Source organism: Chitinophaga dinghuensis (assembly GCF_003259435.1).
Lineage (GTDB): Bacteria > Bacteroidota > Bacteroidia > Chitinophagales > Chitinophagaceae > Chitinophaga > Chitinophaga dinghuensis.
Window position 1 is genome coordinate 1,153,433 of sequence record NZ_QLMA01000001.1, and the last position, 57,671, is coordinate 1,211,103.

Consider the following 57,671-nt stretch of genomic DNA (forward strand, 5'->3'; position numbering starts at 1 on the left):
GTTGGTGCATTTCATCGAACGTCATATGATTGAAGGTCGCTCTGCTCAAATGATTGCGGCAAACCTTGCAGATGCGTTTGAACAATATTGCTAACCTAATCTTAAGAAATTTGAATTCTTAAATTCAAATTTGCTACGTACTTTGGTGGTTTGATTTTCCTTTAGATAAATTCGGCTTTGTTCATAGGAAAACTCAGATCACCAATTTTTTTTGGCTATGTATCCTAATTTATATTACGCTTTTAAGGACCTGTTCGGCCTGGAAATCCCACTTCTCAAGTTATTCCAAACCTTTGGATTCTTTGTTGCCATTGCTTTTCTTGCTGCCGCCTATGTATTGACCCAGGAGCTGAAGCGCCGTGAAAAACTGGGCTGGCTGAAAGGGGTACAGGAAAAAGTACTGGAAGGACAACCCGCTACTAATCCGGAAATAATTGTAAATGCCATCGTAGGTTTTATCCTTGGTTTTAAAATCCTTGGTCTTTTCTTCCAGTGGGATACTGCTATGCAGGATTTCCAGGGGTATATTATGTCCGGGCAGGGAAGCTGGCCGGCGGGTATATTACTGGCTGCCGCATTTGGTGGATATAAGATTTACAAAAGACAACAGACTATAAAGAATACGCAGCAGAAAGAGAAAATCGTTACCGTGATGCCGCATCAACGGGTGCCTGACTTTACGGTGATGGCTGCTATTGCGGGATTGATCGGTGCAAAAATTTTCCATAACCTGGAAAACTGGAACGATTTCATTGCCAATCCGGTGGAAGCGTTGCTTTCCTTCAGTGGTCTTACTTTCTACGGCGGTCTGATCGTAGCTGCAATTGTAATTATTAATTATGCCCGCAAAAAGAAAATCAATATCAGACAGCTGATCGACAGCGCTGCTCCGGCACTGATGCTGGCGTATGGTATTGGTCGTATGGGTTGTCATTTCTCCGGAGATGGCGACTGGGGTATTTATAATAGCGCCTATGCTACGGATAGCGTAGGTAAAGTAGTGAAAGTAGCTCCTGCTCAGTTCTCAGCGGAAGTGGAGCGGAACTCCGCCTTCTTCCTGAATCAATATCCTTCCCTGGATAAAATTCCTCATGCAGCCTTTGAAAAGCCGGCATCATTGGGTTTCATGCCTGATTGGTTTTTCGCTTATGGCTATCCGCACAATGTGGTAAGAGAAGGGGTACAAATGGCGGGTTGTGACGGTCAGTACTGCAAAGTGCTGCCTATAGCAGTATATCCGACTCCTTTATATGAAATTATTGCCTGTATCGGGTTATTCCTCGTTTTATGGGCCATCAGAAAACGCATAACCGTGCCTGGGGTTATTTTTGGCATCTACCTGGTAATGAATGGTGTAGAGCGCTTTTTTATAGAGAAAATCAGGGTGAATACCAAGTATAATATATTCGGATTCCATCCTACCCAGGCGGAAATAATTTCTGCATTGATGGTAATTGGTGGTCTGGCATTGATCTGGTATTGCCGTAAAAACAACAACAGTACAGCAACAGCAGTTTCCTGATAACGAGATATGCAAAGACATTCCACATTAGTACCACTGTCACATGAGCACAAACGACTCTTGTTTGTGTGCAGGTATTTGAAGAAAAATGCCGCTTCCTATGAGGGGTTCCCTTTGGAAACGCAGGCCAAATTTGAATATGTAGTACGCATATTCCAGGAAGTGATGGTGCCGCACATCCAAAAAGAAGATCATTTATTTGAGAAGTGTTTCGGTAAGAATGCCAGTATTGACGCAGCTATCGCTGAACTACAGGCAGAACACCGTGTTATTTCCGGCATGTATGCAGTGTTGGCCGACAGCGCCAACCTGGAGGAGGACATGGACATCCTGGCCAACAGCCTGGAGGCTCATATCAGAAAAGAAGAAAGAGTATTTTTTGAACAATTGCAAAAGGAACTTCCGGATGTACTGGATAGTATCCGATTTGAATAGTATTCCTGTATATATATATTACAGCAATAGAAAATTTGAGAAACGACATCATTTGATGTCGTTTTTTTTATGCAATTAGAAATGCATTGAACGTGTTATTACTTCTGTTACCAAATTATCTACCTTCATTCTAGCACTTATTAACCGCAAACAATTCACTAAATTCTTTTTGTAGCTTTTCCATTGTTCCATTAATCCACGTTTTTATTAATGCCAATTTTATAAGTATGCATCGTATTTGCTGGGTTTTTTGTTTCCTCATTATTCATTCTACCGCTTTTGGTACCGGTATAGATTCCGCTATATCCCATTTTAAATGGCAACATAAAGAACAGGTATTACCGGAAGGTATAAAGATGTCTGTTCCCGAAGGTTTTCGTTACCTGCAGCAACAGGACAGTTATGCATTGCTGAAAGACCTCTGGCATAATGAAGTGCACAGTGGGACTGTAGGTATGTTTCTGCCAGAAGATGTAAACCCAATGTCTAATCAGGCATGGGGCGTGACTGTAACCTACGAACCAATAAGGGAAGATGTTTACACCCGCATTTTTGACTATGAACATTTAATAGCAGAACGTAGAGCAGAACGACAACATCATATGCAGGTGGAGTGGCTGCTGCCTCCTCATTATGACATGGAGCATCATGCATTACATTATCCATGGATTTATAAGAAGTCGGCCGCCGATAAAGGCATTATTAATTATGAGGTAGTATTATTGACCACTCGTGGTCAGCTATGCCTGAATTTCTTCGGCGACTATGATCAGCTGGACGAAATGATGAAATATATGCCGGAACTGATAACAAGTATTCATATGCATTCCGGATTGCAGAAATATTCAGGGGCAATTGGCGCAATGGGGCTCAATGGTAAGCCCAGTTTACTGGATGCCATCTATAATAGCTGGTTATTTGTAGCCGTGATGCTATTCCTGGTATTATTTGTTTATGGTATGCAGTATTTTCATAAACGTTACACCCCCTCCAGGCCAAGAATAATAGTCGATGCCAGTTTAAACTAACATCTCCCGAAACCACATATATTATTATATAACAGAAAGGGATCGCCTGCCATCGCAGGTGGTCCCTTTCTTATTTTATGCAGTTTTCTTCTATTATAGCTATTGAATACCCTTTAAGGTTGTTTTGCGACAATCTTAATTTTTTTTCAAAAGGTTTGAAACATACCTGATTATCAGTCGTCTTCCTGTCATAATCACAAACTTTACCAATCATCCCTGTCTACAGACCGTTTGTGTAAAACTATGTACTATGCAATACATAATACCTACTTTTACACTGTAGTTGTTAAACTACTGTAGTATATAAACCAAGGATCTTTAAACATTCTAAGTACTAAATACCTAAACCGCCCATATATGAAAGCAACTTTTAAAGCGATAATGTTGACAACCAGTGTTATCTGCGCTGCTTTAAGCTCTCATGCTCAAAACAACACCAAAGTAACCGGCAGTGTGAAGCAAGCCGGAGATAAACCTGTAGAATTTGCCACTGTAACCCTTCTCAAAGCCAGCGATTCTTCCCTTGTAAAAGGAGCGGTCGCCGACATTAACGGTAAGTATGAATTCGAAAATATCAAGCAAGGAAAATATATTATTGCTGCCGCCTTTGTTGGGATGAACAAAGTGTACAGCAATAGCTTTGACCTTAAAGGAACTTTTGCAGCCCCTCCATTGGTACTGACTACCAATGCCAAAAATCTGAAAGCAGTAGACGTTACTGCCCGCCGGCCTTTCATCGAACAGAAAATGGATCGCCTGGTGGTAAATGTTGAAAGTAGCATTGCTACTTCCGGCGGTACTGCCATGGAAGCCCTGGAAAAATCTCCCAATATCACTGTGGATAAAGATGGTAACATCTCTATGAAAGGTAAAGGGGGAGTGGTTATCTTGATTGACGGTAAACAAACGAATATGTCTTCTTCAGATGTGGCAGAACTGCTGAAAAGCATGCCAGCTACCTCTCTGGACCAGATTGAACTGATTTCTAATCCTTCCGCCAGATATGATGCTGCCGGTAATGCAGGTGTCATCAACCTGAAACTTAAGAAGAACACCAACTTCGGAACAAATGGTAATGTAACAGTAGGTAGCACTTTCGCCACTTATCCTGGTTATAATGCCAGTCTGAATCTGAACCACCGGAATGCTAAATTCAATGTGTTCGGATCATTAAATAACAACTATCGTCATACCAGACAGAATCTGGGCGTATACCGTTCCCGTGAAGAAGATAAAGGTATGCAGGTGTTCGATCAGAATAATCTGATGGATAACGAATCCAAATACCTGGGTGCCAGAGTAGGAGCAGATTATTTCATCAATAAGAAAAATACGATTGGGGTACTGGTGGATCTGACCGGCCGCAATCAGGAGCTTCCTAATAATGGAATTACCAAAATGGGATATGGTAGTGTGGTGGATTCCATCCTGAATACCAATTCCTCGAATTCAAGTCGCTGGAGAAAAGGTGGCTACAACGTGAACTATCGTGGTATTCTGGATTCTACAGGGAAAGAATTGAACATTGACCTGGACTATGCGAGAAATACTGATGCAAGACCTGCCGACATCCGCGCTTTAACTACTGATGCGCTGGGAAAACAAACTTTCAGTTCAGATACTTCCCGTAATAATCAACAGTCCAGTATTACCATTAAGACGGCGAAAGTGGATTATGTGCAGCCGTTGAAAAATAAAGCTAAACTGGAATTGGGTGCTAAAAGCAGTTTCGTGACTTCTGATAACGATGCGCGTTTCGACTCTTTACGTACCAATAACTGGGTGGCAGACACCATGCGTTCCAATCACTTTATCTATAAAGAAAATGTGAATGCGGCATATGTGAACTACAGCCAGCAGTTTGATAGATTGCAAGTGCAGGTGGGACTTCGTGCGGAGCAGACAAATGTTTCCGGTACCTCTACTTCCCTGCGTAAATCTCAGCAGGGCGCTATTAAGAATGATACCAGCTACTTCAATCTGTTTCCAAGCGCGGCCATGAGTTACAAACTGAATAAGAGCAACAGTTTCGGTCTTAGTTACAGCCGTCGTATTCAACGTCCGAGCTATGAGGATCTGAATCCCTTTGAATTTTATATCGACAGATATACCAAACAAGCTGGTAACCCTTATCTGAAGCCACAGTATTCCAACAATTTCGAGTTGTCTCATACTTTTAAGGATTTCCTGATCACAACAGTAGGTTATATCCATACAAAAGATATGATGATGCGTATACTGGAAGCAGACAGAGACCCGGCAACAGGTGATACTACCGTATTACGTTACAAATACATGAACGTAGCAAAATCTGATAACCTGAGTTTGAGTATTGCTGCACCTTTTCCGATTACCAAATGGTGGAACAGTTACACCACGATGTCTGTCTATTACAATGCTTACCAGGCATACGTAAACGACAACCATGTGAATATGAATGCAGTAGGTTATTTTGGTCGTACGCAGCAGACATTTAGTCTTACTAAAACCCTGACTGTAGAAGCGGCTGTGTTTTATCTGTCTCCACAGATCTCTGATAACGAGTTATTCCGTATGAAGTCTATGTGGAGTCTGGATTTGGGTTTACAGAAGAAAGTATTGAAATCAAAAGGTACTATCAAGCTGAATGTAACCGACTTGTTCCGTACCCAGTATTTCAGAGGATCATTTGATAATGCGGGTATGTCTACCGCCATTCACAACACTTGGGATTCAAGACAGGTAAGACTTTCCTTCAACTATCGTTTTGGAAATACAAATGTAAAAGCCGCCCGTGATCGTAGAACAGGCTTACAGGATGAGCAGAATCGTGTAAAGGGAGGCAATTAATCCGCGTACCAGGAAAGGTTTTTTAGGTATATATAAGGATGGAAAAGCGCGGTTTCAATGTTTTTGGACCGCGTTTTTTTCATTTCGTCACAGAAAACAGGAAGTTGGTGGAATTTGGCCGATGTTATAGGGAGATTGACGTTACATTTGAAAAAAAATATCTTGCTTATATAAGATCCCGATTGTCTATATAGTATACTGATATTTAATAATGTAAGTCACAAATACGCTCTGGGTATTGCTGATAAGAGACCCTCCCGCCCGAAAAAATAATTCTGGAGCGTGCAACCTTTCATACAATCATTGTCTTTATAATGAAAGCATCAGAAAACACCTTGAATCAAACGTTATTAGCCGAGAATGTGGTAGACCGCTGCAAGAAGGGGGACGTTCGCGCATTTCGCGAGCTGTACGATTCCTACTCCGCAGCAATGTATAATATTTGTCTTCGTATGACCAATCACGTTAGTGATGCAGAAGATATCTTACAGGAGGCATTTATACAGGTCTATCGCAGTATTGAGAAGCTGGAACGTGGCGCCAGTTTGAGTGCCTGGATCAAGCGAATTGTGGTAAATCATTGTCTGAATTATCTTCGCAAAAAGAAAGTCTACTTCGAAGAAGTGGAAGATGTGGAGGTATCAGAGGATAACGGGGTAGATGAAGTGCAGTTCAGTTGGACGGTAGCCGCGATTAAAACGGCTATAGACACACTTCCTACAGGATATCGGACGGTGCTGAATCTTTATCTTTTTGAAAATTATTCCCACAGGGAAATAGCAGAGATGCTGGGAATATCCGAATCGACTGCGAAAACGCAGTATATGCGGGCAAAAGAGAAGGTGAGACAGATTGTAAATCAGCAAAACTTAATGAATTAATGTCGGACAATTTCGAGCAATTTATTCAACAAAACAGGGCGGCCTTTGAGCAGCCCGGACCATCGCCCAGGATATGGGATGCGTTGGAGAAGGAACTGAGTAAGAAGGAAGAAAAGGGCCGGGTAGTAAGAATGTTGTCATCAAATTGGTTTAAAGCAGCCGTGATAACATTATTATTAATCAATGCAGGGGTATTGTTCCTCTTTGTAAAGCACAAGCAGTCCCGTAGTGACGTAGCGCTGATGATTCCTGAGATGCAGGAAGCGCAGGTATATTATAGTTCCAGGATTGAAGCCAGATTGGATTCTATCAAAACTTATCCGGCAGGTGAGTTGGGATTGGACAGTTCCGCCTTAAAGGAATTGGAGCTGAAAAATGAGACATATAAAATGCTCGAGAAAGAGCTGAAAAATAATCCTGGTAATGAAAGAATCCGCGCGGCCATCATCAGGTACTATCAAATGAAATTGGATCTACTAGACAAAATCCTGGAAGAGATGCAGGCCAAACATGCAGTTCCGGGTGATTTAAAAAAGCAATATGAAGAGAAAATTTAGTTTCCTATTATGCCTTTTACTTCCCCTCCTTGCACTGGGAAATACCGGGGACGAAGCCTTCAAGAGAACAGAAGTTAAAACCTACAGTGTATCTAATGGCGCACAATTGAAAGTGAGCAATAAGTATGGACAGATAGTTATTCACACGTGGAACAAAAATGAAATAAAGGCAACAGTAACGATCACCGGTTTTGGTAAAAGTGATGCAGAATCGCAGAATATTGTAAGTTCTGTGAGCATCAGCGGTAAGCAGGTGGATAACAGCGTATCACTGAGTACAGACTACAATCCGGGTGGTTCTGGTAGTCGCTGGTTTAACTTTGGAAGCAATAAGAATTCTAAAGATTATGTGAGTATAGATTACGACATCTATGTTCCGCAATCGTTGCAGATGGCATTTTTTGACAACAATTTCGGAGATCTGGTTGTGGGAGACAAGATTACATTTCCTATTAAGTTCACGTTGAATTATGGTAATTATGATATCCGTGATGCAGGAGATGTGCAACTGACAGTAAACTATTGTAGCAAGGGGCGCATAGGTAAAGCAGGAGCGGTTAATCTGAGGAGTAATTACTCTGATATGAAAGCAGAAAGCATCCGTAGTTTGTCGGCCGTCTCTACTTACAGTACTTGTGCAATTGGCGCTGTGGGAGATGCAACCATTAAAGCTACTTATGATGATTATAAGCTGGAAGATGTAGGTAGCCTGAATCTGGTGGGTACTTATACAGATGTAGTGGCAGCAGGATTACGGGAAGATCTGACCGCGACATTAACTTACGGCGATTTGAAAGTACGTAAGATAGCCACAACATTCAAGGGTGCAAACATTCGTATGACCTATTCAGATGCGAAGTTGACTTTTGCCCGCAGAGTGCCTTTACAACTGGATTTTCACTTCGTATATGGCGGTATTAAAACCGGCAGTATGGAATTGAAAAATGTAATTTCAGACAAGAAATCTGTTAAATGGGACTATACCGCCCTGGCTAATGGAGGAACAGAGCAATCGCCTAAGATCAGAGCCTCTGGTACCAATGGAGATATCTCCATTGATGTAGAATAAAGTACAGCATACCCTTACCATTTTAGACATAACCATTCTAAATCCTTTAAGTATATAACGTCATGAAAAAATTAACTGCTATTAGCCTGGCATTCATAGCTGCCATCGTATTATTATCCTCATTCAAAACCTGGAATGAGCGGGTAAAAGGAAGCGGTGTTGTGAAGACAGAAGACCGTAGTGCTGGGAAGTTCACCGGTATTGCCACCAGTGGTATTTTTAAAGTGGAGCTGACACAGGGAAATTCAGAAAGTATCAAGTTAGAAGCGGAGGATAATATTTTACCGATCATTGAGACGAGAAACACTAACGGAACGCTGGAAATTTTCATCAAGAAAGGATACAATATTCAGACGAACAAAGACATTAAGGTATTCATCACCATGGCGGAACTGAAGAGATTATCGCTGAGCGGCGCTTGCAAAGTGACTTCCACCAATAGTTTCAAAGGAGATAAGCTGAATATCGACCAAAGTGGCGCCAGTGTAGTGAAACTGGACGTAGCGATGAGTAACCTGATGTTGGCATTATCTGGTGCTGCAGTAGTAGATTTATCTGGTAAGGCTAACAGTATGAATATTGGCGCGAGTGGCGGATCTCATATTCGTACCACTGGTCTCAGCACTGAAACCGTAAAGATTGGATCTTCCGGTGGATCTGAGATTGAAGTAAACGCGGTGAAGTCGCTCACAGTAAGCTCATCCGGCGGTAGTCAGGTAAAATACAAGGGTACGCCTGAGGTTCAGCAATCCCTTTCAGGCGGAGCCAGTGTGAGCAAGTACTAGAGATAATGACCAATTTCTTTATATTTGCCGCTGTAGAAAGCAGCTTATATACTAAAAATTGTCAATTATGCCGTCCTTTGATATTGTTAGCAAAGTAGATTTACAGACGTTGGATAATGCCATCAATACTGTAAAGAAGGAGATTACGACCAGATATGATTTTAAGGGTTCACATGTCAGCATTGAGTTAAATAAGAAAGACCTGAAGTTGACGGTAGAAGTGGAGAGTGATATGAAACTGGCTCAGGTGATTGATGTGTTGATCAGTCGCAGTATGCGCCAGGGATTGGATGCCACTATTTACGACCAGAGTAAGGAGCCATATCAGAGTGGAAAAGTTTACAAACAGGATATAATGGTTCGTAATGGCATCAAACAGGAAGATGCGAAGAAAATCGTGAAGTTGATCAAAGATTCGGGATTAAAGGTACAGGTCGCTATAATGGACGATATTGTTCGGGTGACAGGCAAAAAAATTGATGATTTACAGGATGTTATACAACTTTGCCGCAATGCAAACGTGGGTATACCATTACAATACATCAATATGAAATCCTGATTTTTTTAGAATAATCTTTTGAGTGTTTAAGAAAAAGTTTTACCTTTGCACTCTGTATTTACAAAATTTTGATATGAAACAGGGAATCCATCCAGAAAGTTACAGATTTGTGATATTTAAAGATATGTCAAACGGACACAGCTTTTTAAGCCGTTCCACTGCTCCTTCTAAAGAGACTGCTACGTGGGAAGATGGTAATGAGTATCCGTTGATTAAGTTGGAAATTTCCAATACTTCTCACCCTTTCTACACTGGTAAGAATGTATTGGTGGATACTGCAGGACGTATCGATAAATTCAACAAACGCTACGCTAAAAAAGCATAGTAGTTTACGAAAATATTTTTTTTGGGGATCCCATCGGTTTAATCGATGGGATTTTCTATTTTTAGCCATTATGGAGCGTAATTATATACTATTCGACACGCCCGTACGTGAGTTGTTATACCCCTTTACCCATACCAGGCCTATTGCCGAATGCAGAGTGGGGATCCTGAAGATCCATGAGAAATGGGAGCGATGGCTAGGAACAGAGGTCAGTCATTTCACCGTACAGCATCTGCAGGAAAAGTACCCTTTGAAGCAGGGTCATGAATCTACTGTCAACATATTGATTAGCGGGCATTTATTGCCTGATGCCGAACTGGTAGCCGCCATAGAAGCGTTGTTGCCGGATGAGGAGTTGTATGTTGATAATCGGCTGGTGGCCAAGGTAATCCATGGGAAGGAAGTGCATATGTTGCCTGCCCGAGCCCGGAAAAATTATTCCGGGAAGGTATTGGGAATTCATAAACCCTGGGATATTTTTGTGCTCAATGACCGGGCTATCAGGGATGATTTTAAGGCATTGACAGCAGGAAGGGAATCGGCGCCATTGCCGGAAGGGAATACTGTGGTGAATGGATCTGAAGTCTTTATAGAGCCTGGAGCCGAAGTACATTGCAGTGTATTGAATGCGTCTACCGGACCGATATATATTGGAAAGAATGCCATTATTATGGAAGGGAACCTGATAAGGGGGCCATTTGCCATGGGAGAGCATTCGGTTTTGAAGATGGGGAGCCGTATTTATGGCGCCACTACTTTGGGGCCGCATTGTACTGGTGGTGGAGAAATGAAGAATACCGTGATGTTTGGTTATTCCAATAAGGGGCACGAAGGTTATATCGGGGATGCTGTTATTGGAGAATGGTGTAATCTGGGAGCGGGTACAAATTGTTCCAATCTGAAGAATAATGCCTCTGAGGTGAAAGTGTGGATGGAAGCCCTGGCAACAGTGGCTGGAGCGGGGACCAAATGTGGGGTATTGATGGGAGATTACAGTCGGACAGGTATTGGTACCTTATTGAATACAGGAACTGTAGTGGGTGTTTCCTGCAATATATTTGGAGGAATTATGCCCCCTAAGTATGTAGGTTCTTTCAGTTGGGCATTGGGAGAAGGGATGACTAGGTACAGGAAAGAGGAAGCATTGAAAGATGCGGCTGCCTGGATGAAGATGAAAGGCCAGGAAATGGGGAATGCTGACAGAGCGGTATTACAGCATTTATACCAGGAAACGGCGCATGTGAATCTTTGACATTACAATCACGATAATTATATGAGAAAAAAAATTGTAGCAGCGAATTGGAAGATGAACCTTACGCTGGCACAGGGAGAACAACTGATTAATGATATTCTGGCGGCGGGTATCCGTTTGGCAGAAGGGCAGGAAGTAGTGATTTCTACTCCTTTTCCATACCTGGTAAAGGCTAAATCGCTGCTGAAGAATTACCCTGGATTTTATGTAGGTGCTCAGAACTGCTACAGTGAGAAATCTGGCGCATATACCGGCGAGGTGTCTGCGGAGATGCTGCAGTCTATCGGTGTGGATTATGTAATCCTGGGGCATTCCGAGAGAAGAGAATATTTCCAGGAGAGCAATGAAATGCTGGCGAAGAAAGTAGATCAGGCATTAGCATTTGGTCTGAAGCCAATTTTCTGTTGTGGAGAGCCTTTGGCTATTCGTCAGGCAGAAACGCAGAATGCTTATGTAGCGAAGCAACTGGAAGAAAGTCTGTATTACTTAACGGAGGAGCAGCTGAAGCAGGTGGTTATTGCGTATGAGCCAATTTGGGCTATTGGTACTGGTTTAACGGCTAGTGCAGCGCAGGCGCAGGATATGCATGCATTTATTCGTTCTCAGATTGCAGCGAAATATGGCCGTGAGGCGGCGCTGTGCATGTCTATCTTGTATGGTGGTAGCGCGAAACCAGGCAATGCGGAAGAGTTATTTGCATGTCCAGATGTAGACGGTGGATTGATAGGAGGAGCTTCATTAGTGGCGACAGATTTCGCTGCTATTGTTAGCAAACTTGCTTAATAAATTGAAAATACGCAGCTTATATATAGTTGCGTATTTTTTTAGTAAAAAATGCTAAAAAAATTAGTATTTCTGAAAAATGGGTGTATCTTTGTATTGTCATTCTAACACGGAGATTTAAAAAAACTGGTTATGAATACGAATATTGAAAATACAGAGGTATTATTTGATTATTTAGTAGTAGTAAATCCTGATGTATTAGTAACGAAGGATATCCTTCGCATCAGGCAGTTTATTGGTCGGGAGATAGGGGAAGAAGGAATGGTAAATGCTGCTGTTCAGATTCCGTTATTCCGTTCAGTTTTCCCGGAGCGTTTTCAGGATGCTTTTATGGGAGTATTGGAAGATGTAGCGAGACAACAGGCTGGCTTTGCGGTATATACATCGCGAATCGACAGTTTGGTACATGAAGATGGCAGGAGTAGCATTTTTATTAATGTGGCTAATCCTAAACCGATGATGGATTTGCAACGGCAATTGTTGAAAGGTTTTGAGATGGCGCCGCAGGATTATCGTCCGCATATCCTGGTAGCGGGTCGGGTACAGCATCCTGCGTTGGCGGGTTTTCTGCCGCAGATTTCTCAGCAGATGTTTGTACGCAGTTTTAACTGTCACTGTTTCAGTTTATTAAAGCGTCCGGCAGCTGGAGGAAAATATGAGCGGGTTAGAGACTTTGTGTTTGGGGATATTGAGCATATGGTCGGTTCTCTGTTTAACTATGCCGCATAAATGGCAGGGTGGAGCAACCGAAGTAATTACAGGATGAATCGTAATAGCTATATACCTTAGAAAGGACTGTTTGATTTACCTCAACCTGGATATAGGGCACTTCGTCTTTTGACCTGATCTGGTCAATTTGAATTATCTGACTGGCGCAATCTGGAAGGATAATACCATCTACAGGCTCTCCGTACACCAATCGTTCACCTATTAGCGGGTGTACGTGAGTACGCTCGTCTTCAAACGGGCACCTTCGTTATCAGATAAATGGTCATCAAGTAGGTTTAGGTAATTGATCTTGCCTCCTTCGATTTAATGCTGACATGTTGGTCATTTTGAGAGCTAACCTTATTGATGCTTCATCATTGATTCAATGGCGGGTTTAACGACCCTCCGGGGCTTGGTATGCCTTCATGAATGCTGATAATGGGTGAAATAATTGATTGTATTCAATGGTGTATTAATCGAATTCAAAAGTGCATTAATTGTATTTAATAGTGCAATAATTGTATTCGGAAGCAGATGTGTTGAGTTAATAGGAATATGTATCTTATTTGGTTAGCGCACCTGACTATTGTATATGCTGTCGATTAATGAAGGGAATATGAGAATAGTTTTGGAGGTACGTGAGAAAAGTAAAGTGTGAGACCTATATCCAACTTGAAGGAGACCGCTGTGGGGCGCAAATTGGACAAGCGAGAGGTGCATGCGTGAGAGCGTGTGCCACATAAAGGCGACACGAATAAGACATAAATAAAACATAAATAAGACATAAGTGAGACACAATTGTGATCCATGTGGGATGTGTGTGGTCGTGTGTGCGGTCGTGCTGGGGCTTATTTGAGGAAGGATGTACGAGACAAATAAGACTCGAATAAGACACGAATAAGACACGAATAAGACACGAATAAGACACGAATAAGACACGAATAAGACACGAATGAGACACGAATGAGACATAGATGAGACACATGTGAGACACAAATGTGATCGATGTGGAATGCGTGTGAGGAAGTGTGTGAGGCCGTGCTGGGACGTATTTGAGGAAGTGCGTGCGAGACAAATGAGACATAAATGAGACACAAGGTAGACGGGAATGAGACATTAGAGAGACAGGTGTGTGTCCCATTTGAGGTACATTAAAAATACTTTTGCGAGCGTTTTACTAAAGATATTATGAAAAAGATATTTGACAGATTGTTTTAAAAGCATTTGATAGCCTACGTTTCGATGGGTTTACGCCATTGTATAGCCGACTTTAGCGTCCAACGTTTCATCTATGTTTGTTTGCCCCTCCTCATTGTAACCATGACTTACTACCCCATTATTTTCTGTTAATGAGGAGCGGGAATTTTGTAGGACGACGGAATAGGTTTACATTGGATACACGAAAAATTGTTTGAGTGCTATTGGATTTAATTTTAAATTAGATAAGTCTTAGGAATCATCCTATTTGCTTCTTTTCCTACTGCGGAGAGAGGCGTCTCAAAAGACCAGAGAAAGAAGTAGTCTTCCATCGATCATGTTGAGTGCGTAGCCAATAAGCGTTGGGTAAATTTGCCCTATTGGTAAAATCTTCAGCTTTTTTCATCTCCTATATTTTTCGAAATGGCAACAAATTCAATTGTACACAATGAGATTAATGTGAAAGGTCTTGTACATGGTGTTGGATATCGCGCCAATGCCAAGCACATGGCTGACCTGCTGGGAGTGCAGGGTAGTGTCAAAAATTTACAGGATGGTAGTGTGTGGATAGTGGCGGAAGCTTCCACTGATGCGATGAAAACCTTTCTGGACTGGTGCCGTAAAGGCCCCAGGCATTCAGAGGTGCGGGAAGTAATTGTGATTCCAGGTGAAGTAACCCATATTAAGGAGTTCACCATCCTACATTAATAAGGCATTGCAACGTATGTACATTCCAGGTAGGGGGGAATGAATGGGAGAGGTTTGTCTGGAATAAAGATAACATTATCTAGTACGTTAGTCCTCCGGGCGGCGCGGACGCTTTCCGCCCGAAGGGCCTCCGTATTATTTACTTTTCCCCTTTCGTTACCAGGGCTCTCAGTGCCTTATCCAGTGCCGCTTTGGGGACTACAATCGAAATAGTATTAGTAGCCAGATATGCCTCTGATACATTCAGGTAACCATGGAACGGCCCTGCCGATCCCCAGGAGTTTTTCACGGTGAAATATGTTTTCCCATTAGGACGTTGTCCCATGCCTGTGATATGCATCATATGGTCATCCTGTGTAATCAGCTCTTCAAATAATCGCTGGCGCGATTCCTGCGTTACCTTTTTTTCTGTGATATCAGGGGTGAAATTTTTCGCATACATCAGAGAGTCTACCTCTGGCGCCAAGGCATAGCCGCGGCCCGGATTCCAGCCAGGATTGGAAACATCCGCATCCCAGGCTACTGTGTAGCCTTTGCTGACCGATGTGCGGATGATATTCATCAACTCCTCCAGCGGTACATTGTAATAAGCGCCATTGGAGAAATTATCAGGTACTTCCAGTATGAAACGCGTATTGAATGGATGATGCGTAAATGAAGTAAAACCGACATAATCATCTTCATTGAATTTAATCACTTCCTTCGCGTAAGATTGTGGCGTATAGGTTTTACCGTTATACTGGAAGGTGGCAGGCGGCGCTCCCATGTATTTATCCAATATCACTACTATCGTATCCAGCCATTTATCTGGTAGAGGATACCTGGATTTTAACAGGCTGTCCAGATATGTTTTCATTTCATTCACCATTTTCCCATGGGCATAATACTTCACCCCTTCAGCTTTGCCACTATAGGCACTCGCAGGTACTATTCCATAAGTGCCCATTGCATGGATAACATCATGGCCCAGACCCCCTTCATCAAAACGGGCCGCTCCCTGACGTAATATGTAGTTTTTGGCTTTATCGATATAGATGTTCCGAACAGAAAACATCACCGAAATATCGGGCTCTGACTGGCCTTTACGCAGCCCTTCAGATTCTACCATGGAAGTAGTACCAAAACTCCAACAGGTACCAGATGCTTGTTGGTTTTTGACGGAAGTGGCAGGATTAAGCCGTTCTTTTAGCAGACTACTGTCTTGTGCCTGTGCGTACACAGCAAGAGAGAGGGTTACAAAGAGGAGCAGTGATTTCATATGCTGTAATCTTCTGATGATAATTAAAGATAACAGCTGATACTGCGAAAATAGCACCGTCTGCAGAACAGGCGGTGCTATTTTTATAATTGTGCACGAAATAATAAAGGTAAGCGTGTTCGTAGTACTGTAAACGTCAGAACGGTATACAGCAGTGCGAATAGAAGGAATTAGTTATTGTTGCTGGCGTCAATGTCCAGGTGTGTTTTGTTACCGGAAATCGTCAGTGAAGACTCTGTCAGATAGCTTTTGTATTTGCTGGTAACAGCTGCTGGCTGAACATTGCCATTAATACGCAGCGTATTGTTATTGTATTCGATTTTGTAAGGTTTTGCTTTATCGATCAGATTGTCTGCTGCCAGTTTATCAATTAACTGATGATAACGATTTGAGCTGGTATGTGCAAAGTCTGCTTTTTCCCTTGCTTCCCGCATTTTATCGCGGTTAATATTCATCTCATTGCGGGCTTTTTCTGCCGCTATTCTACCTTTTTCAGCGGCTATTCTACCACGTTCCGCGGCTGCCATTGCGATACTGTCGCCATCCGTTACATAATAGAAGTTACCATTGGTGTTGTGGTATCTCATATTACCGTTAGCCACGTAATGTTTTCTGTTAGACGAGTCAACGATATATTTCATCTCTCTCATATTGCCTGACATTTCCTTCAGGTCTCCTTTCATCTTATCCCAATCTATGCTGTTGAGTGCGGCCTTTGCTTCTGCCTGTGCCGCAAGCACTTCTTCATTCACTTTTTTCCAATCCACTTTATCCAGTGCTGCGCTGCTCTCTGCCTGAATGCGTTTTAAATCTGCTTGTTTCAGTTGTGCCATGGCTTTCTGCATGGTTTTCTGCGCCTCATCGATTTGTTTCTGCAGTTTAGCACGTTCTGCTTTGGTCAGTTTTTTCTCCTGTACATCTGAATCATAACGGTAAGTGAATTTACCTGTATTTACGATTACATTTTTAGTATGAGGAGGCATTGGTGGCGGTGGAGGAGCCTGCATATCTGCGTCCCCAGGAGTAGGCGGCGTTGGCGGCTCTGCTGGTGGGGCAGGTGGCGCTGGCGGTTCTGGCCAGGTGGTATCTGACGCCTGGGCATTTACCCATGTGGCATTTTCCTCTCTGGTATTGGTATATACCTTAACAGAACCGAGCGACGTTGGCTGGGATGGCTGTACTGGAGCGGCGTTTTTCTGTTTGCTTTCAGTGGCTTTCACCTTGGCTGGGTTCAGCCATGCAATAGAGATGATGCCAGTGGCAATGATTAATACTGCCAATAATCTTTGACTATAGTTGAGATGTTTAGTTTTCATTTCCATAATGCGTTTGATGCGATTAAACAGATGCTGTTTATTATTCGCTGCTGCCATGGCTAATGTATTGGAAGACAACCGGTATTCTTCCAGGGCTACAAGTGCCTGGGCATAGTGCAACGGTTGTATGGAACTAACCACCAGATCATCACAGCAGTGTTCGCGCTCCTGCCGGATTATTCTGGAAATCTGCCATACAAAGGGATTAAAGAAGAGAATAGTCTCTACAATCGACTGGAAGATATTCAGCAGATAATCATTGCGTTTGATATGCGCCAGTTCATGAAGCAGGATGGCTTCCAACTGTACCGGCGTAAGATTGTTTACCATGGCTACCGGCAAAAGAATGATAGGTTTGAGAAACCCTAACATCACAGGTACCTGGATATAACCTGATACCAGCAACTGTACTTTTCTGGGTATACGCAATTGCGCTGCCAGCCTTTCCAGATGCTTTTCCCAGGTGGCATCCATGGGAGAAGTTTTAGTAGTTCTGATCTGCTGTAATTGCGCCAGATCAGAAAACAATTTGATCGTCATTAAACAGAAACCTATAGCATACATGGCCACCAATACAGGGAACCAGTCTTCCATACGGGGAAATAACCATTTCAGCTGATCCTGACTCTTATACACGGTCTCAATGTGGAGGGCGGTTGTTGGCGCTATTTGCTGCAGTTGCTGCATCGCCGTTTCGGTCGTTTCTCTGGCGGCCCTGAAAGCTGTTACCTGCTGGAAAAATGTAATCACAAACCAGGTGAATATGCCTGTAAGTGATACAACTGAAAGATTGTACTTAATTCTGGCAGAAGCCATAGGCCATAATGCCAGTACAGCTTTCAGGCAGATGAAAGCAAAGAATGCCTGCCAGATAGAATGGAGAATAGTCCATCCCAACGCACATACCAGGTCTCCGGTGAGTGGGAATAAGGTCATACGAACAGGATTTAAATGGTTTATCGCTGTTGCTTTTCGATTTCAGATAAATATTTTCGGATCTGGTCCAGCTCTTCGTCAGACGATTTATGGTGGCCGAGTGCCTGCATCACCAACTGGGTGGCAGAACCGCCGAAAACGGTATCAATCATTTTGTTGAGCAGCTGTTGCTGAGTTGCTGACTGAGATACCGCCGCCGCATAAATATGCGTTTTACTGCTGGCATCCCGCGTGAGCAAACCCTTTTCATACATAATCTGCATCAACTTGAGGGTAGTAGTATAACCAGCTTCTTTTGTTTCCGCCAGTTTCTCATGTACCTCCCTCACAGTACTGGCGCCCCTTTCCCAAAGGATACCCAGTATTTCCAATTCACTTTCTGTAGGCTTATGCTGTTTCAATATTATGCTATTAGAATGATCGAATCTAGTTTCAGAAATCAGGATGCGCGAACATCTACGAATATCTTCGTAAACAAATGTACGATAGTTTTCGTAAATGCAAAATATTTTTCAAAAAAAATCTGTTACCCTTGTTCCTGCTGTGTTTGCCGAAGTTGTCGAGTCGTCTTTCGGCTTCCATCTGCACTCCATCCCGGGGCATCGAACAGGTAATGTAATGCCTCTTTCAGGGATCTGGCGCCCCGTATATCTTGCCAGATGCTTACCCATTCATGGGTGGCAATACGCAATGGATTGAACGTATGGATATTAGAAGTCAGTCCATAATGAGGTCTTTCTTTCTCGGCCGTAAAAGTGCCAAACATACGATCCCAGATAATCAGTATGCCCCCGTGATTACGATCCAGGTAGTCAATGTCTGAGCCGTGGTGCACTCTATGGTGAGAAGGCGTATTTAACACATATTCAAAAGGAGCAGGAAGTTTATGAATGACCTCCGTATGAATCCAGAACTGGTAGATGAGGCTGATGGCCTGCATTGTCATCACCATCGCAGGAGGGAAGCCTACCAGCGGCATCCAGAGCCAGAAGAGAAAGGTGCCGGTGAAGTTGCCGGTCCATGTTTGCCGCAGCGCCGTCGCGAGGTTGTATTTTTCTGAAGAATGATGAATCACATGGGAAGCCCAGAAAAACCGTACCGTATGGCTGGACCGATGGAACCAGTAGTAACTGAAATCGTCCGAAAAAAAACAGAGTACCCATACCCACCAAACATAACCCAGTTCAAATAAACGGAACTGATATACCAGATAATACGTACCAAAGATGACCGATTTAGTAAACAGGCCAATAAACACATTACCAAGACCCATGGCTATACTGCTGGCAGCATCCTTGGGTTCATACATGTTCCTGTGATCAATTGAAGTGAAGATGATTTCCAGGAGAATTAACAACACGAATCCCGGAATGGCATATGTGATTAGGTTAGGAGGCATACGACGGTAATCTTTACAGTAAGTTACTGAAATTCCCCCGTAATTCGCCGGCATAAAAAAGGCGGCCGGGAAGCTTCCCGTACCGCCTTGAGTTGAGAGGGTGTTATCTTATTTGATGGTAATTTCGGCGCGACTAACCGCTGATGTGCCGAACCATCCCAGTAATTTTACTTTTCCGGTTGGAGTGGTGTTCTGCATATTGCTTCTTACATTTTCCAATACCTTGGCAAAGAGTCCGCCGGCATTGATTTGCTGATCCACCTGCTTCAGAAATTCATAGCTGGGTTTGCTCAATGAAGAGAGACGCATAATCACTTTATTACCCAGTAACCATGGATGTTCACCATCAGTAATACTTTGTGCCATTGGCAGAATGAACTGTGCGCCATCGCTTACGCCTTCGCTGTAACTACCGTCCACAGAGAACTCATCACGTACGCGGTGAGTCGTATCGTTTCTGTAAGATCTGATCCAGTAATAATCGGTAGCGCCTTTGATATCCTTGGCATAGAAACGGGCATAGTAGCCCTCTTTACCTGAGGTGGATTCTCCCTGTGCTTTGTATTCGTAGCTCATAGAATCAATTGGCGGAACACGTTTGATGGTATCAATTCCTTCCAGGATTTCGCCTTGTAACTCTACATGGAGTTTGTACACATGGCCTACTACGCCAATGGCTTTAGTGGAAGCATCATACTGGTAATAGTTATCCTTGAAATTAAAAGGATAGCTGTCGCCGGTAGTCAGGTCATTTAAAACAATCTTAGCATCGTTTACAATCGGAGCAGGCGCCTGATCGGTGTAAGGCACGCTCATGGTTATACGAATTCTCTGAATGCCAGGCTCAGTGGTGATCCAGGCATCGAGTACCGGGAATGATTGCCCTTTGGGAACGTTCAGGTTAATGGTGTCCTCACAGGCGGTTAATGCTACGAGACAAACCATGGCTATATTGAACAATATTTTTTTCATCACTAGTCTTTTTGCTGTTAGAACTTGAAGTTATAGGTAATGCCAGGAATGATAGAACCTATGATTGACAGACGTACTGCTTCTTTTTTATCGGTGTTGTCTGGGTCTTGTCTGAAGTAGATAGTGTATGGATTTCTGCGTGCATACACGTTGTACAGCGAGAATACCCATTCGCCTTTCCATCTGTGCAGTTGTTTACCTTTCAGCGTCATGGAGAAGTCCAGGCGGTGGTAAGGGTCCAGGCGGTAGTTATTCCTTTTATCAGTACTGTTGTAAGGAATATCCCAGCCCTGGAATTCGAGGCGGTTATCCGCGAAAGTGGCAGGCGTACCGGAAGCAAATACCCAGTTGGCAGAAAGCGATACTCTCTTGTTCAAGGTATGGGTTACCACTACGTTCAGGTTATGGGTACGGTCATAACGGTTCAGGAACCATTCATTTAAACTGATACCTGGCGTTTTACGTTCAGAACGGGAAAGCGTATAGCTAATCCAACCTGTCGTCTTACCAATATCTTTTTTTGCATACAATTCCAGCCCATAAGCGCGTCCTTGCGATGGCAGCAGATCTGCTTCAATGTATGGGTTCAGCTGGAGGTCTGCATTGTCGATGTAGTCCAGTTGATGATCGGTGGTTTTATAGAACGCTTCGGCAGACAGTTCATAACTATCGTTCGGAGAATTGTAGAAATATCCTACGGTGTACTGATTAGACACCATTGGCTGGATGTTGTTGGAGCTTGGCGTCCAGATATCCAGTGGAGTAGGAGAAGCGGTATTGGACAGCTGGTGCATGAACTGGGACGTTCTGCTGTAGGCTACCTTCACTGCATTCTGGTCGTTGAAAGAATATTTAGCGCTGATACGAGGTTCGAAATAGGCATATGTTTTCATATTCTCGCCTGCGCCATATTCCTTGGTACCGATGAGTCTTTTCCGAATACCCGGAGTCGTGTCTGCATAATAATATTCTATGCCTTTACCCAGTAACTGATAAGAAGAAAGGCGGGCGCCATACTGAATACCAAAATGTTTATTGGGCTTATATTCATGATCTACATATACGGCAGATTCCAGTGCATGTTTGTCGGCCAGCGATCTGATATGTTGTTCATCACCCTGTGTGCCTATACCAGTACCTGGTTTGAAAGTGTAGTAAATGCCTTGTACGCCGAAGTGGATGGTGTTGGTGGCATTTACATAATAGGTAAAGGAAGGTTTCAGACCGTAGTTGATGATGTTGGAGGTCCAGTCATAGCCCTGATCTGCTTCGTCAGCGGATTTGCGGCTGCTGTTGCTGAACTGGAGGCTATAATCATATTTACTGTAGTAAGAAGTCAGATTCAGGAACAATCTGTTATTGAAAACGTGGTTCCATCTGAGGGTAGCGGTGGCATTACCCCAGTTCATGTTCACATCTTTTCCAAAGCCGAACACGTCTCTACCAAAGTAACCGCTGAGGAAGAGGGTATTATTACTATTGAATTTGTAGTTGGCTTTAGCAGTGATATCGTAGAAGTTCAGTTTGGTATCTTTCATGTCGCCTTTCAGGAAGGGCTTCATTAATACGTCAATATAAGATCTTCTTGCTGCTACGATAAAGGAAGATTTATCTTTTACAATGGGCGCTTCCACAGACAAGCGACTGAAAATATTGCCAATACCGCCATTCAGGGCCAGTTTTTGGTTATTTCCATCTTTCATGCGGATATCCAGTACAGAAGAAGTACGGCCGCCATATTCCGCAGGGAAACCGCCTTTAATGAGATTCAGACTTTTTACTGCATCCGGGTTGAATACAGAAAAGAAACCCAGCATGTGGGTGGAGTTATACACCGGGGCTTCATCGAGGAGGATCAGGTTTTCGTCGCTGTTACCGCCGCGTACGTTAAAGCCGCTGGCGCCTTCTCCCACTGTGTTTACACCAGGCAGAGTTTGAATAGCTTTCAATACGTCTACTTCCCCCATGAAAGTAGGCAGTTTTTTCATCTGTGCAATATCCAGTCTGTTGATGCTGGTATTGAGCGTATTGATGGCTTTTTCCTGTTTGTCTCCTCTGATAGTTACCTCATTTAATGTGCTACTGCTGGTCTCCAGATTTACGTCCAGCGTAGTGTTTTTTTGTAAGCGAACAGTTGTTTTAAAAGAGTTGTAACCGAGGAAGCTGAACTGTATTTCCTGATCCCCGGCAGGAAGCGTAATAGAATAGAAGCCGTATTGGTTCGTAACAGTTCCGAGGCTGGTGCCTGGTTTGCCGACAGAAATGCCGATCAGACTTTCCCCGTTTGTTTTATCTTTCACATAACCGCTAATGGTATACTTGGCTTGTGCAAAAGTCTTGCTGGCGCTCAGTATCAGGCATATAGCAGCAAAAAGCATGATTGCCCTGGATTTCATAAAAGGTATTGCAGTTTTTAAATGAGATGTTTTCAAGTTTGGTAACATGCATATATGACGTAGGTGGATATGGTTACCCCTATGCAAAACGTGAAAATAAAATGAAAAACGGGTTTACTCACTGTCTGGTTGAAAAATATTACAACCATAACTGTGAGTATACCCGTTAAATATCGCGTGAAACCTGGACTAGTCCAGTATATGACAGGAGAATCCGAGTCTGGTGACAAATTCAATAATAACTTGTTCTTCCAGGGTTTCCGGGGTGTCTACCCTCAGGACGCGATCGCAGTCTTCAATATCTACGCTACAGGCTTGCACCAAAAAGTTTGTAGAAATGGCGTTAATTACGCTATTTTTATCATGTACGGAGCTGATATTTGTACGGAATATTCCAATCATTGCTAATCTAAATTTGGTTATTCGGAATATATTTGTGCAAATTTGCTACTGTTATCCCAACTAACTGTTACACGAAACGGAGTAAAACTTATACGAAACGGATTTTTTATGGCTGTAGTAATTAAGAATGATGCCAGCGATATCCTTTTGGAGGATGATTTTCCGTTCGAAGAGGAAAAAATGTCGTCGCCAACGATAGTGGAAGATGCGAAAAGCCTCTCTTACGATTTTGGCCAAGCTACCTTTAATAGTCTGTATTTCGACGGATACCATCTCGGATATGGCAAAGCTCATATTTACGAGAACCTGCATATATCGCATTCAAAAGTTGCCCGCCCATTGGTGGACATGTTATTTCTCCAACGGGGTAGCTTTCACACAGCCCTGGATGGCGTGCGTGACAATCTTCATTTTTCCACATTAGAGCATAACCTGATGTTTACTCCCACACTGGGGGAAAATGCGGCCGTAGAAAAACAAGATGGTCTCACTTTGTTTAGCATCAGTTTTACGCAGGACCGTTTCCTGGCCCTGGCGGAGCATAATGGAGAAGTGCTGGACAGAATAGCCAATAATATTGCCGGCAATCGCCCGGTGATGCTGGATCAGCATCATAATCCGCATATCACACCGCGGATGAATGCTATCATTGAAGAAATGACGAACTGTACCTTTCAGGGTGGTGTAAAGAAATTATTCCTGCAATCCAAAGCGATTGAGCTCCTGGCATTACAATGCAGCCAGGCCGGCGAGGTAACGGAGAAGCGTACACGCCAAATCAGCGCTTCAGATCGGGAGCGGCTGGATCATGCACGTACCATTCTGCTGGCTAATATGCAAGAACCGCCCACAATGGCGCAACTGGCGAGGATGACGGGACTGAATGAATTTAAACTGAAGTCCGGTTTCCGGGAAGTGTATAACAATACTGTATTCGGATATCTAAGCGATTCCCGGCTGGAACAGTCGAGGATACTGGTATTGGAAGGCAAATACTCCCTGGCGGAAATTGCCGCCGAAGCTGGCTTTTCCTCTCCACAGCATTTTAGCAATGCTTTCCGGAAGAAGTTCGGGGTAAGTCCGAGTAAACTACGATAATTAATTTTATTATAACGGGAGATGACTGTCTGGCCAGACAGTCATCTCCCGTTAATATTAATAAGCTACGGTAAACTGCTTTCTGATATGCTGTGGTTTTTCCAGCTCATCTACCATGGCAATAGCATAATCTGCTACTGAAATTTTGCTGTTACCTTCTGCGTCTGTCAGCAGGGTGGTACCGCCTACTCTGTATTTTCCGGTACGTTCGCCAGGTTGAATCATGGCAGCAGGACTGAGTGCTGTCCAATCCAGATCGTTGTCCTGTTTCAGCACGAGCAATCCGTCACGGGTAGCTTCTGCAATAGGTTTCCACTCTGCAGGGAAATGAGGGCTGTCCAGCAACAGTTGGCCAGGAGCTACTTCCAGACTAGCGGCGCCGCTCACCAGTAAGAAACGTTTCACGCCTGCTTTTTTCAGTCCATCGATGGTGGCTTTGGTGGCGGCAACATAAGTATTGCTGTTGTCAGATTTATATGCGCTTATTACCGCATCGTTGCCGGCTACCAGGTTGGCGACAGTCGCAGCATCCGTGATATCTCCCTGTTTTACGGACAGTTTATCATCCTTTACAGTGATTTTTTCCGGGTGACGTACGATAGCAGTCACTTCATGTCCTCTGCGGAGTGCTTCCGCCAATATTTCGTGGCCTATAAAGCCAGATGCGCCAATAATTGCAACTTTCATTTTATTCAAATTTTAAACTGTAATAAAAATAATTACAGTACAAATGTAGGTCAGAAAAATATACGGACCAAGAAAATTCTTTAAAAACAAACGGTCCCACCAGCTAACAACTGGTGGGACCGATGGTTCAGGGATTTTGGCGTTGTATAGTTATTTCACCTTTTGAACATATGTAACTACTGGTGCTTTCACTGATTTATGCGCTTCCTGTACTTTTGTTACCGGAGCGGCGTCGCGGGTATGGAAACGATCTGCCAGGGTTGGCGCGATTACCAGCGAAACGATAGACATCAGTTTGATCAGGATATTCATGGAAGGACCAGAAGTATCTTTAAATGGATCGCCTACGGTATCGCCAGTTACAGATGCTTTATGTGGATCTGATTTTTTGTAGTAGGTTTCACCGTTGATATCTACGCCTTTTTCGAAAGATTTTTTCGCATTATCCCAGGCGCCGCCGGCGTTATTCTGGAAGATACCCATTAATACGCCACTTACGGTTGCACCGGCGAGGAAACCGCCCAACACTTCCGGACCTGCGATGAAGCCCATCAGCAGCGGAGCAATGAGTGCGATAGCGCCAGGCGCCAACATTTCGCGGATGGAGGCATTTGTGGAGATGGCCACGCATTTATCATATTCCGGTTTGCCGGTACCATCCATGATACCTGGGATTTCGCGGAACTGGCGGCGTACTTCTTCCACCATCGCCATCGCAGCGCGACCTACGGCCGCAATAGCCAGGGAAGAGAAGATAAACGGAATCATACCGCCGATAAACAAACCGGCCAGTACATCTGCTTTATAAATATCGATACCAGTGATGCCAGCTACACCAACAAATGCCGCGAACAGCGCGAGGGCTGTCAGCGCAGCAGATGCGATGGCGAAACCTTTACCAGTAGCGGCGGTAGTGTTACCAACAGCATCCAGGATATCTGTTTTTTCACGTACATCTTTAGGCAGTTCGCTCATTTCAGCGATACCGCCGGCGTTATCAGCAATAGGACCAAATGCATCGATGGCCAGTTGCATAGCGGTGGTAGCCATCATACCGGCAGCGGCAATAGCCACACCATAGAGACCTGCAAAGGAATAAGAACCCCAGATACCTGCTGCCAGTACAAGAATAGGCAGGGTAGTGGACTCCATACCTACCGCGATACCGCCAATGATATTGGTAGCATGTCCGGTGGCAGACTGACGTATGATGGATTGCACCGGGCGTTTACCCATAGCGGTATAATATTCTGTGATGATACTCATGAGCGTACCTACTGCGAGGCCCACCACAATAGAGCCGAATACCTGACCTTTTGTGAAAGCGTGGCCGCGAAGGGTCATTTCAGTATCAGGAAGAATCCAGTTCACCAGGAACCAGGAGGCAATCAGGGTCAAGACGATGGAGCCCCAGTTACCCATGTTCAGGGCACGTTGTACAACGCTGGTATTGAGGCCAGCGCTGTCGCTTATTTTTACGAAGAAGGTACCTATCATAGAGAAGATGATACCCGTGCCTGCGATGATCATCGGTAACAGGATAGGAGCGATTCCGCCAAAAGCGTCGTTGGAGGCGGTTTCGGAGCCTAGTACCATGGTAGCAAGAACAGTGGCTACATAGGAGCCGAAGAGGTCAGCGCCCATACCGGCTACGTCGCCTACGTTATCGCCTACGTTATCTGCAATGGTGGCGGGGTTGCGAGGATCGTCTTCAGGGATGCCTGCTTCTACTTTACCAACGAGGTCGGCGCCTACGTCTGCAGCTTTGGTATAGATACCGCCGCCTACGCGGGCAAACAAGGCGATACTTTCCGCACCCAGTGAGAATCCGGTCAGTACTTCGATGGTTTTGATCATTTCAGCTGTATTGGCAGCTGCACCAAAATAAGATTTGAGGATGATGAATAGTGAACCTAGTCCTAATACAGCCAGACCAGCCACGCCCATACCCATTACGGAGCCGCCGGTGAAGGATACCTGCAGGGCTTTAGCCAGACTTGTTCTTGCCGCCTGGGCGGTACGTACGTTAGCTTTGGTAGCGATTTTCATCCCAATGAAACCTGCGGTAGCAGAGAATATAGCACCTACGACAAAGGCCAGCGCTATTGACCAGTGGGAGTTGGCATGTGAAGCACCCATATAGCCAAGCAGCAGGGCTGCTATTATTACAAAATAGGTAAGGATTTTATACTCAGCTTTCAGAAAGGCCATAGCTCCGTCTGCAATGTGCTGTGCGATTTCTTTCATCCTGTCGTTTCCTGCATCCTGACGCGTTACCCAGGCACTTCGGAAGGCGGTAAATAACAAGGCTAATAATCCAAAACATGGAACGAGGTAAACTATACTCATATAAGCGAATTTAAAAGATGCAAGGTTGACAAAAGTGTTTAGTAGTTAAAAGATCATCGGATTCCAAATAGTGTTTCAACTAAATATAAAACATAAAAAATTAATACGCATCCTTGTGCGCTAAGATTTTGTTGAAATTAGCCATGGTCCTATGTTTGAAAAGGAAAATTTTTACCGTTATATACCTTGGAGAAAGGCGGCGCCCAGATGGGTGGTAATATCGCCGGCGGTCATACCTTCTTGCGACAAGCTGGCTGCCGCCAGGTCGCCGGCAAATCCATGCAGCCATACTCCCAGTATGATGGCTGCTTTGGGGGTATAGCGCTGCGCCAGCAGGGCGGTGAGTATGCCTGTCAGTACATCGCCGCTGCCGCCGGTAGCCATACCGGGATTACCAGTAGGATTGAAATACACGGCGCCATCCGGACATGCCATAGCGCTGTATCGTCCTTTCAGCAGGATGTATATGCCCAGTTCCTGCGACTTACTACTGAGCAGTTCCAGTCGCTCGAAATCATTGGCAGTTTTCCCAAACAGGCGTTCAAATTCTTTGGGGTGAGGGGTAATAATAGAACCCTGTGGAATGCGGTATAACAGGTATGGATATACGGAGATGATATTTAATGCATCTGCATCCAGCACCATTGGGCTTCGGAAGTTCTCCAGGAGTTTTTCCAGGGCGAGGGCTGTCTGCTGGTGGGTACCTAGTCCTGGTCCAATGCCAACAGTTGTATAACTGGCATCGGCGATATCCAGGTGAAAATGGGTACTATGTTGTATTTCGGAGTCGGTGATACACATGGCGGCGGGTTCTCCCAGTTGCATGATCTCGTAGCCACAGGCTGGCACATGGCAGGTAAGTAAACCTACGCCGGCGCGCAGGCAGGACCTGGCGGAGAGGAGGGCGGCTCCCATTTTTCCATAGCTTCCGGCAATCAGCAGGGCATGACCGTAAGTGCCTTTATGTCCGAAAGGATCTCTGGGCTGATAGATCGTGCGGATTGTTTCCAGGTCTGTCAGGTGGAAGCGTGCAGGCGTATGGGTTAGATAGTCGGGGTGAAGACCTATAGGCAATATATGTACCTGGCCCACAAATGCTGCATTTTCCGGCATAAGGAATGCCAGTTTCCAGGTTTCGAAGCTCAGCGTATGATGTGCTTGTACAACAGGCGTATGCAGGGAAGTACTATCGGCGCGCAGCCCGGAAGGCATATCTATCGCAATGATGGTATGTTTTTGCCGCAGATTATTCATATGATGGATGACGCCACCCATCCAGCCTTCGATAGGTTTATTGAGGCCCGTGCCGAAGAGGGCGTCCACGATCAGGGCATCTGGTGGTAATGATGGAAATTCCTGTAAATCATTTAAGGGATGTACTTTATCGGGGTAGGATTCCCGGAGGCGAAGCAGGTTGGCCGTATGATCCGGGCTGGTGGCGCCCTGGATGGTATATGCTGTCGCATCGTAGCCATGGAGCAGTAGTTGCCGGACGATGGCCAGACCGTCTCCCCCATTATTTCCTTTACCACATATAATATATACCGGATGCTTCGGGGAGAAATGTTCTTCAATCCAGGCGCTACACCTGCTGGCAGCTCTTTCCATCAGATCGAGGCTGCTAACCGGCTCATGCTGTATGGTATATGCATCTGCTTCCCTTACCTGTGGCGCGCTGAAGATTTTCATGGTCTGCTGTTATCTCCTAAAATTAGGAAAAATTAGCCGGATACTATTTGACCTCCAGTACTTTAACTGGGGTACCATCGCTCCAGTTGCCCATATTTTTCTGTGCTTCGGTATTACCCATGGCGGTTTCACAGCCTAGCTTGTTGAAGACGCAGTCCATCAGGGCATCGGTCAGTTTCCAATAGCAGAAATAATCTGTTGCATCTATGCGGGTGGAAGAGAAGGAAAGATTGATGATGGCATTACGTTGGCCGGAATCATACGTCATATCCGTAGCAGCGGCCTCTCCATGCTCGGCGGTGATGGCCGGATAGCCATAATTATCTGCCACATGGGTGACATAACTTTTATTAGCGGCAGGGATATACGTAGTGCTATTATACAGCATGTCGGAAAACGTAGGGCCGGCGGTGTTATCATCTTCTTCCGTAATCAGCAGCATTTTCAGTTTGGAAGACATCATTTTATAGCTGGAGGCGGCGCCCTGGGGAGCATTGCCCGTACTCGCACAAGCCAGGATGATGGCTCTGGGAGCGGGAACGCCATAAGTATTGGGACTTAAAGCCAGGTTGGCGCTGATCACTGCGCCGTAGGAGTGACCTACATACACCAGCTTTGATTTAATAGGCTGTGGCCAGCTGGGATTACTGGCTATCTCCTTAAAAGCGCGGTTAATAGCCGCTGCTACATTGGAGGTAAAAGTACTGGGAGATGTCAGCAAAGTAGCCTGATATCTCGGGAAGATGACAATATTGCCTTTCCTCACGAGGTGCTTGATCCAACCGCCGTAGCAGGCCGGATTCCAGGCGCCAAAGCCATGATTGAAAACCACAACAGGCGCTTCTTTGATAGCAGTATCTGAAGGGAAATACAACCAATATCCGAGGTTGGTATTATCGTCGAAGTTTCGTTTCTCCACGGCTGTGGGAAGGTAATTCTGGCCACCATAGCCTTCGAGAGGCTGTTCCGGTTGTTGGATGACAGGGCTGTTCCTGTCCGGCTTTTTACAGTCAGTCAGCAATAGTATAGCGGCAATAATCAACAGCAGTGATCGCAAATGCACAGGTTGTAAAGTTGGTTCTGTCCTAAATAAAATAAAATAGCGGATCAGGAATAATCCATGATCCGCTAATATAGATAATTTAGGTATTGCTAGAATGCAAATCTTGCAGAAACACCGCCAATTTCCTGATCCAGGTGGTTGGTTGGACCAACAAACTGTACATAAGGTTTCAGATCAGCGCTGATATTCAATGGTATTTTCTTGAACGTATATTCGATACCGATAATACCATCCAGACCTGGCGTTACATAATTGCCATTGCCTTTATGATCGTATTTATCTCTCCAGTAGTCGAAGCGATCGTAGATGCCCACGTGAACACCGCCACCACCGTACATATTCAGGCCTTGCATACCCACATTCCAGTGGTATTCATATAAACCGGTAAAAGTTACGTTTGTGCGTTGAGAGAAGTTGGTGCTTACCAAACCTTCGATGGCATGAGGTCCTGCAATAAAGTGTTTAATGGTGAAACCAGCTAACCAAGGGTTTAAGCGAATACCCAGTGCAGTGTTATAGTTTTCTACGCCATAACTGCCGCCTTTGTAGCTGCTTTTCTTTTTCTGTGCGTGAGCCTGAGTTGCGAGTACAGCGAAGATGCTGAAAAGTAACACGACTTTTTTCATAGATGATTAAATTATTAAAATAAGAAATACTTGAGTCTTTTAACGTTAGCTTTTTCTCTAAAGTATGATGTCCGTCGAAAAATTCACAGACATTTAACAATAACAGTGCCAAGCGTAGTGTTATCAAGCATTTTTAAGCAGCCGGAAATAAATAAATCCTGCCAGGCCCGCAATCAGTGAAGCAGCGATGACGGAGATAATGGCAATAATTTGTAAGTCGCGTTCTTCATATGCCAGCGAAGAAATGAATATAGACATGGTGAATCCGATTCCGGCAATCATACCAATTCCCCAGAGTTGTTTCCAGTTTGAATTTTCCGGAAGCACTGCCAGTTTCATTTTTACAGCGAAGAAAGAGAGTAGGAATATACCTAACGGTTTACCTAGTACGAGGCCGGTTAGGATACCGTAGCTGATATCATGATGGAGCGATTCCAGGATATTGCCAGGTAGCGCAATGGCGGTATTAGCCAATGCAAACAGCGGCATAATAAGGAAATTCACCGGATCATGCAGGCCATGTACCAGGTCTTCAATTTTTGATTGGGGGATACAAAATGCCAGTAGTACTCCTGCAATGGTGGCGTGTATACCTGAGTTGAAGATACAATACCAGAGCACTATACCAGGAATGAAATAAAGTATTAGTCGTTCTACTTTCAGGAAATTCAGTAGAACAGGAATCGCCAGTACGCCTGCTCCGATGAGCAGGAATTTAAGTTCCAGATGAGGCGTGTAGAATATTGCAATAGTAAGGATGGCGCCCAGATCATCGATAATGGCCAGTGCCATCAGGAATATTTTCAGGCTCACTGGTACCCGCTTACCTAAGAGGGAAAGGATACCTAATGAGAAGGCGATATCCGTTGCCATTGGGATACCCCATCCATGGGAATACGCCGTGCCTTTATTGAAGATCGTAAAGATTAATGCAGGTACTACCATTCCGCCAATAGCCGCCAGCACAGGGAGTATGGCCTGGCGTACAGAAGAGAGTTCTCCAATGGTCAGTTCTCTTTTGATTTCCATTCCTACCAAAAAGAAGAACAGCACCATCATACCGTCGTTTATCCATAACAGGTAGGAATTGGGCAGCGAAAGGGCGCGGTATTGGTAATGATGTCCGGAAGAGGGATCGAACAAGTCATTCCAAAAACCAATATAAGCCTGTTGCATGCCAGAATTGGCCAGTATCATGGATAGCAGTGTACATACAATCAGTACTATTCCTACTGCGCGACTGTCTTTCAGGAACGTGTAGAGGGGAGATAGTAATGATTTTCTGATGAATGATTTAATCACGACGATAGCGTTTTGTTTGAGTTACAGGCAAATATAAGGTAAAAAAAAGCCCTCCATTTTGTGGAGGGCTGTATGGTTATTGCATTAGCTCATATTTGGTTTTGGGTTTCCGTTTGATTTCCCATTTGAAGTGTTCGAGTTTCAGCTCTTCCACTGGTCGGTGGGTAAACGGATAGACTGTTGTTTCTGGTTGTGTATAGAACACTACTTTCGAGAGTTCTCCATGTAGGAAATAGAGTTTGATGGTGGCAGACAGCGTTCTGGTTACGTTCATGAATGCGCCCTGGTTATCGGTGGCATAGGTGATCGTTTCTGCGTTTCCTTCTACGTGTACCCAGTCCAGTTCTTTATCTTTCACATAACCGGTGATCAGACTTCCTTTGATCTGGTTATACATATCAGGGCCGGTTTCATTGATGATGAACGCGTTTTGTTTCATCACAATTTTATCAGCTGTCTGATTTTTCGTGTACATATAGATGGTATCTCCATTCATTTGCGTTTTCCGGTTGGTCCAGATAACTGGATCGCGGAAGAAGCGGAAGATGGAGTCGCTGGTGCTGTAGTATACGGAATCTGCTACGCCCTGGAGGGAGTCGGAGAACATGCGTACGTGGTGATATGCCAGCAGGTATCTTTCTTCAGTGGTATCTTTTCCTTTATTTTTTTGGGAGATGAGCGTCATGCTGTCTGCAAAGTGTTTTACGCCGGGGAGGGAATCTCCCAGGAGTACGGGGCGCATGGGCGCTATTTTCACATTTTTGACAGCGTTCATATCCATTTTGTTCCTGGATTTCGCCATGGCGGAATCGGCCATCATCATCATATCAGATCCGGAGACGCTTTCTCTTTTTTGTCGTGCCAGTAGTTCATCGCGTTTGAGGAATTCAGGTTCATTATCGATGAAAGTGCTGGGCGTTCTGCTTTTCACGGGGGTGAGCCGCAGTGGTGGCGGTACTTTTCTCAGGCCTTGTACGGAAGGGATGGAGAGGCTGTCGCCGGGTTTGATGATACCGGAGAAAAGGGTATCTGCGCGGAGATAGAAAGTATCTTTTCCATTTTCCATGATCATCAGTGGCTTTTGGGTAGCGAGGATAGTTTTTCCTATTTGGTCCACTACTCCGTAGTTTGCCAGCAATGACATTCTGCGAACGGTATCTTTATATACCATGTTGCCGGTGGCGTAGGCTTTTCCGGCAATTTTGTCCATTTCCAGTTGATCGGCGGTGAGGGTGCCGGTACTATCTACAATGACAGGGCGACTGGTAAAATTACCATATCCTTTATCGGTATCATAGTAACCGCTGGTGACGTACATGATACGTTTCCCTTCATTGATGGTAGTGGGTGCGATGATATTGGCAATTTTTGTTTCTGTGTTGTACAGGAGGGCATCGGTAGCCAGGGTGTAGTCCGGGTCTATCAATACTACATTTCGTTGGAAATGCATCTCCTTGGGTTCCACATAGTAAAAGCCTTCATCGGAGGTGAGTACACTTTTGCCGTTGACGAGTTTACCTGTTTTCAGGTAGCTACCGATTTTGGCATTCATATCGTATACGAGTTCCGGACCGGAGATGGTTACTTTACCATCGGTCATTCTCGCATCTTTGGTGAGAGTAGCGATACGGGAGTTGGCGTCATAGTTGAGAGCCTGTCCGTAGATATGAACGCTATCGGCCTGGTTAATATGGATATTACCGTAGGCGTCGATGATGTTCGTTCTCAGGTTCTGGATGGCGCTGTCGCTCGTGAACAGGGTGTTTCCCTGTGTCAGGCTGACGTGGCCCAGCAGTCTTCTGATATTGGAAGTATCAGTAGTCATTTCAATAATAGAGTCTGCATTATTGATAACGACTCTGGTACCTTTTACAGGAGCGGGTTGTTTCGGCTCCTGGGCTTTGGCAGTGATGATGGATGTCAGGAAGATGACAGCCAGTAAAAGCCCCGATTTAAAAAATTCGCGCATGGATTTTTATTATTGAGCCGTTAATGTATCAGACGGCAGAGGCCTTACTTTATCTTTTTTGCCAAACAGGGAGAAGTGCACATACCGTTTAGGGTTGGTGCGGAGATCTTCCAGTAATTTATTCAGGTTACCGAGGGAGTACTGCAGGTTGTTGTAGACTTTTTTGTCGTTCAGCAGGAGTCCGGCGGTACCGTCGGTTTTATTGAGTTTGGAGATAGTTTGATTCAGGCTGCCGGCAGCTTGTTGGAGCTCTGACAGGGTTTTGTCCAGGTTTCCGTTGGCGAGGGCGCCGGTTGTTTTTTCGGCGTTATCGAGGATAGCGGAAATTTTCTGGTTATTATTTTTCAGGTTAGCGGTGATGGCTTCCAGGTTATTGATGGTGGCCTGGACGTTGCCGGTATTTGGGTCCAGCATGCCGTTGAGGGCTGCGCTGGTATGGGTGAAGTTGCGGGTAATGGTGTTCAGGTTACCGATGGCTTGCTGGAGATTTACTTTAGAGGCTGAGTCGAGCATACCGTTGACGTTCAGGAGAACGGAGTCGATATTCATGAGGGTGCCTTGTAGTTTTCTTACCAGCGGGTTTAATTGTTCTTTGAGGGCGTCTGTCATGGAGCCGTCTACTGCAGCATAAACGGTATCGCCGCTTTTCAGATAGTCGCTGGCGTTACCCAGGTCGAGCTGAACGGTTTTGGTGCCGAGCAGGTCGGAGGAGATGCGTGCAACGGAATTGCGGGGGATGTCAATTTTTTTATTGATGGTGAGGGTAACGAGGATTCTGCCTGCGTTTTTGTCCATCACATCCAGGTTCGCGACGTTACCAACTACCAGGCCGTTGACCTGTACGGCGTTGGAAGGCTGGAGGCCATTCACCTGTTTATATACTGCATAAATAGTTTTTGACTGTTTGAACAGGCTCTTTCCCTTCAATAAATTAAAGCCCAGTACAAGGAGAGTAATACCTACGGCAGTAAGTACACCCACTTTGGTTTCGTTTGATAATTTGAGCATGTGATTCGTATACGTTCAACGCAAAAATAATCAAAAAGGCTGTCCGGGGAGTGTCTTAAAAAAAATGTTGATAATTATGGAGTGGAATATTGGGGCGTAGATATTGGGGAGACACGTGGTATTGGGGCTTATTTGTTTACTACAAGAGCGTCTTTGAATCCGGATTTCCTGGCTTTTTTCAGGGCGGTGGAGGCAATTTGTTCGGAGGGGAAGTGGCCCCAGGTGTACTTGTTAAGTTTCTTGCGGTTCTTGACGATGGAGGTTCTTTCTATATTACCGGGGAGCTTCTTAAAGATAGAAGCTCCCGGTTTATATAATTTGTCGGTAATCAGCAACTGTACAGCGTAATCGGGCTGTTTGGAGTTGTTCTTACCGTTTTTTCCAGCTTTATGATAGGCAGAAGGTGCACCTGTAGCGGTGCTGGCCTCATTTGCCGGTTGGTTACGGTTGTTGGTGAATTTGTCCAGTTCATCACGGTAACGCTTAATCGCTTTGTAGATACCTGTAGCCAGTTCCATCTGGCCGCTGTTGGAGTTCAGGTAATCTTCTTCTTCCGGGTTACTGATGAATCCCAGTTCAACGAGTACGCTAGGCATGGCGGTAGCAGAGAGTACCCAGATGCCTTTTTCGTTACGTTGTCTGGCTCCGCGGCTGATTCGACCTACTCTGGTAAATTCGTCCTCAATGAGTGTAGAGAGGCGAAGGCTTTGGTCGAAATAGGCGTTACGGAGGGTATTCAGGAGGATGAAGGTGGTTGGGTCAGTATCATCCATGAGGGCGCGGGACTCTTCAGAGTCGGCGTCCAGTACGATTACGGAGTTTTGTTTGAGGGACTCCATTTTCGCGTTGTTTTTACTGGTGGCCCAAATGTAGGTTTCGGTACCTTTGGCAGGATTGGGATAATATGCGTACACAGGTACGTGGGTGGTTATCTTTTTCTTGCCTTTCTTTCTAACAACGGCCTTGGTGCCTACTTGTCGGGCAACCTTGGCGGCTGAGTTACAGTGAATTGATACAAAAAGTTCTCCTTTGGCATCGTTGGCAATCTGGGCTTTTACCCTTGGATTGTCATAGCGGTCGGTTTTTCGTGTATACACTACCTTTACATCCGGCATGTTCTCTTCGAGCAGCTTTCCTAATTTGAGGGCAACCGCGAGGGTCACCTCTTTTTCTGTAGAATAGCTGCCTTTTGCGCCCGGATCTTCCCCACCGTGGCCTGCATCAATCACAATCGTTCTGATGGGTTTCCCCTGCTTTTCAGAAACTGGTGTATTTTTTGCCTGAATAAAAAAGGTACAGGTGAATAATGTTCCCAGTCCTAAAGTCCAAAATCGGTTCCAGCGCATGATTCTCTTTTTAATGGGTGCTGTTATCACAAAAAATAAAAAATAAGTTTATCTGTTAATTTAATAATTTACTTACTCCATGCGCATTTCAAGTGCCTTTCTACTGCCTGCTCAGCAAACTTTACAAGTTATCATTTGTAATAAATTGTCTAAAAACTTGTAGGTTTGTGCCCGCCTTAACACATGAGCTCTAGCTACAAAAATAATTATAAAAAGTTTTTGAGACGGACATACCTGGCAATTGCAGGTGTGACTATTGCCGTTCCCTTTATTATAGATGCAACTGCAGGCATAAAGCCACATGCATTCTTCGGATTTAACAAAATTTTGGCAGACACGGTATCACCGGCCGTCGGCCCGAAGTCTATTCGTAAAGGGGGCGCAGGTCCCGTCAATTCTAAAGATACGGTTATTGTACCTAAACGTGGTGATTCCAGTGCGATTAAATTGCCGGGAGACAGCACTTTAAAGGATACTACTATTGTAACCGTCGATTCCCTGCACTTGCCGAAAGCCTCTAAAGACTCCCTGGATGCGGTGGTTACCGCCAAAGCCCAGGATTCCATGGTTTTGATGATACAGGATAAGAAATTCTACCTGTATGGCAGCGCCAATGTAAAATATAAAACCATCGATCTGACAGCCGCCCAGGTGAGCTTCGACCAGAACTCCGGCGTGATGAGCGCGACCCATGGCAAGGATACCGCAGGCAAGCCTGTTGGGCGTCCAGTGATGAATGACGGTGGTCAGAGCCTGGAATCAGATACCCTGGAGTACAATTTTACCTCCTCCAAAGCGCTTATTTTCAATACGCGCTCTCAATACGGGGAAGGTTATGTACACAGTGAAAAGACCAAAAGAATGGCCGATAACACCATTTTTGGCTTCAAAAACGGCTATACAACCTGTAATCTGGATACCCCGCACTTTAGCTTCCGGTCGAAGAAAATCAAGGTAATTCCGGATAAACTGATTGTTTCCGGGCCTGCAAACCTGGAAATTCAGGGGATTCCTACGCCGATCTTTATACCTTTCGCTATCTTCCCGATCACACAAGGACAGCGTTCCGGTATTTTGCCACCTCAGTTTGTGGTTAACCAGCAAAAGGGGATGGGACTTGAAAATGGCGGTTATTATTTCGGTATGGGTGAAAACCTGGACATGACGCTTCGTGGAGATGTCTATTCCTATGGCAGCTGGTCTTTGACGGCGAGTCCGACCTACCGGAAAAGATATAAATACAGCGGCGGGATGACCATCAGTTTCGCGAACACGCGTCTCGGCGACCCATCCGTTCCGTCAGAGTTCGTTAACTCGCATGACTTCCGTATTATGTGGAACCATAGTATGGATAGCAAGGCCAGACCAGGAATTAACTTCGGCGCCAGCGTGAACTTCGGTAGTTCCTCCTATAATCAGTATAATGTATACGACTATAGTACCCGTGTCAACAATAATATTGGTTCTTCCATCAGTTTCTCAAAAACCTGGCAGAACAAACCATATAACCTGACCGTCAACCTTTCTGATAACCAGAACCTCCAGACCAGGGATGTATCGCTTACTTTCCCGGATGCGAACTTCTCCGTACAGACGATCTATCCTTTCCAGCCAAAAGAACTGATAGGTACTGCAAAATGGTATCAGAAAATAGGTATCGGCTATACGAACGAATTCCGTAACCAGGCATATTTTAAGGATTCTTCCTTCGGGAAAAAGGAAATGTTTGACGCCTTGCAAACGGGCATGAGACAGAACATTCCTATTGCCTTCTCTATTCCTGTGATGAAGTCATTTACGCTTTCACCGAGTGTGAATATGACGGAATACTGGTATACTAAGAAGGTCTATCGCCAATGGGACCCGAATAAAACGAATTTATCTACCGGACAACTAGGGGCGCTGGATACTACCTATATTCCTGGATTTTCTGCGCAACATGAAGTGAGTGCGGCTATGTCGCTCGCTACTGCCTTATATGGTATGTATACCTTCAACAAGGATTCCCGCATTAAGGCAATCCGACATGTAATGCGTCCGTCTATTGGGGTGAATTACCGCCCTAACCTGAACAGTGGCGCCTATTACAATATGCGGTATAATGCGGCAGGAGATAGTACGCGTACCTCTTATTATACAGGAGCGCCGATTGGCGTACCTAGTGAGGGAACCTTTGCCGGGATGACCTTCAACCTGGATAACAACCTGGAGATGAAGGTATTCAGCAGAAAGGATACCAGTGCTAACCATGAGAAGAAAATCAAGCTGCTGGATGGTTTTGGGTTGAGTACCAACTATAACTTTGTAGCGGATAGTTTCAAACTGGCGCCATTTAACCTGTACGCACGTACGAACTTATTTGATAAACTGAACATCACTGCCAACGCTATACTAGACCCTTATGCCACGAAGCCTAATGGCCAGAGAATAGACAAATACGTATGGGAGACGGGCAAATTCAGTCCTGGGCGACTCGCATCTGCCGGTATTACCATGTCTACCTCTTTCCAGTCGAAGGACAAGAAATCGCAGGACAAGCAGAAGGCGCTGGATTCCCTTGCCAATGTAACGGACCCGAATACTTTGTTAGCGGCGCAACAGCGTCAGTTGCAGATGGTACGTAATAATCCGGGTGAGTATGTCGACTTTGATATTCCATGGAGAGTGGATCTGTCTTATAGCTTCAACTATGTGAATCAGGTTCGTGCAGACTCCGGGGGATTGGTAAATATTATTCAGCAATACGTCAACTTCAACGGAGATTTCAGTCTGACTCCTAAATGGAAGGTTGGTTTGAACAGTGGTTTTGATTTTACGCATATGCAGGTGGCGTATACGAACATGTATATCTCCAGGGATCTGCATTGCTGGCAGATGTCTATCAACGTAGTACCGTTTGGTACTTTCCGTCAGTTCAGTATTACGATCAACCCGAAAGCGGGATTATTGCGAGACTTGAGGATTAACCGATCGCGAACGTTCTACAATATGTAACGTATTAGTATAAACGAAAAGTCCCCTGCCATGGCAGGGGACTTTTTTTATTTATCGTTAGCGAGATAATAGTCCCACATAATTTTAAAGACTTTTTCCTTCAGTGCTGGTACATCGTCTTTAGTGAGTCCGGCGGTAGGAACAGGAGGGAGGAAGTGATAATCGATGTGGTGTGGCCAAGCGTAGAATCCTTTACCTGCTGGGTTGACGATTTTCGTATGAAACAGCAGGGAGGGGATGATGGGTACTTGTGCATCGATAGCGAGGGTGAAGGCGCCATCATAGAAGGGCTTCAGTGGTTCGCCGGTACGATTGCGGGTACCTTCCGGATAGAGGAGCATGTGCATTCCCATATCGAGTGCGTTACGCATTTGAATAATACTGTTTTTACGGCTTGTTTCGTCGCTTCTGTCGACGAGGATACCGCCGATGCGATACAGTACGCCAAACAGCGGGATTTTGCCCATAGATGCCTTTGCCAGTGTTTTGTTGACGCCAGGTACACCGGGAGTGGTCACGGGCACGTCGATGAGTGCGTTGTGGTTACATACCACTACGTAAGTCTGGCCTTTGGCGAAGTGTTCCCGTCCTTTGGTGCGGACGGGGCATCCGATCAGGGGCATATATACTTTCATCCAGAAGCGCCCGATGGTAAGGAAGACCTTAGAGGGGGTCGGTTCGGAGAAGAATGAAGATATCCAGATGGGGATAAAAACAATCAGGAGTGTGCCTGCAAAGAGGAGCAAGGCATATGCTGCGAAGATTGTTCCCAGGATTTTTTTTATCATTTTCATATAGCCGTTCTCTTTCGCTGTTCAGCGTATGCAGCTAATATATTAATTTTATTTTACTCGGAATTAAAGTCGCCAATCCACTGGTTCTATGCCTGCTTTAGAAAGGATTTCGTTGGTTTTAGAGAAGTGTTTGCAACCGAAGAATCCTTTGTCAGCGCTGAACGGAGAGGGGTGAGCGGCTTTAAGAATATGATGTTTGGTGGCGTCTACGAGGATTTGTTTATCCTGTGCGAAGCGGCCCCAGAGTAAGAATACGACGTCTTTTTTCTGGTCGGAGATTTTACGGATGACCGCATCGGTAAAGGTTTCCCAGCCAATTTTTGAGTGTGAAGCGGGTTCGTGGGCGCGCACGGTGAGGATTGCGTTGAGGAGGAGTACGCCGTGATCTGCCCATTTGGAGAGGTTGCCGCCGGTTGGAGGTTCCAGTCCCAGGTCCGTTTTCATTTCTTTATAAATATTTACGAGAGATGGGGGAGGTTTTACGCCATCCTGAACGGAGAAGCAGAGGCCATGTGCTTGTCCGGGGCCGTGGTATGGATCTTGTCCGAGAATGACTACTTTTACCTTGTCGAAGGGTGTTTTGTCGAAGGCATTAAAGATCTCATTTCCGCCAGGGTAGATGGTTTTGCCGAGGGCTCTCTCGTGTTTGAGAAACATGACAATCTGTTCGAAATACGATTTCTGGAATTCATCTTTGAGGGCATCCTTCCAGCTTGATTCAATTTTTACGTCCATAGTAATCACAACATTATCGAAAAAAAATAAAATTAATTTGTTTTTTTAAACAAAAAATTTATACATTTGCACTCCCAAAACGATAGATAAATATACAAAATATCTGTCAAGATGGACGGGATGTCTCGGTAGCTCAGCTGGATAGAGCAACTGCCTTCTAAGCAGTAGGTCATTGGTTCGAATCCAATCCGGGACACAAATTAAACCGCTATACTATAGCGGTTTTTTTGTTTTTATACCTATCGGATTATATGAATGAAGGTTTAAAAGTTGACAGTCTAAAATTTCATAGACATATTATGATCTCCTTTCCCTTTCTGCTTATTGAGTTCCTTCAGTTGTGATAAGATCGTGTCTCCCTACAACAGTGCTAAGGAATATTTATATCCTTCATCTTTTACCTACCGCGAATTAGTTTGTGTAAATAATAGTCACTTCTTTGTTCAGGTTTTTAAGAAGTAAATGTGTTTTCATCGTATATCCGTTGGTGGTATCTGCTCCATGAATGCAGAGAGTGTCGTTCGTTTTCCATTGCATGCGCGGATATCTGCGGCTGCCTAGAATGGTGTTTTCCGGTTTGTATCCAACAGTTGGAAGGCTTCCTTCCACCAGACAGATACCATAAGATGTACTGGTGGTGGCTCCACAGTCTGTTTCTTCCAGTATAGCCTGAATTGTTTTATTGGGGTTGGATATACGTGCTGTAATTTCGGAATTGCATTCGCCTGCAATATTACAGCTGGTCACCAATAAAGCGCAGCTTAATAAAAGCAGGTTGTTAGATGAAAATAGTTTCAGCGACATAAATTGTTTTGATGGAAAAATCATAGGAACAATTAAAGCATTTAAGATTTAAAATGCTGCAATTATTTTTACATGAAAATTTTTTTGGGGTAAATATTGCCTCTTTCAGCAATGACTAATCATTGTTCTTATCGATACTGTAATCATTATTTTCTTCATCCTCTTCGCCATAATTTTCTTCTTCATTATCCTCATCGCTACCTGGCACATCCAGGGATTCATCTTCATTTAATAAATCTCCTTCGTCATCTGTCATATCTACTTCTGCCTTATGCATGCGGACTTCATCTTCATAAGCGGGGTCTTCGTTGGCCGCTTCGTCCAATAATTCGCGTTCTGTTTCGCTTACATTGCTGTCGTCACTAAGGGCGGTGTCATTGTTGTCGTCAAGCACGCCTTCCCCTTCTTCATCTGCGGAAGAGGCTGTGTCTGGCCCCATTTTCTCTACTTTATAATTTTCTTGTCCGGGAATATCGCTTACTTCCGGAAGGTCCATTTTGATGTCTTTTTTATGCTTTTTCATCACATTATATTTTACAAAATGACCCGAAATAATCATGCCATGGGTATTAATTATGGGTGAATGTTACAGCTTGTTTTTATGGAAGGTTGTCGTTAAATCTATTACCTTCATCTCACCTAATTAAAATCATATGACAAACCTTTCTACACAGCAACCCTATTGCACCATTATTAATCAACAACATGTAGCAGTAGTTGTTTTCGGTAACGAGCTGGATGAGTGGATGGACTACGCGATGGATGCAGGAGATCCATTCTGGTATATTCTAGGAACAGATGCATGGTTTGAAGAACAGATGATGGATGGACAGTTATCGCTCGTTGCGCGTACCTATGATGAAACTTATTTCCATTGCCCTATTGAACCGCGGGTCATAGAATTACTGAAGAACGAGAATGGCATCATTGTTCTCTTTCCAAAATTTCCATTGAAAGCAGAAGATATCAAGCAAACATCTGATCTGGAAGAATTGAGCCATTGGATGATGCATGAAATAGGAGAAGAAAATATGGACGGACTGATTTATTGTTTTTATACAGAGGAGGATAAGAAGAAGTATCATGGGGAAGATGTATAAACTAATCAGGAAATACGCCATTTAAATATCAGGTAAGGATGTTCGAGCCATGATAAGTTTACCAGTACCTTCAAAATAGATTAACTAGTATAATTAAGCATTTAATGGAAAAATGTGACTTCTTTCACGCACTAATATTGCGAATATTAAGCAATGTAGAAAGTGGAAATAAGTTTTATGACTATCTTATGGGAGTTCTGCCCTATACTGTTGAAAAAATGGAAAAAAAAGATGCCCATAGCCTATATCTATTACGTCGTGATTTAGGTGACAGAAGTAAAGAACAACTGGAACAATTTAATACAGTTTTGAATAGCATGGAAGAATACTCTGGAGAAGAAGTATTAATTCATACAATTCAGTTTCCTGAAAAATTTTTCTTGTTTTTTACTGGAAGTAAGGTAGAATATTATTTGGGTTATATCGAAGTCCCCTATAGAGAGTCGGAATAGAGACTAGATTTAATCCAACAGACTTTTCTAAAAGAAATCTTTAAACTTAGACTTGGTAAATATGGTATTGATAATCCGGTAGTACAAGTCGGAGGGATGGGTATATAATGGATACTTTAGTCAAATAAAGACAAATGGAAGAACGATTTAAATACGCTATATGTATACTTCTTTTTTCTATGATTTTTTCAAACTGCAAAGTGAAGGATAATCATCAATTGAAATATAGACCGAATAATTATCTTGATAATTATAGAGATTCATTTGGAAGTGATTATTTCAGTAGAAGTATACAAATGCGGGTATATGTTGATAGTATTGATAATTTAGATCCATCAAGTATACCCTACTTTGTATTTGATGAGTGTTTCGATTTGCAGCCAGTTTATTGGAAGAGCCTTCATACACCAATGTCGTTAAGATTGTATGTCATTGAACGAGTGAAGTCTAGATTTCAAATTGAAAAGCTGATGACAACATTGCAAAATGTTGAAAAGTTCGACTCATGCAAATCAGATTATAAAATACCGTTTAAAAATAAATCCTTCTTTGACCTATTGAAGATTGATTTAGAACGACGAACTTCAAACAGAAAGATAGCTGCTGCGGAAGATGGCAATGATTTGCCTTCAAAATAATAGTTATGTTGAGCTTAATAATTGAGGATTGTGTTAATCTTGATGACTTACTAGTCAGTTTGTCGCATTATTTTAAAGAAACCGTATCAATAGCTTATCTTGATATAGATAGTGAATTGAGTGAGGATATTGATGTCGTGCTTGAATGTGTTCCTATGAAAGGTGATGTATGTTGGGAGGTATGTATTTATTCACATTTGAAGTTGGATATAAAAGAGCTATCTGTTTACTTGTGCCGTTATTTTAAAACTAGAATAATAATAGGTGATGATCAGATTAACCCCTTTACCTGGATTTTAATTACGGCAACAGGTAAAGAACAAAGTGTGGAACAGATACCCAATGACGAGGGATTGTTCTTATTTAAACGTTAGATTTAATGCCATTGCAGACAATACAACGGACTCAATGAACGTATCCCTTATTCTTTTCTAAGTTTATTATAGAAGCTTGCCAGCGACAGTTGATTAAGTAATTCCCTATTGAAGTAAAATGGATCTAATAGTATCATGTTGATCACGATTTTGATGATGCATCACATAGTTGGTGCCGTTAGTCGATACGCTAGTGTATCTTTAGGTTATGCAAAATAGTAATTATGAATGATGAGGAATTATTATTCTGAAAGTTGACTTCTGAGAGCTTTTTGTGTCATACTCAGGATTTTTAAAAAACCTAAGATAAATGTGTTCAGAAGCCCAATTAGATATATCCAAGTCTTTGAGGTAAAACAATTTATTATGGATATTCATTCAATTTCAAAATATTTAGTAAGCCAAAATATTAAATTAAAGGGTTGTAGTGTTTCTGAAATGAAAAGATTGGAACGCTATTTTGAGTTGACCTTACCTTCTACGTATGTGGAATTTTTATATTATATGGGGAAGGGAGCTGGGAGTTATATGGAAGGATCATCAGTTTTTTTAGATGAGATTTATATCTTAAAACCAGATTTTGAGGAATTACTATTAGAACGAGGTCTCTCTTTGCCAGCTAATGCATTTGTATTTTGGGCTCATCAAGGATATCAATTTGCTTTCTTTTGTACTGATGAAGGTGATAATCCCCCAGTGTATTTTTATTATGAAGGCAAAAACGCTATTGAGCAGAAAGAAAATTATCTGACTGATTTCTTTACGGCTCAATTACCGATGTCTGGGTTTGATCTGATGTAATGATCATATATCGCCACAACCCTATGAAATACTTTATGCTTAAACTTTTATCCACCTTTCTACTCCTTGTTTTTTTATTTTCCTGTTCCGAACCGGGGGCTCGCGTGAATACGCCTACGTCAGCTGTGCTGTCGGCCAGAGATAATCGTATCACCTTTGAAACCATTAAAGATAATGTGCATATTCAGTGTGGAATCACGGGTATTGAGATCCCGGGTTCAGGGATCAGTCCTGTATATGTGGATGGGAGAGGGCCCGATAGCCTTGTGATGATTGATTATAACCAGGATGGGAATTTTATTCTATTGGTATTGATAAATGATATTGATAGAACAGGAGCCTCTCATTTAATGGGTATTAAGCTGGGTGCTGGCATGGAAGAGCCCGTGGAATTTAAAACTTCTGGCGATTTCAGTGATACATTGAATATTAAATCGCATTTGCTGATCGTTCAGGGTAATGAATACCTGTATGCATGTAACTCAGATACCATTAAATTCGGGAAAAGAATGATTAGTATAGATAAATATAAATGGTCGCGACAAGAAGGCTATTTTACATTTTTGGGCAGCAAAGTATTCGATAGTCTACCTGCTAAGACGGAAGACTTCAAGTTCTGAAAATCTCACTTCAAAAACTCGCAAAAATGTCTCTGAAAGCTATTTTTATTAGCTTATTACTCTTGTTTACTTATGCTATTTCTATGGCATGTGATTGCGTAATGATGGCTCCTGTGACTGCATATGTTCCCAAGTCTGATTATATCCTGGTGGTAAAAGCGCGGGATATACAAAGCACCGGCGATCCCGAAATAGACAACTATTACCCGGGAGTGAACGCTCAAATTGAAGTTGTAGGTGTAATAAAAGGAAAATCAGCGCCTGGGGATTTGCTGGAATTTGCGCCACATAGCGTTTCTAATTGTTCATTGAAGTTCAAGAAAGACCATACTTATCTGGTATTTGCTTATAAAGATGGAGACAACTTTGCAGTATATGATTGTTCCTGGTCTGGGGATATAACTGATAAAAGAGTACGTAAAGATATTAAGGAATTATACAGATATATGAAGAGACATAAATAAGTGAGACAAAATGATTAATTGCCTGTAATACATATATCATATCACTCCAAATAATTAGATGATGAACAAAGGTTCCAATCCCTCCGAAACCAATATGGAAGCAGTTATTCAGGAACTGGACGCTTTCATATTAGATTATTCTTCACAGATGAGTAAATATCTGATCGATTTCGGTCGAAACGAGGAGTGGAGACTATTTATCGCGGAAAGATTACATAGATTAATCACCATCCCTAAATATGAGATCGCTAAATGGAGTGATGTCGCAGATAATGACCTGAAATGCTGGCTGAGTATATTACAGTCTGAATTTGCGCCCAATGAAACCTATCTTGAAACTGTCCGTAAACATCTTATCGACAGAACAGATGACAGTGAGACGGCCGGGATTAATCTTTTAATGAAGATGAATGATCCTCAATTGGGTCAAATCTTAATCGATAAATTGAAGAAATTGCCATTTCAGTCGCAAAATTCGGATAGGTTATTATTCTATATCAATAAGCTTAGAGCGATGAAGTTTCATCTACCTGATGAGCTGAAAGAAAAAATTGATCTCTACAATAAAGCTGTTGATCACGACTGGCAGAAAATAGATTTTCCATAGAGGATAAGTACCTTTGCCGACATGAGACATATTGATGAAGTATACCCATTTCAAGTCCGTAAAGTGAGTCCCGTTGAACTCCCATTAGTACTGCAGCTGTTGAAAGAAGCTGCCACAGCTATTCATCAAAAGGGACTGGATCAATGGAATACCTGGTTGAACCCTGACCAGGAAAGTATTGCCTGGATTGAAGAAGGCATCGCCAATCAGGAATTTTACTTTGTAGAGAATATCTCCAATGAACTGATGGGTATGTATCGACTCTCATCAGCTGACGAACGCTATTGGGGACAACAATCCGCGAAAGCAGGCTATGTCCATTCTTTAGTAGTCAGAAAACAATTTGCAGGTGAAAACTTAGGTACAAAGATCCTGAACTATATAGGTGATTGCCTCGAGGAACAAGCTATCCTCTTACTGCGACTGGATTGTAACGCTGCCAACAAATGGCTTTGCCTCTACTATGAAAGCCAGGGATTTGCGCAGGTCGGTACAAAGCAGATGCCACATTCGCTCAATAATTTATATGAGAAAGTGTTGGGGAGATTGCCAGTTGTCTAACTAAATTACCTATACTAAGACGCTATTCCTCCGGATTAAATATATATTCCAGATACTCATTTATAGCTGTTTCATTATTTAATCGAACAATGGAACAAGCATTCCAGTCCACCAGGATAAGCGGAAATTGCGTGCCTAATTGATAGAGTACGGGAAATATCGGTTTACAGATTATTTCTTTCGGTGGATAGTAGTCTATCAGGAAAATATTTTTGACAACATCATCCAGCGATTCCACCACGATGGCATATTTGTCAAATCCATAAGCTGCTGCATGCTCCACTATCTCTACATAACTGCCATAGCCGGTTTTTACCGTACCAAATACTTGCGTGCATTGCGGCGTTAGTGCACTATTTAATGCGGCTGCACTGATTTTTAATTCACTGATGTTGACAGGAGTTTGGTCTCTGATGATGATACTGGTGAATCCCATTACTCCTTCTTCTTGTGGAGGGAAGCCTTCCATCTGTTCTACCGTATTAGCATAATTTTGTTCAGGAATGATCTCAACTTGGTTAAGGTCATCTTCATGAAAATATATTTCGGGCGTCATACGCAATAGTGCTTTAATCTTAAGAAAAAATTGTTTCAAGAATATGCTAAGATAAGAGAAATGTAATATCGGATCCGTGCTAAATTATTGAAAAACCTCTTTTCAATTTGATCTGTTCATTATCTTGCTGATAGCGCGATTCAGTGTGAATGATAATGAACGGATCATTCAAAAATGAACAGAAATGAATAAGGTTATTTTATGGTGTTCTCCTACATTTGATGCTTAAAAATAACCAGATCATGAAATCCTTTTACAGTAATGATTACCTCATTGAGGTAAATGAAAAACGATGTGCAGAGTATTTAGCTGCCAGTCAACAGTTCAGTAGTAAATTCACCGTTATGGTCGTGATTTACTCAGCGATGTCGGCTTCTCTATGGTCAATTTGTAGAGATGTATTAACAGCGGGATTTAAGAACAACTTTATGTTGTGGACTTTTTTGCTTTTTGCCTTGTGTTATGGACTATCGATCCTATTTACATTTCTGCTTTTAATTCCTGATGAAAAGATTGCTATTGAGGGGCCTGCTTATTATTCGAATGTGCTCAAAAAATTTCTTGAGAAAGCAGTGCCCAAACATCAAATTCCATTATCAACAGTTATCGACAAAGAGTTGTCCAGTTATTATTTGGCAGATATAGAAAGAGTCGCAGCAGAATTTCACTCACAAATGGAATGGAAACGGCTTTGCTATACACGTAGTTTCTTCTTCACTGCTATTGCTTTTGCACTTTATTTTATTTGCCTTGCCATTCGTTTTTTTATGTAATAGCAGTTTGCTGCTTCAAACATTTATATTCCAGAATTTCAACATTCATCCATTTTATTAACTATTAAATGAATATTTATGTATCGCAAATTTGTTAAGTGGTATATTAAACGCCAACAACGTAAGGCTGCTGCACTTACAGATCCACATAATCCTTTAAGTAAAAACTGGATATTACAGCATCCCTCCTTAACCGAGGTACAGAAGCAATTTATGCTTAATCATCCTCCCATGATAGAGAACGATTTGCTCGGCATTACCTATCCACTCTGGGAAGTCCCGGACAACTCCCCATACGCTTAGTATTCACATCATACCCAGGCAGCGAAAACACGCTGCCTAATTTATTTTATGGACTTCCACATACTGCACGTATACTGTTCCCCGTTTTAGGAAATAAACCATATTTTTACAGTTTCTCACTGCTGTTATGATCGGATCCATTTTAAGCAGGTTGGAAGCCTCCCGCAAAGAACTGCTGGACCTCGGCCTCAGAAATCCCCTGCTCAATTATAAGTTACCCACCGGCAAAGGCCTGCACATCGTGCAGGAACAATCTGCCGCTATTTACCACCTGCTGGTACGCGAAAATAAAGCCATGACTTTCGCCGGGAGAGCCGTTGGAGAGACAGCCAACCCTCAGGACCTCCCAGTCCCCACACCTTCTCCGGAAGCCCTGGAAAAAGGTTATACGGATACCAAATTGCAGACCAATGAAAATAATATCACCCTTCAGCATAAACTACTGAATACCTACTACGCGGCACGTACCAGCCTGGAAGAACAAGGGGTAAACATCCTCTATATTTCCCTCGGTATGCTGCAATGGTTTGAAACGGCATCCAGCGAGGAGCCACGACAAGCCCCTCTCATTCTCGTACCGGTTTCACTGGACCGCAGCAATGTAGGCGATCGGTTCCGACTAAAATATACCCTCGAGGAAGTAGGAGAAAATATCTCCCTGCAAGCTAAAATGAAAGCTGAATTCGGTATCCATATCCCGGAACTCCCGGATGCAGAGGATGTCGATATCAATGAATATTTCAACAGCGTAGCTACCGCCATCCACGGCTTCTCCCGCTGGGAAGTTATCCCCGATGCCATCGAACTGGGCTTCTTCTCCTTCGGTAAGTTCATGATCTATAACGATCTGGATAGCGGCAACTGGCCCGCAGGACAAAAACCAGAAGATCATCCGGTGATCTCCAGCCTCTTCGGCGGCGGATTCCAGGAGAATTCCCCGGAAATCCCTGAAGATGCTTTTATCGATAAAGAAACCAATGCCGCAGAACTATTCCAGGTGGTAGATGCCGATAGCTCTCAGATCATGGCGATGCTCGCCGTGCAACAAGGCCGAAACCTCGTAATACAAGGACCTCCAGGCACCGGGAAATCTCAAACGATCACCAATATCATCGCGGATGCTATCGGCAGAGGAAAAAAAGTCCTCTTCGTGGCTGAAAAACTCGCGGCCCTGGAAGTCGTGAAACGCCGCCTGGATAATATCTACCTCGGCGAAGCATGCCTGGAACTACATAGCCATAAAGCAAATAAGAAAGTCCTCCACCAGGAATTGCGCCGGGTCATGGAACTGGGAAAACCCAACGCAGCCAAACTGCAGGAAGAACTCACCATGCTGGATCGCACCCGGGAAGAACTGAACGATTACTGCATCGCCATTAATACGCCCATTCAACATAGCGGACTTACCCCCCAGCAAATTATCGGTTATCTGCTGCAACTCCGCAAGGATGCAGCAAATGTACCATTACCGCGTATAACCGTTCCCGATATTAATACCTGGAATGCTGTTCGGGCCAATCAGGCTGTAGCCCTCGCGGAACGCATGCAGGCTTGTCTGCGCATGATTGGAATGCCATCCACTGCGCCTTTCCGGGGGGCCAGATTAACCAGTTTGCTCCCCCATGAACAGGAGAAAGTGCAGGCACTGCTGGAAGAAACACGTACTGCCGTTCAACAGCTGGAACAACTATCCATCAACGTAGCAGAATGGCTACAGTTGCCCGTTCCACAACAAATGGCCGTTGCGGAAGTACTCGCGGATATCTGCGAAGTTATTGGTGCGCAGCCTGATATCCGTGGTATCAATGCTGCTCATCCTGCATGGACCAACCAGGGACATCTGATCCGGGAAATCCTGGAGGCAGGCCAGCAAGCAGCTACTTTACGCCAACAATATCAAAATATACTGATCCCGGAAGCATGGGAACAAGAGCTGTTACAAGTGCGCCAGGATTTGCTGGCACATGGCAATAAGTGGTATAAATTCCTCATCGGCAGCTATCGCCGTAGTAAGCAACAACTGGCTGCGCTTTGCCTGCAAGGCCTTCCGGAAGATAATACCACCCGCCTTCAATATGTGGATGATATTATGTCCTGCCGCAGACAGGATGCTATATTGAAAGAAAATAATTCCCTGGTGGAATCCCTGTTCGGTACCCGATGGGAAAAGCTGCACTCCAACTGGGAGCTGCTGCATAAAGCCACCGATTACCTGACAGACGTTCATCTCCGTATCCAGCAAGGGGCCATTCCTGCTGCGGTAGTGGAGTGTTTACAGCGACAAGCAGATCCTGGTCGCGCGACACAGGAAAAAACTAATATCCGTCAGCAGATAGCTAACGTTACTGCTAAACTGCATTCCGTTCTGGATACGCTCCAAATGGATGAACAACAACGTCTTCCTGCACCTTCCCTGCGCCTGGATACTTTTGCAGGCCAGCAACAAACTTTACAGGAATGGCTGACAAAACTGCCGGCTATCACGCATACCATTGCCTGGAATAATATTGCCACCACCGCTCACCAGGATAACCTGGAATGCCTGGTGACAACATCCCTGTCATGGCTGGATGCTGGTGCATGGCTGAAGACGGCATTGCTGAAAAGCTGGTACGAATACCTGATTGAAGAAGCGGTAAGATTACACCCTGAACTGCGGAAGTTCAATCGCTCCAGCCACGAAGAGTTGGTTCGTCAGTTCCAGCGACTGGATACGCTGAATTTACAGTATAACCGTGTCCGTGTGGCATTGCAACATTGGGAACAAATGCCTAAAACAGAGGCAGGCGGACAAATGAATATCCTGAAAATGGAGTTCAATAAAAAGGCTCGTCATATGGCGGTTCGTAAATTGATGCAGGCGGCCGGTTGGGCTATACAGGCCATCAAGCCGGTATTCATGATGAGCCCTATGTCTATCGCGAATTTCCTGCCGCCGGAATCCCTGGAATTTGATCTGGTCATCTTTGATGAGGCCAGCCAGGTAAGACCTGTAGACGCCCTTGGCGCTATTATGCGCGGAAAACAATTGGTAGTAGTGGGAGACACGAAACAATTGCCACCTACCAGCTTCTTCGATTCACTGAATAAAGAATCCGACGATGAAGATAATGTGACGGCAGACATGCAAAGTATTCTTGGCCTCTGTGATGCACAGGGAGCGCCACAACGTATGCTTCGCTGGCACTATCGCAGCAGACACGAATCACTGATCACTTTATCCAATCATGAATTCTACGATAACAAACTGGTAATATTCCCTAGTCCCGGTACAAAGGAACAAGCCGGTCTTGTGTTCCATCATCTCCCCGATACAGCCTATGATCGCGGTAAAACGCGTACTAATCCGCTGGAAGCGGAACGTGTAGCCGATGCCGTTATTGCACATGCGAAGCATTATCCACATCAAAGTTTAGGCGTGGTGGCATTCAGTACTTCACAGCGGGAAGCGATCAGCGATGCGCTGGAGCTCAGAAGAAAACAACATCCTGAACTGGAAAGCTTCTTCACAGGCCATGCAGATGAACCCTTCTTTGTAAAGAACCTGGAGAACGTGCAGGGAGATGAAAGAGAAGTGATCTATATCTCTATCGGTTACGGACGTACGGAGGAAGGGTATGTGGCCATGTCCTTCGGGCCACTGAACAACGATGGTGGAGAAAGACGACTGAACGTACTGATCACCCGCGCGAAAACACGCTGTGAAGTCTTTACCAATATCACTTCCGACGATATTGATGTCAACAGAACGAAAAGTTATGGTATCCATGCGCTCAAGAATTTCCTGTACTATGCGCAGCATGGCCGACTCAATCATACTACCGAAACAGGCATGCCTGCAGATAGTCCTTTTGAAGAGAATGTAGCAGCAATGCTCACCGCCAAAGGATATCAGGTACGTAAACAAGTAGGCGCCAAAGGATTTTATATAGATCTCGCAGTAGTTGATCCGGATTATCCGGGCAGATATCTGCTGGGAATAGAGTGTGATGGCGCTGCTTATCACTCAGCCCGTTCCGCCAGGGACCGCGACAGGCTGCGGCAGCAAGTCCTCGAAGCAATGGGCTGGCGTATTCACCGGATCTGGAGTACCGACTGGTTCCACCATCCGGGCGTTGAGTTGGAACGGCTGGTGGAGGCCATCGAGTCTGCCAAAACTTATCAGGCAGCAGCTGATAAAGACGCCGCAATTGTTCAGGAAGACCTTGAAATGGAAAGAACCATTGTAGCGGCGCCTAAAGAAATTTCCCAATTGTACAGAACAGCGGAATTACCGGAAGATATTCGTCAGCAGGAACTGCATCAGGCCTCTATGGGGCAGTTGTGTAGCTGGATACAACAAGTCGTGGAAGTGGAAAGTCCCGTTCATTTTGACGAACTGGCGCGGCGTATGGTGGAAGCGGCAGGCATTACCCGCGTAGGTCCGCGCATCCGGGAAGTATTGCGTCATGCGGTACGTCATGCGGATGCTGGTAAACGCATAAAAATTAAAGGACAGTTTCTCTGGCATACCGACCTGCCTTCTCCGGAGGTCCGTGACCGTAGTGAACTGCCGTCTGCAGCCCGGAAAGTAAACTATATTGCAGTAGAAGAGATGGGCGTTGCGCTGGAAAAAGTGGTGAAAGATGCTGTGGCTATACAACCTGAAGCCGCTGTACCTTTTATTGCCCGTATGTTTGGCTTTAGTCGCGTAACAGAAGATATGAAGACCGAAATCCTCAAAGCAATTGACACCAATGTGGAGAATAATGTAGTCCAGCTGGAAGGAGAATACCTGAAGGCATAATAACATTATTGAACAGGTGCTGTTATGAAAACGGACATATGTATGTAAAATTACATGTGTTTTTCCTTGTGGGGCAGAAATGAGCTGATTGGCATAGCTGGTGTAGAAATGATCGTAAACGCATATTATGATACGCAACTACCTACTCATTGCCTGGCGTAATCTGATCCGGTATCGGTTTTTTACGCTGATTAACATTACAGGTCTGGCTATTGGTCTGGCAGCATGTTGGATATTAGGGCTGTATGTGTATCACGAAACCAGCTACGATAAATACTTTGATAAGAGTTCCCGCTTGTACAGGGTGGTGAATACAGCCAGCTGGTCTGGCGGGAACCTCAATCTGGCGCCTACTTCAGCGCCGTTTGGGCCGGTCCTGGCCAAAGATTATGAAGAAGTGGAATCCATGACCCGCATTGTGGCAGATGGAAATAATACCCTCGAAACCAATGGAACCCGCTTCGATATAAAATCTCTCTTTATAGCAGATCCTTCTTTTTTTCAGCTGTTTTCCTATCATTTTCTGGCAGGAGACCCAGGCTCGGCAATGAATGCGCCAGAAGGATTGGTACTGACGGAAAGTCTTGCCCGTAAAATGTTTGGCACCGTGGAAAATGCGATGGGGAAGTCGGTGGTGATTAATCCTCCGGCAGTATTTCGGGTAACCGGCGTGGTGCAGGATGTTCCTGCGAATACGCATTTCAACTTTGAGGCGGTGCGCGTATTACAGCCCGATTATCAGGCTGATGGCTGGCAGAACTTCAATATCTATACTTACCTGTTATTGAAGCAAGGGGCAAGTGCCGCTACGTTGCAGCAAAAGATGAAGGGCTTTTATGATAAATACCTGAAGGCGCATATGGGAGAGGGCGTGACCTATAACATGCTGTTACAGCCTGTGCAGGATATTCATTTACATTCCAATATGGACTATGAAATAGGGGCCAATGGTAATATCATTTATGTATACATTTTCATGTGTGCGGCAGTGCTCATTCTGCTGATCGCCTGTATTAATTATATGAATATGTCCACCGCCAGGGCGGTTTCCCGGATACGCGAGGTGGGATTACGCAAGGCGCTGGGCTCCGGCAGATGGCAGGTGGCCGGCCTCTTTATGGCGGATGCGATGATTCTTACTTTCCTCGCAGCGATATTGGCCTGCCTGACGGTGTATATCGTGTTGCCCTATTTTAATAATGTTACCGGGGTACAGTTTAATGTCTGGGATGCAGGTATGGTTCGCACTATTGCCGTTGTTTTGCTGATTACAGCCGTGACAGGACTCTTATCCGGCGCCTATCCTTCTTTGATTATGTCAGGGTTCAATATGGTGGGGAGTTTGAAAGGCAAAGCCAATATTCCTTCCCATAGCCGGTTGCGGAAAGGACTGGTGATTTTTCAGTTCAGTATTGCCATTCTTCTGACAGCCAGCGCAATGGTCGCTTACCGGCAACTGGACTACGTCATGCATACGAATATGGGCTTTAACAGGGACCAGGTGCTGACCTTTCATTTGCCTTCCGTGGAGAGCCGCAATCATATTCCAGCCATGAAACAGCAACTACTGCAAAATCATCTTATACAAGGCGTGGCGGCTGCGAGTAATCCGCTGGGGGGGAATGATATCGGGGGCCATGGTTTTTATTTTGAAGTAGATGGCAAGCTGCCTAGTGCAACGATGTTGGCACAAAACTTCTTTGTAGATGAAGATTTCGTGAATACAATGGAACTGAAAATCCTGCAAGGAAGGAACTTCAGTGTACAGGGGGAAGGCGATCGCTATAACGGAGTACTGATTAATGAAACGCTGGTAAAGAAACTAAATTGGAAAGATCCCATTGGAAAACGAGTGGAGTTTAATGTAGATAAAGATACCAGAGTTTCACGTGTAGTCGTTGGCGTTGTAAATGATTTTCACTATTACTCCTTGCAGCATAAAATAGGGCCGTTGGTGCTGGAAATGGCGCCAGTGGTAAAGATGGAGGATAATCTCTATGTGAAAGTCAGTAAGGAAAACATTCCGGCGGCAGTTGCCCATATCAAAAAAGTCTTTTCACAATTTGACCGCGAACATACTTTTGATTACAGCTTCCTGGATGAAACTTTTGCGAAACAATATGCCAGAGAAAAAGTGCAGGAGAAAATATTCCTGGTGTTTACGGTGCTGGCGTTGTTCATTGCATGTCTGGGTTTATTGGGACTGGCGGCTTTCACTGCGGCACAGCGGAAGAAAGAGATAGGAGTGAGGAAAGTGTTGGGAGCGTCTGTTTGGGGAATAGTGAGATTACTGTCGGCCGACTTTCTGAAACTATTGCTAGTAGCGGTTTTGGTGGCGGTACCACTGGCCTGGTGGTATATGGACAGATGGTTAATGCAGTTTGCTTATCATATTGATGCCGGTCCTGGCATATTTGTACTCACCGCAGCGTTGGTGGTTATAATCGCATTGCTTACGGTGAGTTATCATGCCATTCGGTCGGCGTTAGCGAATCCGGCGCAGAGTCTCAAATCGCCTGATTGATGGATCAGGCGCTTTGGAAGCAGCGCATGCTAATGCTGGCGTTTTGAATTTCTTCGTAAGTGAATTGAATATCTTCCCCTTTATTGATGAGTCCTAAAGTGTATATCATAGGGAGATAATGGTCGTTCGTAGGGATTGATAACATCGCCTCCTGGCCCAGCGTATGATAATTGACAAGATCTTCAAACTGATGGGTCATTAGTTTTTGTTTGACTGTTTCATCAAAGGAGATGGCCCAGTCGAATGGTTTGGCATGTTGTGAAAAAACAATCTGATACAGATTATGAACGATATTTCCACTTCCCATAATCAGTACGCCTTTTTTACGAAGGGCTTTTAATTCTGCCGCCAGTTTGTAGTGGTATGCTGGTGGCTGATGGTAGTCGATGCTCAACTGAAACACGGGGATATCAGCTGCCGGATACATATGTTTCAAAACGGTCCAGGCGCCGTGATCGAGGCCCCAGTGGTCATCTTCCACAACGGTAGTACTGGTAATCAGTTTGCCTGTTTCTTTTGCCAGTTCAGGAGCGCCGGGGGCAGGATATTGCACCTCGTACAGCGCTGGTGGGAATCCGCCAAAATCGTGAATGGTTTTAGGATGCGGTGCTACCAAAACATGGGTGCCTTTTGTCAGCCAGTGTGCCGAAATCACCAGGATAGCGCTGGGTTTATGCGGAAGGGATGTACCCATATGTCCCAATGCCTTTGTGAAAGCATTGTCGCTGATTCCATTCATTGGGTTTCCGTGACCTATAAACATCACTGGCATCAGGTCTGTGCCAGGGAAGTTATCGCTGATATTTTTAAGTTCGTTCAGTTGCATAAACGTTAGTTCAGATTGATATCATAAGCTTCATTGAAGCGTTGATTTATTTTCCGGATGATGGTTTCCGCCGTTTCATATCCTTGTTCAATAGGAATGAGTTTGGTGCCTTTCACCATCAGTATGGAAGGGTAGCTATGTGCGTAGGTGGCTGCTTTTTCAAAAGTGCGCAGTGTTTGTAAGCGCATAGCATCGCTGTGAAAATGTTGCAGGAACTGGTCTGCCGGGATGCCCAGGGATTCGGCGATAGCGATATAGGTATCGTCGTTGCTGAGGTCTTTACCATCTACAAAGCGGGCGTGTTGAATTGCATGGATGAATGTCAGCAGGAGTGCCGGCCATTTATCACTCACGGTCACGATTGCCCTGGAGGGTATTTCGCTATCGAGTACGCGGGAGGCATCCTGGAGGGTACGGAAATAGACGTCTGTAAATTTCGCCCCTGTTCTGTTGGCCACCTGCAAATCATGTGATTGAATATATCTTGCCAGGTGGCTGCTTTGTG

The 57,671-nt window shown here is 44.2% G+C and carries 53 protein-coding genes and 1 tRNA gene (2 of these 54 running past the window's edge); 31 read left to right on the forward strand and 23 right to left on the reverse strand.

The features are described 5' to 3' along the window. From CLV59_RS04730 to CLV59_RS04800, 15 genes are all read left to right on the forward strand, one after another. Window positions 1–94, forward strand: the 3' end of a protein-coding gene (locus tag CLV59_RS04730) for a BrxA/BrxB family bacilliredoxin (RefSeq protein WP_111590837.1). Its footprint begins 320 nt before the window's first position; 94 of the gene's 414 nt are visible here — the last part of the coding sequence; its start codon lies off the left edge, out of view; it ends in the stop codon at window positions 92–94. Between the two features lie 123 nt (window positions 95–217). Beyond that, on the forward strand, window positions 218–1,522 hold the full coding sequence (locus tag CLV59_RS04735) for a prolipoprotein diacylglyceryl transferase (protein ID WP_111590838.1): 1,305 nt from the start codon (window positions 218–220) through the stop codon (window positions 1,520–1,522). A gap of 9 nt (window positions 1,523–1,531) precedes the next feature. After that, on the forward strand, window positions 1,532–1,957 hold the full coding sequence (locus CLV59_RS04740) for a hemerythrin domain-containing protein (RefSeq protein ID WP_111590839.1): 426 nt from the start codon (window positions 1,532–1,534) through the stop codon (window positions 1,955–1,957). A gap of 227 nt (window positions 1,958–2,184) precedes the next feature. Beyond that, window positions 2,185–2,985: a DUF2167 domain-containing protein gene (locus tag CLV59_RS04745; protein WP_111590840.1), complete on the forward strand. Its 801-nt coding sequence runs from the start codon at window positions 2,185–2,187 to the stop codon at window positions 2,983–2,985. Window positions 2,986–3,342: 357 nt separating this feature from the next. Beyond that, on the forward strand, window positions 3,343–5,814 hold the full coding sequence (locus CLV59_RS04750; RefSeq protein WP_111590841.1) for an outer membrane beta-barrel family protein: 2,472 nt from the start codon (window positions 3,343–3,345) through the stop codon (window positions 5,812–5,814). A 314-nt stretch (window positions 5,815–6,128) separates the two neighbouring features. Continuing rightward, window positions 6,129–6,695, forward strand: coding sequence for an RNA polymerase sigma factor (locus CLV59_RS04755; RefSeq protein WP_111590842.1), 567 nt, complete (start codon window positions 6,129–6,131; stop codon window positions 6,693–6,695). After that, entirely contained in the window at window positions 6,695–7,252 is a 558-nt protein-coding gene (locus tag CLV59_RS04760) for a hypothetical protein (protein ID WP_111590843.1), read from the forward strand. The genes CLV59_RS04755 and CLV59_RS04760 overlap by 1 nt, the downstream gene beginning before the upstream one ends. Further along, a complete protein-coding gene (locus CLV59_RS04765) occupies window positions 7,236–8,321 on the forward strand; it encodes a hypothetical protein (RefSeq protein ID WP_111590844.1) in 1,086 nt (361 codons plus the stop codon). Before CLV59_RS04760 ends, CLV59_RS04765 begins: the two co-directional genes overlap by 17 nt. A 62-nt stretch (window positions 8,322–8,383) precedes the next feature. Continuing rightward, window positions 8,384–9,106: a head GIN domain-containing protein gene (locus tag CLV59_RS04770; RefSeq protein ID WP_111590845.1), complete on the forward strand. Its 723-nt coding sequence runs from the start codon at window positions 8,384–8,386 to the stop codon at window positions 9,104–9,106. Window positions 9,107–9,173: 67 nt separating this feature from the next. Next, window positions 9,174–9,665, forward strand: a complete 492-nt coding sequence (locus CLV59_RS04775) for a YajQ family cyclic di-GMP-binding protein (RefSeq protein ID WP_111590846.1) — start codon at window positions 9,174–9,176, stop codon at window positions 9,663–9,665. 73 nt (window positions 9,666–9,738) lie between these two features. Then, the gene (locus CLV59_RS04780; protein WP_111590847.1) at window positions 9,739–9,990 is read left to right on the forward strand and encodes a type B 50S ribosomal protein L31; all 252 of its coding nucleotides are present in this window, start codon (window positions 9,739–9,741) and stop codon (window positions 9,988–9,990) included. A 70-nt stretch (window positions 9,991–10,060) separates the two neighbouring features. After that, window positions 10,061–11,242, forward strand: coding sequence for a putative sugar nucleotidyl transferase (locus CLV59_RS04785; protein WP_170137646.1), 1,182 nt, complete (start codon window positions 10,061–10,063; stop codon window positions 11,240–11,242). 21 nt (window positions 11,243–11,263) lie between these two features. Beyond that, window positions 11,264–12,025, forward strand: a complete 762-nt coding sequence (gene tpiA, locus CLV59_RS04790) for a triose-phosphate isomerase (RefSeq protein ID WP_111590849.1) — start codon at window positions 11,264–11,266, stop codon at window positions 12,023–12,025. Between the two features lie 132 nt (window positions 12,026–12,157). Further along, a complete protein-coding gene (locus tag CLV59_RS04795; RefSeq protein WP_111590850.1) occupies window positions 12,158–12,754 on the forward strand; it encodes a 2'-5' RNA ligase family protein in 597 nt (198 codons plus the stop codon). Between the two features lie 1,599 nt (window positions 12,755–14,353). Next, window positions 14,354–14,638: an acylphosphatase gene (locus CLV59_RS04800; protein ID WP_111590851.1), complete on the forward strand. Its 285-nt coding sequence runs from the start codon at window positions 14,354–14,356 to the stop codon at window positions 14,636–14,638. Window positions 14,639–14,777: 139 nt separating this feature from the next. On the opposite strand, the gene CLV59_RS04805 is transcribed toward CLV59_RS04800, so the two are convergent. The 7 genes from CLV59_RS04805 to CLV59_RS04835 form a co-directional block, all read right to left on the reverse strand. Continuing rightward, window positions 14,778–15,896 (reverse strand): C1 family peptidase, encoded by a 1,119-nt coding sequence (locus CLV59_RS04805; protein WP_111590852.1) that lies wholly within the window; start codon window positions 15,894–15,896, stop codon window positions 14,778–14,780. 170 nt (window positions 15,897–16,066) lie between these two features. Next, window positions 16,067–18,148: a M56 family metallopeptidase gene (locus tag CLV59_RS04810; protein ID WP_111590853.1), complete on the reverse strand. Its 2,082-nt coding sequence runs from the start codon at window positions 18,146–18,148 to the stop codon at window positions 16,067–16,069. A 20-nt stretch (window positions 18,149–18,168) separates the two neighbouring features. Continuing rightward, on the reverse strand, window positions 18,169–18,549 hold the full coding sequence (locus CLV59_RS04815; RefSeq protein ID WP_245950774.1) for a BlaI/MecI/CopY family transcriptional regulator: 381 nt from the start codon (window positions 18,547–18,549) through the stop codon (window positions 18,169–18,171). Window positions 18,550–18,674: 125 nt separating this feature from the next. After that, the gene (locus tag CLV59_RS04820; RefSeq protein ID WP_111590855.1) at window positions 18,675–19,547 is read right to left on the reverse strand and encodes a sterol desaturase family protein; all 873 of its coding nucleotides are present in this window, start codon (window positions 19,545–19,547) and stop codon (window positions 18,675–18,677) included. A 108-nt stretch (window positions 19,548–19,655) separates the two neighbouring features. Beyond that, the gene (locus CLV59_RS04825) at window positions 19,656–20,519 is read right to left on the reverse strand and encodes a DUF4249 domain-containing protein (RefSeq protein ID WP_111590856.1); all 864 of its coding nucleotides are present in this window, start codon (window positions 20,517–20,519) and stop codon (window positions 19,656–19,658) included. Window positions 20,520–20,536: 17 nt separating this feature from the next. After that, complete coding sequence (locus tag CLV59_RS04830) at window positions 20,537–22,915, reverse strand: TonB-dependent receptor (RefSeq protein WP_111590857.1); 2,379 nt, start codon at window positions 22,913–22,915, stop codon at window positions 20,537–20,539. Between the two features lie 189 nt (window positions 22,916–23,104). Continuing rightward, the gene (locus tag CLV59_RS04835) at window positions 23,105–23,317 is read right to left on the reverse strand and encodes a hypothetical protein (protein WP_111590858.1); all 213 of its coding nucleotides are present in this window, start codon (window positions 23,315–23,317) and stop codon (window positions 23,105–23,107) included. A gap of 108 nt (window positions 23,318–23,425) precedes the next feature. On the opposite strand from CLV59_RS04835, the gene CLV59_RS04840 reads away from it, so the two are divergent. After that, window positions 23,426–24,415, forward strand: coding sequence for a helix-turn-helix transcriptional regulator (locus tag CLV59_RS04840; protein WP_111590859.1), 990 nt, complete (start codon window positions 23,426–23,428; stop codon window positions 24,413–24,415). Window positions 24,416–24,472: 57 nt separating this feature from the next. Here the strand turns inward: CLV59_RS04840 and CLV59_RS04845 are convergent, their stop codons facing one another. The 9 genes from CLV59_RS04845 to CLV59_RS04885 all read right to left on the reverse strand — a co-directional run bounded on the left by CLV59_RS04845 (window position 24,473) and on the right by CLV59_RS04885 (window position 36,454). Then, complete coding sequence (locus CLV59_RS04845) at window positions 24,473–25,102, reverse strand: NAD(P)-dependent oxidoreductase (protein WP_111590860.1); 630 nt, start codon at window positions 25,100–25,102, stop codon at window positions 24,473–24,475. Between the two features lie 150 nt (window positions 25,103–25,252). Further along, the gene (locus CLV59_RS04850) at window positions 25,253–27,451 is read right to left on the reverse strand and encodes a sodium-translocating pyrophosphatase (protein ID WP_111590861.1); all 2,199 of its coding nucleotides are present in this window, start codon (window positions 27,449–27,451) and stop codon (window positions 25,253–25,255) included. A 177-nt stretch (window positions 27,452–27,628) separates the two neighbouring features. Further along, window positions 27,629–29,140, reverse strand: coding sequence for an NAD(P)H-hydrate dehydratase (locus CLV59_RS04855; RefSeq protein ID WP_111590862.1), 1,512 nt, complete (start codon window positions 29,138–29,140; stop codon window positions 27,629–27,631). 43 nt (window positions 29,141–29,183) lie between these two features. After that, window positions 29,184–30,203 (reverse strand): alpha/beta hydrolase family protein, encoded by a 1,020-nt coding sequence (locus CLV59_RS04860; protein WP_146616126.1) that lies wholly within the window; start codon window positions 30,201–30,203, stop codon window positions 29,184–29,186. Window positions 30,204–30,292: 89 nt separating this feature from the next. Next, entirely contained in the window at window positions 30,293–30,829 is a 537-nt protein-coding gene (locus tag CLV59_RS04865; RefSeq protein WP_111590864.1) for a hypothetical protein, read from the reverse strand. A gap of 123 nt (window positions 30,830–30,952) precedes the next feature. After that, a complete protein-coding gene (gene nhaA, locus CLV59_RS04870) occupies window positions 30,953–32,131 on the reverse strand; it encodes a Na+/H+ antiporter NhaA (RefSeq protein WP_245950776.1) in 1,179 nt (392 codons plus the stop codon). A gap of 76 nt (window positions 32,132–32,207) precedes the next feature. Continuing rightward, on the reverse strand, window positions 32,208–34,100 hold the full coding sequence (locus tag CLV59_RS04875; protein ID WP_111590865.1) for an OstA-like protein: 1,893 nt from the start codon (window positions 34,098–34,100) through the stop codon (window positions 32,208–32,210). Window positions 34,101–34,109: 9 nt separating this feature from the next. After that, window positions 34,110–35,108: an MlaD family protein gene (locus CLV59_RS04880; protein WP_111590866.1), complete on the reverse strand. Its 999-nt coding sequence runs from the start codon at window positions 35,106–35,108 to the stop codon at window positions 34,110–34,112. A gap of 128 nt (window positions 35,109–35,236) precedes the next feature. Then, the gene (locus CLV59_RS04885) at window positions 35,237–36,454 is read right to left on the reverse strand and encodes an N-acetylmuramoyl-L-alanine amidase family protein (protein WP_111590867.1); all 1,218 of its coding nucleotides are present in this window, start codon (window positions 36,452–36,454) and stop codon (window positions 35,237–35,239) included. Window positions 36,455–36,673: 219 nt separating this feature from the next. Here CLV59_RS04885 and CLV59_RS04890 point away from each other — a divergent pair, with 219 nt between their 5' ends. Next, window positions 36,674–39,448 carry a putative LPS assembly protein LptD gene (locus tag CLV59_RS04890; protein WP_146616127.1) on the forward strand — a complete coding sequence of 925 codons (2,775 nt, stop codon included), beginning with the start codon at window positions 36,674–36,676 and terminating at the stop codon, window positions 39,446–39,448. 47 nt (window positions 39,449–39,495) lie between these two features. On the opposite strand, the gene CLV59_RS04895 is transcribed toward CLV59_RS04890, so the two are convergent. Further along, window positions 39,496–40,242: a lysophospholipid acyltransferase family protein gene (locus tag CLV59_RS04895; protein ID WP_111590869.1), complete on the reverse strand. Its 747-nt coding sequence runs from the start codon at window positions 40,240–40,242 to the stop codon at window positions 39,496–39,498. Window positions 40,243–40,305: 63 nt separating this feature from the next. Next, on the reverse strand, window positions 40,306–40,977 hold the full coding sequence (gene ung / locus CLV59_RS04900; RefSeq protein WP_111590870.1) for a uracil-DNA glycosylase: 672 nt from the start codon (window positions 40,975–40,977) through the stop codon (window positions 40,306–40,308). A gap of 122 nt (window positions 40,978–41,099) precedes the next feature. On the opposite strand from ung, the gene CLV59_RS04905 reads away from it, so the two are divergent. Further along, window positions 41,100–41,173 (forward strand) — tRNA-Arg (locus CLV59_RS04905). A 215-nt stretch (window positions 41,174–41,388) separates the two neighbouring features. On the opposite strand, the gene CLV59_RS04910 is transcribed toward CLV59_RS04905, so the two are convergent. Together CLV59_RS04910 and CLV59_RS04915 are read right to left on the reverse strand one after the other, a co-directional pair. Next, window positions 41,389–41,805: a hypothetical protein gene (locus CLV59_RS04910; protein ID WP_211323724.1), complete on the reverse strand. Its 417-nt coding sequence runs from the start codon at window positions 41,803–41,805 to the stop codon at window positions 41,389–41,391. Between the two features lie 91 nt (window positions 41,806–41,896). Then, complete coding sequence (locus tag CLV59_RS04915) at window positions 41,897–42,304, reverse strand: hypothetical protein (protein ID WP_146616128.1); 408 nt, start codon at window positions 42,302–42,304, stop codon at window positions 41,897–41,899. A gap of 130 nt (window positions 42,305–42,434) precedes the next feature. Here CLV59_RS04915 and CLV59_RS04920 point away from each other — a divergent pair, with 130 nt between their 5' ends. From CLV59_RS04920 to CLV59_RS04960, 9 genes are all read left to right on the forward strand, one after another. After that, complete coding sequence (locus CLV59_RS04920; RefSeq protein ID WP_111590873.1) at window positions 42,435–42,881, forward strand: hypothetical protein; 447 nt, start codon at window positions 42,435–42,437, stop codon at window positions 42,879–42,881. A 104-nt stretch (window positions 42,882–42,985) separates the two neighbouring features. Then, a complete protein-coding gene (locus CLV59_RS04925) occupies window positions 42,986–43,333 on the forward strand; it encodes a hypothetical protein (protein ID WP_111590874.1) in 348 nt (115 codons plus the stop codon). A 134-nt stretch (window positions 43,334–43,467) separates the two neighbouring features. Further along, window positions 43,468–43,971: a hypothetical protein gene (locus CLV59_RS04930; protein ID WP_111590875.1), complete on the forward strand. Its 504-nt coding sequence runs from the start codon at window positions 43,468–43,470 to the stop codon at window positions 43,969–43,971. A 5-nt stretch (window positions 43,972–43,976) separates the two neighbouring features. After that, entirely contained in the window at window positions 43,977–44,345 is a 369-nt protein-coding gene (locus tag CLV59_RS04935; RefSeq protein WP_111590876.1) for a hypothetical protein, read from the forward strand. A gap of 366 nt (window positions 44,346–44,711) precedes the next feature. After that, window positions 44,712–45,146, forward strand: a complete 435-nt coding sequence (locus CLV59_RS04940; RefSeq protein ID WP_111590877.1) for an SMI1/KNR4 family protein — start codon at window positions 44,712–44,714, stop codon at window positions 45,144–45,146. Window positions 45,147–45,181: 35 nt separating this feature from the next. Continuing rightward, window positions 45,182–45,766 carry a hypothetical protein gene (locus CLV59_RS04945; protein ID WP_146616129.1) on the forward strand — a complete coding sequence of 195 codons (585 nt, stop codon included), beginning with the start codon at window positions 45,182–45,184 and terminating at the stop codon, window positions 45,764–45,766. A gap of 26 nt (window positions 45,767–45,792) precedes the next feature. Beyond that, on the forward strand, window positions 45,793–46,230 hold the full coding sequence (locus CLV59_RS04950) for a hypothetical protein (RefSeq protein ID WP_111590879.1): 438 nt from the start codon (window positions 45,793–45,795) through the stop codon (window positions 46,228–46,230). 58 nt (window positions 46,231–46,288) lie between these two features. Further along, a complete protein-coding gene (locus tag CLV59_RS04955; protein ID WP_211323726.1) occupies window positions 46,289–46,837 on the forward strand; it encodes a hypothetical protein in 549 nt (182 codons plus the stop codon). Window positions 46,838–46,858: 21 nt separating this feature from the next. Then, window positions 46,859–47,398: a GNAT family N-acetyltransferase gene (locus CLV59_RS04960; protein WP_111590881.1), complete on the forward strand. Its 540-nt coding sequence runs from the start codon at window positions 46,859–46,861 to the stop codon at window positions 47,396–47,398. 22 nt (window positions 47,399–47,420) lie between these two features. Here CLV59_RS04960 and CLV59_RS04965 read toward each other — a convergent pair whose 3' ends face one another. Continuing rightward, the gene (locus tag CLV59_RS04965) at window positions 47,421–47,954 is read right to left on the reverse strand and encodes a hypothetical protein (protein ID WP_111590882.1); all 534 of its coding nucleotides are present in this window, start codon (window positions 47,952–47,954) and stop codon (window positions 47,421–47,423) included. 242 nt (window positions 47,955–48,196) lie between these two features. Here CLV59_RS04965 and CLV59_RS04970 point away from each other — a divergent pair, with 242 nt between their 5' ends. From CLV59_RS04970 to CLV59_RS04985, 4 genes are all read left to right on the forward strand, one after another. Next, window positions 48,197–48,727, forward strand: a complete 531-nt coding sequence (locus tag CLV59_RS04970; RefSeq protein WP_111590883.1) for a hypothetical protein — start codon at window positions 48,197–48,199, stop codon at window positions 48,725–48,727. A 78-nt stretch (window positions 48,728–48,805) separates the two neighbouring features. Next, a complete protein-coding gene (locus CLV59_RS04975; protein ID WP_111590884.1) occupies window positions 48,806–49,030 on the forward strand; it encodes a hypothetical protein in 225 nt (74 codons plus the stop codon). 127 nt (window positions 49,031–49,157) lie between these two features. After that, window positions 49,158–53,816 carry a DUF3320 domain-containing protein gene (locus CLV59_RS04980; protein ID WP_111590885.1) on the forward strand — a complete coding sequence of 1,553 codons (4,659 nt, stop codon included), beginning with the start codon at window positions 49,158–49,160 and terminating at the stop codon, window positions 53,814–53,816. A gap of 127 nt (window positions 53,817–53,943) precedes the next feature. Beyond that, complete coding sequence (locus CLV59_RS04985; protein ID WP_111590886.1) at window positions 53,944–56,340, forward strand: ABC transporter permease; 2,397 nt, start codon at window positions 53,944–53,946, stop codon at window positions 56,338–56,340. Between the two features lie 4 nt (window positions 56,341–56,344). On the opposite strand, the gene ygiD is transcribed toward CLV59_RS04985, so the two are convergent. Then, window positions 56,345–57,166: a 4,5-DOPA-extradiol-dioxygenase gene (gene ygiD / locus CLV59_RS04990; protein ID WP_111590887.1), complete on the reverse strand. Its 822-nt coding sequence runs from the start codon at window positions 57,164–57,166 to the stop codon at window positions 56,345–56,347. A gap of 5 nt (window positions 57,167–57,171) precedes the next feature. After that, window positions 57,172–57,671, reverse strand: the 3' portion of a protein-coding gene (locus CLV59_RS04995) for a DsbA family protein (protein WP_111590888.1). 145 nt of this gene lie beyond the right edge of the window; 500 of the gene's 645 nt are visible here — the last part of the coding sequence; its start codon lies off the right edge, out of view — the gene reads right to left on this strand; it ends in the stop codon at window positions 57,172–57,174.

Excerpts from the sequence above, each read along its gene's own strand:
- CLV59_RS04840 (WP_111590859.1), top strand. The coding sequence starts at position 23,426 with ATGGCTGTAGTAATTAAGAATGATGCCAGCGATATCCTTTTGGAGGAT.
- CLV59_RS04735 (WP_111590838.1), top strand. The coding sequence starts at position 218 with ATGTATCCTAATTTATATTACGCTTTTAAGGACCTGTTCGGCCTGGAA.
- CLV59_RS04765 (WP_111590844.1), top strand. The coding sequence starts at position 7,236 with ATGAAGAGAAAATTTAGTTTCCTATTATGCCTTTTACTTCCCCTCCTT.
- CLV59_RS04980 (WP_111590885.1), top strand. The coding sequence starts at position 49,158 with ATGATCGGATCCATTTTAAGCAGGTTGGAAGCCTCCCGCAAAGAACTG.
- CLV59_RS04875 (WP_111590865.1), bottom strand. The coding sequence starts at position 34,100 with ATGCGCGAATTTTTTAAATCGGGGCTTTTACTGGCTGTCATCTTCCTG.
- CLV59_RS04850 (WP_111590861.1), bottom strand. The coding sequence starts at position 27,451 with ATGAGTATAGTTTACCTCGTTCCATGTTTTGGATTATTAGCCTTGTTA.
- CLV59_RS04825 (WP_111590856.1), bottom strand. The coding sequence starts at position 20,519 with ATGAAAAAAATATTGTTCAATATAGCCATGGTTTGTCTCGTAGCATTA.
- CLV59_RS04895 (WP_111590869.1), bottom strand. The coding sequence starts at position 40,242 with ATGAAAATGATAAAAAAAATCCTGGGAACAATCTTCGCAGCATATGCC.
- CLV59_RS04915 (WP_146616128.1), bottom strand. The coding sequence starts at position 42,304 with ATGAAAAAGCATAAAAAAGACATCAAAATGGACCTTCCGGAAGTAAGC.
- CLV59_RS04975 (WP_111590884.1), top strand. The coding sequence starts at position 48,806 with ATGTATCGCAAATTTGTTAAGTGGTATATTAAACGCCAACAACGTAAG.
- CLV59_RS04945 (WP_146616129.1), top strand. The coding sequence starts at position 45,182 with ATGCTTAAACTTTTATCCACCTTTCTACTCCTTGTTTTTTTATTTTCC.
- CLV59_RS04935 (WP_111590876.1), top strand. The coding sequence starts at position 43,977 with ATGTTGAGCTTAATAATTGAGGATTGTGTTAATCTTGATGACTTACTA.
- CLV59_RS04745 (WP_111590840.1), top strand. The coding sequence starts at position 2,185 with ATGCATCGTATTTGCTGGGTTTTTTGTTTCCTCATTATTCATTCTACC.
- CLV59_RS04810 (WP_111590853.1), bottom strand. The coding sequence starts at position 18,148 with ATGACCTTATTCCCACTCACCGGAGACCTGGTATGTGCGTTGGGATGG.
- CLV59_RS04780 (WP_111590847.1), top strand. The coding sequence starts at position 9,739 with ATGAAACAGGGAATCCATCCAGAAAGTTACAGATTTGTGATATTTAAA.
- CLV59_RS04880 (WP_111590866.1), bottom strand. The coding sequence starts at position 35,108 with ATGCTCAAATTATCAAACGAAACCAAAGTGGGTGTACTTACTGCCGTA.
- ygiD (WP_111590887.1), bottom strand. The coding sequence starts at position 57,166 with ATGCAACTGAACGAACTTAAAAATATCAGCGATAACTTCCCTGGCACA.
- CLV59_RS04950 (WP_111590879.1), top strand. The coding sequence starts at position 45,793 with ATGTCTCTGAAAGCTATTTTTATTAGCTTATTACTCTTGTTTACTTAT.
- CLV59_RS04740 (WP_111590839.1), top strand. The coding sequence starts at position 1,532 with ATGCAAAGACATTCCACATTAGTACCACTGTCACATGAGCACAAACGA.
- CLV59_RS04775 (WP_111590846.1), top strand. The coding sequence starts at position 9,174 with ATGCCGTCCTTTGATATTGTTAGCAAAGTAGATTTACAGACGTTGGAT.
- CLV59_RS04930 (WP_111590875.1), top strand. The coding sequence starts at position 43,468 with ATGGAAGAACGATTTAAATACGCTATATGTATACTTCTTTTTTCTATG.
- CLV59_RS04955 (WP_211323726.1), top strand. The coding sequence starts at position 46,289 with ATGATGAACAAAGGTTCCAATCCCTCCGAAACCAATATGGAAGCAGTT.
- CLV59_RS04785 (WP_170137646.1), top strand. The coding sequence starts at position 10,061 with ATGGAGCGTAATTATATACTATTCGACACGCCCGTACGTGAGTTGTTA.
- CLV59_RS04970 (WP_111590883.1), top strand. The coding sequence starts at position 48,197 with ATGAAATCCTTTTACAGTAATGATTACCTCATTGAGGTAAATGAAAAA.
- CLV59_RS04795 (WP_111590850.1), top strand. The coding sequence starts at position 12,158 with ATGAATACGAATATTGAAAATACAGAGGTATTATTTGATTATTTAGTA.
- CLV59_RS04910 (WP_211323724.1), bottom strand. The coding sequence starts at position 41,805 with ATGATTTTTCCATCAAAACAATTTATGTCGCTGAAACTATTTTCATCT.
- CLV59_RS04855 (WP_111590862.1), bottom strand. The coding sequence starts at position 29,140 with ATGAAAATCTTCAGCGCGCCACAGGTAAGGGAAGCAGATGCATATACC.
- CLV59_RS04830 (WP_111590857.1), bottom strand. The coding sequence starts at position 22,915 with ATGAAATCCAGGGCAATCATGCTTTTTGCTGCTATATGCCTGATACTG.
- CLV59_RS04985 (WP_111590886.1), top strand. The coding sequence starts at position 53,944 with ATGATACGCAACTACCTACTCATTGCCTGGCGTAATCTGATCCGGTAT.
- CLV59_RS04820 (WP_111590855.1), bottom strand. The coding sequence starts at position 19,547 with ATGCCTCCTAACCTAATCACATATGCCATTCCGGGATTCGTGTTGTTA.
- CLV59_RS04760 (WP_111590843.1), top strand. The coding sequence starts at position 6,695 with ATGTCGGACAATTTCGAGCAATTTATTCAACAAAACAGGGCGGCCTTT.
- CLV59_RS04800 (WP_111590851.1), top strand. The coding sequence starts at position 14,354 with ATGGCAACAAATTCAATTGTACACAATGAGATTAATGTGAAAGGTCTT.
- CLV59_RS04750 (WP_111590841.1), top strand. The coding sequence starts at position 3,343 with ATGAAAGCAACTTTTAAAGCGATAATGTTGACAACCAGTGTTATCTGC.
- CLV59_RS04770 (WP_111590845.1), top strand. The coding sequence starts at position 8,384 with ATGAAAAAATTAACTGCTATTAGCCTGGCATTCATAGCTGCCATCGTA.
- CLV59_RS04755 (WP_111590842.1), top strand. The coding sequence starts at position 6,129 with ATGAAAGCATCAGAAAACACCTTGAATCAAACGTTATTAGCCGAGAAT.
- CLV59_RS04885 (WP_111590867.1), bottom strand. The coding sequence starts at position 36,454 with ATGCGCTGGAACCGATTTTGGACTTTAGGACTGGGAACATTATTCACC.
- CLV59_RS04865 (WP_111590864.1), bottom strand. The coding sequence starts at position 30,829 with ATGAAAAAAGTCGTGTTACTTTTCAGCATCTTCGCTGTACTCGCAACT.
- tpiA (WP_111590849.1), top strand. The coding sequence starts at position 11,264 with ATGAGAAAAAAAATTGTAGCAGCGAATTGGAAGATGAACCTTACGCTG.
- ung (WP_111590870.1), bottom strand. The coding sequence starts at position 40,977 with ATGGACGTAAAAATTGAATCAAGCTGGAAGGATGCCCTCAAAGATGAA.
- CLV59_RS04920 (WP_111590873.1), top strand. The coding sequence starts at position 42,435 with ATGACAAACCTTTCTACACAGCAACCCTATTGCACCATTATTAATCAA.
- CLV59_RS04940 (WP_111590877.1), top strand. The coding sequence starts at position 44,712 with ATGGATATTCATTCAATTTCAAAATATTTAGTAAGCCAAAATATTAAA.
- CLV59_RS04965 (WP_111590882.1), bottom strand. The coding sequence starts at position 47,954 with ATGACGCCCGAAATATATTTTCATGAAGATGACCTTAACCAAGTTGAG.
- CLV59_RS04960 (WP_111590881.1), top strand. The coding sequence starts at position 46,859 with ATGAGACATATTGATGAAGTATACCCATTTCAAGTCCGTAAAGTGAGT.
- CLV59_RS04925 (WP_111590874.1), top strand. The coding sequence starts at position 42,986 with ATGGAAAAATGTGACTTCTTTCACGCACTAATATTGCGAATATTAAGC.
- CLV59_RS04835 (WP_111590858.1), bottom strand. The coding sequence starts at position 23,317 with ATGATTGGAATATTCCGTACAAATATCAGCTCCGTACATGATAAAAAT.
- CLV59_RS04845 (WP_111590860.1), bottom strand. The coding sequence starts at position 25,102 with ATGAAAGTTGCAATTATTGGCGCATCTGGCTTTATAGGCCACGAAATA.
- CLV59_RS04805 (WP_111590852.1), bottom strand. The coding sequence starts at position 15,896 with ATGAAATCACTGCTCCTCTTTGTAACCCTCTCTCTTGCTGTGTACGCA.